The following is a 55,242-nucleotide window of genomic DNA, read 5'->3' on the forward strand; positions in this document are numbered from 1 at the left end:
CGAGGCGCTGCATGCCGAGATCGCCGCGCTGAAGGCGAACGACGTCGCCGCGCTCGAACGTGCGACGCGCGAGAAGTTGATCGGGATCGAGGCGGTGGGGGCCGCCAATGACGACGATCCCGCGTTGTCCAGCGAGCTCAGGGCGCTCGCCGAGGAAGCGCACCGGCTCAATGAGAGCTGTCGCATCTATGTCAACCTGATGGCCGCGAATGTGCGGCGGCGGCTGACGGCACTGACCGGCAATGATTTGCCGTCCTACCGGCCCGGATTTGCCGCCGGCTGATTGCATGCCCGTCACCCCGGCGAAAGCTGGGGTCTTTTGAGGCGAAAGACCCCAGCTTTCGCTGGGGTGACGCCTATTTCGCAATATTGGCACGCCTCTTGCTGATCTCCCTGGACCCAAGGGGATGAGAAGCAAGGCCTATGACCGTACCTTCGATCGGAGCCCGGACGACCGTCACCACGGCGATCGCGACGGCGAGCCAGAAGACCGGCATCGACTTCAACTATCTGCTCGGCCAGGCACAGGTCGAAAGCGGGCTGCGCGCCGATGCGCGCGCGCGCACCTCCAGCGCGACCGGCCTCTATCAGTTCATCGAGCAGAGCTGGCTCGGCGTCGTCAAGGAGCATGGGCAGAAGCACGGCCTTGGCTGGGCGGCCGACAGCATCCGCCAGACCGCCAATGGCCGGTTCACCGTCGCCGATGCAGCGACCCGACAGGCGATCCTGTCGCTGCGCAACGATCCACAGGCTGCGTCGCTCATGGCCGCGGAGCACGCCAGCGACAACAAGGCGTCGCTGGAAGCATCGCTGGGTCGCGAGACGACCGGCACCGACCTCTATATGGCGCATTTCCTGGGTCTGGGCGGCGCGCGCAAATTCCTGCGCGCGATGGACGCCGATCCGACGCGCGGCGCTGCGAGCATGTTCCCCGCAGCAGCGCGCGCCAACCGCAACATCTTCTACACCTCGGACGGGTCGCAGCGCACGCTCGGGCAAATCTATGAGCGCTTCGCCGGCAAGCTCGATCGCGGCGCAGCTGCGGTCGGTGCCACCGGCCTCGCCTCCGGCAATCTCGACGCGAAGTTCCAGACGCTCGTCGCCTCGCTCGGCGACGATGTCGAAGTGGTGCTCGGCAATGAAGCGGTCGGGCAGGATCGCGGCTGGCTGACCACGCTCGACCGGCTGCAAAGCGCGGGACGGCTCAAGGCGTCGACGATGCCGACGGCCAACCCGCTGCGCCCGACGCCGGAGACCGCCAAGCTCGCTTACCTGATGCTCGCCCGGCTGGGAGCCTGATCCGCAATGAACGCAGCGACCTTTCAGGGGGCATCGTCCCCGCGCTCCGCAGCTTCGCATTGCCCGCCGCCATCCTGGTGCTGGTCGGCATGATGGTCGTGCCGGTGCCGACCTTCCTGCTCGACGCCTTTTTCATCATGAACATCATCATCAGCCTCGCGGTGCTGATGGTGGCGCTCAACGCGCAAAAGCCGCTCGACTTCTCCGCCTTCCCGACCGTGCTGCTGTTCGCGACCTTGTTCCGCCTCGGCCTCAACGTCGCCTCGACCCGCGTTGTGCTGGGCCATGGGCATGAGGGCGAAGCGGCGGCCGGCCATGTGATCGAGGCGTTCGGGACGTTCATGATCGGCGGCGATTATGTCGTCGGCCTGTTCGTCTTCGCGATCCTCATCATCATCAACATGATTGTGGTGACCAAGGGTGCGGGGCGCGTGTCGGAAGTGTCGGCGCGTTTCACCCTCGACGCCTTGCCCGGCAAGCAGATGGCGATCGACGCCGACCTCAATGCCGGCCTGATCACCCCCGACGAAGCCAAGGCGCGCCGGATCGAGGTGTCGACCGAGGCCGATTTCTACGGCGCGATGGACGGTTCGTCCAAGTTCGTGAAGGGCGACGCGGTCGCCGGCCTGCTGATCCTGTTCATCAACATCATCGGCGGCCTGATCCTGGGTCCGGTCAGCCATGGCATGTCGCTGGGCGAGGCGGCGCAGACCTATGTGCTGCTCGCGATCGGCGACGCGCTGGTCGCGCAGATCCCGGCGCTGCTGCTGTCGATCGCCGCCGCCGCGATCGTCACCCGTGTCAGCGCGAACAAGGATCAGGACCTGACCGGCCAGATCGGCAGCCAGTTCGGCAGCCACCGCACCTGGACGCCGGTCGCCGTCATCACCGGCCTGCTCGCCTTCCTCCCCGGCATGCCCGCCTTCATTATCCTTCCCGCCGCCGCCGCATCGGGTTTCATGGCGTGGAAGATGTGGCGCGCGAGCAAGCTGCCGCCCCCGCCCGAGATGGTCGAGGCCGCCGAACCCGTCGATCCTTCGCGGATCGGCTGGGAAGAGGTCACCGACAATATGCAGGTGATGATCGACATCGGCTACGGCCTGGTGCCGCTGGTCGACGAGCGTCGCGGCGGCGCGCTGATGGGCCGGATCACCGGTGTGCGGCGCCAGCTGTCGAAGGAACTGGGCTTCGTCGTGCCGCAGGTGCGGGTGCGCGACGACATCAACATGGCCCCCTATGCCTATCGTATCGTCGTCGGCGGCGTGGTGATCGGTGAGGACAGTGTCTCGCCCGACGAGATGCTGGCGCTCGACACCGGCCAGGCGGTCGGCACGCTGCCGGGCAAGCCCGCCAAGGACCCGACCTTCGGGCTCGACGCGATGTGGATTTCGCCCGCCGATGCCGATGCGGCGACCGGCCAGGGCTGGCTGGTGGTCGATCCCGGCACGGTGATGGCGACACACCTCAACCAGGCGCTGATCCAGAACGCGTCCGACTTGCTCGGCCCGGACGAGGTTCAGGCGCTGCTCGACGGCCTGCGTGAACGCGCGGCGCAGCTGGTCGCCTCGCTCTCGCCCAACCCGCTGCCGATCACGACGCTGACCCAGGTGCTGCGCGGGCTGCTCGCCGAGAATATCCCGCTCAAGGAATTCCGTCGCATCGCCGCCGCGATCGCGCTCGCCGCGCAGAAGACCGCGGACGCCGACGAGATCGTCGAGCTGATCCGCCCCGAACTTGGGCCTTTGATCATCCAGCGGCTGTGCGGGGTGCGCGAACCGCTGCGCGTGATGACGCTGGAGGGCCAGCTCGAAGCGCTGCTCGGCCAGGCGATCCGCTCCGACCCGGCCAAGCGCCACACGATCGAGCCCGATCTTGGCCGCCGCATCGTCGATGCGCTCCAGCGCGCCGCCCAGCCGCTGGTCGCCGAGGCCAAGCCGTTCGCGCTCGTCGTCCAGCCGACGATCCGCATCGCGATCCGCAAACTCGTCCGCACCGTCCTGCCCGACACCCCGGTGATGAGCTTCTTTGAAGTGCCCGAGGACAAGTCGGTCGAGGTGGTCGCCGTGATCGGCGCACCGGAGGCACTTGCCGCATGACCTATCAGCCCGCCCCGAATGAATTTGCACTCACCTATGCGCGCAGCGGCGAGACGCGACGCGACATGGACGCGCTGGTGCGCAAGCATATGCCGCTGGTCCGGCGGCTCGCCTGGCATGTCCATGGGTCGATGAGCACGCTGATCGATGTCGAGGATCTGGTCCAGATCGGGCTGGTCGCGCTGGTCGAGGCGGCGGGCAGCTTCGAGGATCGCGGCCTCGTCAGCTTCGACCAATATCTCCACACGCGCGTGCGCGGCGCGATGATCGACGAGCTGCGCCGGCAAGCGACGATCACGCGCGGCGCGATGAAGCGCCGCCGCGCCTATCAGGACGCGGTGAGCGCGCTCGCCGCCGATGGCGCGCGACCGGACGAGGCGGCGGTCGCGTCGAAGCTGGGCGTGACGGTGGAGAAGCTGCGCAGCGACTATGCCAGCGCCGAGGCGGTGCGGTTCGATTCGATCGACGATGTCTATTCGGACGAAGGCCCGTGGTTCATGTCCGATGAGCCGAACGCATTCGACCAGCTCGCCGAGGCCGACCAGCGCGAGGCGCTGATCGAAGCGATTTCCGAACTGCCCGAAAAGGAGCAGCTGGTGGTGCAGCTCTATTATGTCGAGGAACTCAACCTCGAAGAGATCGGCCAGGTGCTCGGCGTCGGCGCCGCGCGCGTCTGCCAGATCAAGAAGAGTGCGCATGACCGGCTGAAAAAGGGGCTGATGCGGCGGTTGGGGTAGTTCGCTTTTTGCGAGACAGTCGCGATAACCCTGCTACGCAGTTAGGGTGCGTCGCCATCTCTATCTGATCGCCGGATTTCTCTGCCTCGGCCTCGCGGTGATCGGCGCGCTCCTGCCGGTGATGCCGACGACAGTGTTCGTCATCATGGCGGCCTATTGCTTCGCGCGCAGCTCGCCGCGACTGGAGGCAAGACTCCTCAACCATCCGCGCTTCGGCCCGCATATCGTCCGCTGGCGCGAACGGGGCGCGGTGAGCCGCAGCGGCAAGGTCGCGGCGACCATCGCCTTTGCTGTCAGCATCGCACTGACCCTGTTCCTCACCGCAATGCCCTGGCCGCTCGTCACGATCGGCGCTGCCGCCGTGATCGGCGGCTGGTTGTGGACCCGGCCCGAAGCCTGACGCCTTGCCCTGTGCGCAGGCCCCGCTAGGGTCGCGCGATCAGTTTGAGGGGTTTTCATGAAGCGTATCTTCGCCGCCGCATTGCTCTGCACCGCGCTCGCCGCGCCTGCCTTTGCCCAGACCGCAGCGCCTGCGCCGGTCACCACCGCCGCCCCGGCGACCGACTGGACGGTGAAGCCCGAATGGATCGCGGCGCATGTCCGCTTCCTTGCCGGGCCGGAGTTGCAGGGGCGCGGTAGCGCGACGCGCGACGAGGCGATTGCCGCCGCTTATGTCGCCGCGCGCTTTCAGGGCTATGGGCTTCAGCATGCGCCGGGCGCGGATTCCTATCTCCAGAAGGTGAAGGTGATCCGTCCGCGCCTCGACGGCGAACCGGCGGTGACCGTCGCGGGCAAGGCGGTGAAGGGTGCGACCCTGATCCTGGGCGGCGCGGATCGCGCGACGGGCGATGCGGTGGTCTATGCCGGTGACGATGCCGCAGCGATTCCAGGGGGCGACATCCTGTTCGTATCGAGCGCGAAGATATCGCCGTCCGCCGCGATGCGCGCAGTGCGCGGCAAGGGGACCAAGCTGCTGGTGCTGCGCGCGAGCGAGGCGACCGCGAAATTGTGGGACATGATCGGCAAGCAGCCGCGCCTCACCTCCTATCTCGCCGGTCAGCCCCCCAAAGACGGGCTGTCGGTGATCGTCCTTCCGGCAGAGGCGTTCGACAAGGCGGCGAAGTCGGCGGGCAAGCCGGTCGAGATGAGCCTGAACCTGGTGCGCGATGAGGTCGAGACGACCAATGCGGTCGGCTACCTTCCCGGCACCGATCCCAAGGCCGGGGTGATCCTGCTCGCCGCGCATGTCGATCATCTTGGCGTCCAGCCTGACGGGACGGTGATGCATGGGGCGAACGACGATGCGTCGGGCGTCGCCGCCGTGCTCGAACTCGCCCATGCGCTGAGCAGCGGCAAGCGGCACAAGCGCGGCATCTTGTTCGCCGCGTTCGGGGCGGAGGAGATGGGCGGCTTCGGATCGCGCGCCTTCGCCGCCAATCCGCCGGTGCCGCTCACCGACATTGTGGCGAACCTCGCCTTTGAGATGATCGGTGCGCAGGACCCCAAGCTGCCCAAGGGCACGATGATGATGACCGGGTTCGAGCGTTCGAACCTGGGTCCGACGCTTGCCGAACGCGGGGCGCTGGTCACCAGGGACCCGTACCCGGAGCAGAACTTCTTCGAGCGTTCGGATAATTTCGCGCTCGCGCGGCGTGGGGTGGTGGCGCACACCATTTCGGGCTGGGCGATGACGCCGACCTATCATTCGGCGCAGGATACCGTCGCCAATCTCGACATTCTGTTCATGGCGCGCGCGGTCCAGTCGCTGATCGGCCCCGCGCGCTGGCTCGCCGATACCGACTTCCGCCCCGACTGGACCCCCGGCGGGAAGCCGGCGGAGTAGGGGATCTCTTCATTCCTCCCCTGCACCGCAGGGGGAGGTGGACCGCCACCAAATAAAGAAAAACCCCGGCGGTCTCGCGACCACCGGGGCTTCCTCGCATGCCCTTCCAACAGGGAAGGGTGACCGGCCGTGGCGCCTGTCAGGGGGGTGACACCCCGACCGGGCACACGCTTAGCGAAGCAGCGTCAGAACATTCTGCTGCGACTGGTTGGCCTGGGCGAGCATCGCGGTCGATGCCTGGCTCAGGATCTGGGCCTTGGCGAGCGCCGTCGTTTCGGCCGAGAAGTCGGCGTCCTCGATGCGGCTGCGCGCTTCGGTCAGGTTGGTCACGTTGCTGGTCAGGTTGTTGACCACCGATTCCAGGCGGCTCTGGCTGGCGCCAAGGCCGGCGCGGACCGTGTTCACCGTGGTGAGCAGCGCGTCGATCGTGGCGAGCGAGCTGGTCGCCGCGGCCGAGGTCGCAACCGACAGGCCCGTCGTTTCGATATCGTCACCGACCGAAACCACGATGTCGTCACCCACTTCCGCCGCGATCATGTCACCGACTTCTGCCGCGATCAGGTCGCCTTCTTCGGCAGCAACCTGGTCACCGACCGAAACGGTGATCTCGTCGCCTTCGCTCACGACGATCATATCGCCTTCTTCGGCCAGAACTTCGTCGCCAACTGCAGCCGCAATGTCGTCACCGATATTGCCGCCAAAGCCGTTGTCGATGTCTTCCTGAGTCGCCGGGCGCATCAGGCCGTTGTCGACATCGTCCTGCGTGGCGAGGCGGGTAGCCCCGGCCGTTACGTCATCCGCAGTTGCCGCACGGGTCACACCGGCGGTCACATCCGCAGCCGTCGCCTCACGGGTCACGCCCGCATCGACGTCGTCCTGCGTCGCAGCGCGGGTCGCGCCTGCCGTCACGTCGTCGGCGGTCGCTTCGCGGGTCGCACCGGCGGTCACATCTGCGGCGGTCGCAGCGCGGGTCGCGCCTGCCGTCACGTCGTCCGCAGTCGCTTCACGGGTCGTGCCCGCATCGACATCTGCCTGAGTCGCGGCGCGGGTGCCGGCCGACATGCTGCTGAGGTCGATATTGCCGATCGTGATCGCAACCGTGTCGCCGGAGTTGTAGCCGGTCTGGATGCTGGTCGTCGTTCCCGCGCCGCCCGAGGTGGTGGTGAACAGCGACACGCCGTTGAACTTGGTGGTCGAGAGCGCCGACGAGATCTGCGAGGTCAGCGCGGTCACTTCCGACTGAAGGTTCGCACGGTCGCTATCCGAATAGGTGCCCGAAGCCGACTGAACCGACAGTTCGCGGATGCGCTGCAGCATGTTGGTGACTTCGCTCAGCGCGCCTTCGGCGGTCTGGGCAAGGCTGACGCCGTCATTGGCGTTGCGGATCGCCTGGCTCATGCCGCGGATCGACGAGGTCATCGTCGATGCGATGGCGAGGCCGGCGGCGTCGTCCTTCGAAGTGTTGATGCGCTTGCCAGTCGACAGACGCTCCATGGCGGTCTGCAGCGAGGCCGACGCCGTCTTCGAAGCGTTCGCGGCGCGAAGGCTCGCGATGTTCGTTCCGATAACAGTCATGTCTTGTCTCCGTTCAATCCGGCGTCTCTCCGTTCCCCCTGAATGCGAGAGAGCCCGAGCCGCCAATGGGGTAGAACGGCAGGGTGGCCGGCGGATTAAGCAGTTTTCTGCGCGGTTTTTCGCAGGTCTCGCGCGCGCGTAGAGGCGTGCGCGGCTAACTGGAGCCGAAAAATGCTGTTTTTTTTGAATTGGTTTACCGGTCGTTTACCATCAATCCCGCATTCCCCCCATCAACAGGGGGTTCTCGAATGCAGACCATCTTTCCGTCGGCAGCAGTCCTTCGCCAGAATTATGCGCTGGTTTCGGCGCTTCGCTCGCAGGGGATTCACGATCGGCGCGGCCGACAAGGTGAAGCCGATGCCCGGCGATCTGTTCATGATCGTCGAGGGCGAAGCGCCCCCGGTCTCTGCCCGCACCCTGGTGCTGGCCGACGGCCCGGTCGCGGCGATCCCGTTCCATGACGGTAATCCCGCGCGCCTGTCCTATGGCGCCGATGACACCGCCGTCGCGACCGGCTTTGCCAGCGCGATGCTGCGCGGCGCGCATGCTCCGGTCGCGGCCGACCCCGAAAGCCTGGCGCTCTACGCGCTGGCCGAACGCGTCGCCGCCGCCGACATCACCGTGCTGATCAACGGCCCGACCGGCACCGGCAAGGAAGTGCTGGCCAAGGCGATCCATATGGGTAGCACTCGCCGCGACGGCCCGTTCATCGCGGTCAATTGCGCGGCCTTGCCCGAAACCATGCTCGAAGCCTTGCTGTTCGGGCATCAGAAGGGCGCGTTCACCGGTGCGAATGCGGCGGGCGAAGGCTTTTTCCGCGCGGCCAATGGCGGCACATTGCTGCTCGACGAAGTCGCCGAAATGCCGCTGGCGCTGCAGGCCAAATTGCTCCGCGCATTGCAGGAGCGCGAAGTCGTTCCGATCGGGGCGACCGCAGCCGAGAAGATCGACGTCCGCGTCATCGCTTGCGCCAACCGCGATCTCCAGACCGAGGTGATGGAAGGCCGCTTCCGTGCCGATCTTTACTACCGCCTGTCGGTCTTCCCGCTGTCGACCAAGCCGCTGGCCGAGCGTCCGGGCGATGTCGCCGCGCTCGCCGCCGCGATGGTGCTGCGCCACGCTGGCCCGCGCGGTCAACTCCCGTGGGTGACGCGCGAGGCGCTGGCGGTGCTCCAGGCGCATGACTGGCCGGGCAATGTCCGCGAGCTGGAGAACGTGATCCAGCGTGCGCTGCTGCTGTGCATGGGCGACGCGATCACGCCCGATCACCTGATCTTCGACCGCGCGCCGACGCTGGCCGCGCCGGTGCAGGCCGAACCCGGCCAGCTCAGCAACATCGTCCAGCTCAGCGAATTCGCGGCGATCCGCGAGACGCTGGCAGCATGCGGCGGAAGCCGGACCGAGACCGCCAAGCGGCTCGGCATCTCGGAACGCACGCTGCGCTACCGCCTCGCCAAGGCGCGCGAGCAAGGCGAGGATCTTGTCCGGAGGATTAGCGCATGAGCGTCGGCGGAATTGGCGGCGCCGGGGGCGTCGACCGGGTGATGCAACTGCGCGCCCAGATCCTCGAACGCAACGAGGCGCTTCAGCGCGCGACCAGCGGTGCTGCCGCCCCGGTCGGTACGCCGGGCGTCCAGCCTGCTGGGCCGTCGAGCTTCATCGACACGATGGAGCAGGCGGTCGGCAAGGTGAATGGCGCGCAGAACCGCGCCAGCGAGCTTTCCGCCGCCTATGAGCGCGGCGAAACGGTCGACATCGCCAAGGTGATGCTCGCCCGCCAGGAGGCGTCGGTCGGGTTCGAAGCGACGCTTCAGGTCAGGAACAAGCTGCTGACCGCCTATCGTGACATCATGAGCATGCCGGTCTGACCATGAGCAACGCCATCGCCACCGCCGACGCCGCCCCCGCCAATGCCGGGATGGCAAATCCGATGAAGCAGCTGGGCGGCATCCTGTCCCAGCCAGCGGTCAAGCGCAGCCTTCCGCTGATCTTCATGCTCGGGCTGATCGCCGCTGCGGCGCTCGCCTGGATAAGCCTGTCGACCCCGCCGCAGCGTGTGCTGTTCGCCAACCTGCCCGAAAGCGACAAGGCGGCGGTGGCGCAGGCGCTCGACGCCGCCAGCATCGCGAACGGCATCGACGGGTCGGGGTCGATCACTGTCGGTGAGGACGATTATCACAAGGCGCGGATGCTGCTGGCCGGTCAGGATTTGCCCAAGGCGGCACCCGGCGGCTATGCCTTGCTCGACAATTTGCCCATGGGCGCGAGCCGCGCGGTCGAGGGTGAACGGCTGCGCCAGGCGCGCGAGACCGAACTCGCCCGCTCGATCGGCGCGATCGACACGGTGGCTGAGGCGCGGGTGCATCTCGCCACCCCCGAAGCCAGTGTGTTCGTCCGCGACAAGGCGGAACCCAGTGCATCGGTGATCGTCAAGCTTCAGCCGGGCCGCGCCCTCAGCGACGCGCAGGTCCGCTCGATCGTCAACCTCGTCGCCTCGTCGGTGCCGGGGATGAAGCCCGATTCGGTGACCATCGTCGACCAGATGGGCGCGTTGCTCAGCAAGTCCGGCCAGGAATCGAGCGCCGGCGACGCGCGCATCGATTTCCAGAACCGGGTCGAGGACAAGGTGCGCCAGCAGCTGGTTCAGTTGCTCACCCCCTTGCTCGGTGCGGGCAATTTCAGCGCCGAGGTGCAGGCCGAAGTCGATCTGGACGAAAGCCAGGCGACCCGCGAAAGCTATGACAAGGAAGGCACCGTCGTCCGCGCCGAACAGGGCAACTGGACCGGCGCGCCGCGCGATGCGGCGGCTGCCCCCGGTGGCATCCCCGGCGCGCTGTCCAACGTCCCGCCGCCGCCCAGCACGGTCGCTACGCCGACCCCCGATGCTCCGGCCCAGCCCGGCCAGCTCGCGACACCCGTCGCCGCGCCGGGCATGAAGCAGAGCGACAGCTTCACCCGCAGCTACAGCAACGGGCGTGAGGTATCGGTGACGCGCAACATGCCGGGCAGCATCAAGCGGCTGTCGGTCGCCGTGCTGCTGCGCGAAGAGCCGGGCAAGCCCCGCGGTCAGGTCGAGATTCGCCAGATCGATGAGCTGGTCAAGGCGACGGTCGGCTATAAGGCGGATCGCCAGGACCAGGTCACGGTGGTCAGCCGCAAGTTCAGCACCAACGCCGCCGCCGAGGCGGAGGGCATTCCCTTCTACGAAACCACATGGTTCGCGATGATCGCGCGCAACGTTACCGCTCTGGTGATCGCGCTGCTCGTCCTTCTGCTCGGCGTCCGCCCGCTCGCCCGCTCGCTGATGCGCCGCCGCGACGATGCGCGCGGCTCGGGCGTGCCGATGGGTGCCGCTGACGGCGTGCAGCTGCCGACGCCGGTCAGCCCGCAGATGCTGTCCGGATCGGGCCTGTCGCTCGGCGACCGCGTGGGACTCGTGCGTGACTTCACCCGCGACAATCCTGCCCGCGCCGCACTGGCGGTGCGCGACATGATCCGCACGGAGGGTCAGTGAGATGAACGCCCCCCGCCGCTTCACCGGCGTCGAACGTGCCGCCGTTCTGATGATGGTCGTCGGCGACGAAGAGGCTGCCGCGATCCTGCAGAAACTCGATCCCGACGAGGTGCGTCAGCTCGGTTCGGCGATGATGGCCGTTGCGGACGTCAGCGAATGGGAAATGGCGCAGGTCCTGGACGACTTCACCGGCCGTGCGCAGGAGCGCAGCGCGATCCAGTTCGATCCGCGCCCCAAGCTCGAAACGGTGGTCACCAAGGCGCTGGGGCCGGAACGCGCGGGGACGGTGCTCGCCAGCATCCTGCCGCCTGAGCCCGCCGAATCGATCAGCGCGCTCGCCTGGATGGACGCGACCGAGATCGCCGGGATGCTGGAAGACGAGCATCCGCAGATCGCCGCCGTGCTGCTTGCGCATCTCGATCCGGCGGTCGCCGCGCAGGTGCTCGAGATGTTGCCCGAGGCGATCCAGCCGCAGGTGCTGCGCCGCGTCGCGCGGCTGGGTCCGGTCACGCCCGACGCCATTGCGACGCTGACCCAGTTGCTCGAACGTCATGCGGGGCAGCCCAAACGGGTTGTCGGTCTGCAGATGGGCGGTACGCGCGAGGCGGCGAAGATCATGTCGTCGGCGCGCAAGATCACCGAACAGAAGGTGATGCCCAAGCTCGCCAAGATCGACCGTGAGATTGCCCGCGCGATCGAGGAGGCGATGTTCGTCTTCGACAATCTGCTCGAACTCGACGACAAGAATATGGGCACGCTGCTGCGCAACATCGACAGCGACGTGCTGGTCCGCAGCCTCAAGGGCGTGGACGAGGCAGCGCGCACCCGATTCCTGTCCTGCATGTCGAGCCGCGCGGCCGACACGATCCGCGACGAGATGGAAGCACGCGGCCCGATGAAGATGGCCGAAGTGCTCGACGCGCAAAAGGCGATGATCGCCATCGCGCGTCAGCTGGTAAAGGACGGCACGATCACGATGCCGGGCGGCGGCGGGGATGACGATTATGTCTAACTTTGTCCCCGGTCTGGCCGCACGCAGCGAAGGGATCGCCGACGCGCTCAAGCGCGCCTTCGCTCCGCCCGGCGCCTTCGCCGCGCGCCCCATCGCCCCGCGCGAAGCAGTTGCGACGCCGCGCCATTTCGCGCCCGAAGCACCAGGCCACAAGCCGACTCAGGGCTGGGATATGTTCGACGCCGACAAGGCGGTGGAGCCCAAGGCCCCGCCTGCGCAGTTCGTCGACCCGGTCGCCGCTGCGCGGGCGGCAGGCTATGCCGAGGGGCTGGCCGCCGGTCGCGCCGAGGCGGACGCCGCGTCGGCGCAACAGGCGGCCCTGCTCGCCCAGGTCAGCGATGCGTTGTCGCGGGGCGCCCATTTCGACCGGACGCGCATGGCCGGTCATCTGCGCCAGACCGTACTCCACCTCGTCTCGCGGATGATCGGCGATGCCGGGGTAGCTCCCGATGTCCTCGCGCACCGCATCGAGGCGGCGACCGATCTGCTGGCGGACAGCGCCGAATCGGCGATCCTGCGGCTGCATCCGGACGATGTCGCACTGGTACAGGACCATCTGCCCAAGAATGTCTTCCCGGTCGGCGACGCGCAGCTCAAGCGCGGTGCCTTTGTTATCGAAAGCGCCTCGACGATCGTCGAGGACGGCCCCGAACTCTGGCTCGAACAGCTCGCCCAGGCGATCGACCGCATTCCGATTCCACCCGAAATTTGAAGGGGCGTCATGCTCAACCGCTTTACCGCCGAGTATCTCGACGGCCTTGCCTGTGGCGATATCCGGCCCCGGCCCAAGGTGTCGGGGCGACTCGCCTCCTATGACGGGCTGCTGATGGAGGCGGTCGGCCTCTCGCTTCCGGTGGGCACGGTCTGCGCGATCGGCACCGGCGACAGCCGGGTCGAGGCGGAGGTGATCGGGTTTCGCGGCGGCCGGACATTGCTGATGAACCTGGGCGGTCCCGCTGCCCTGCTCCCCAACGCTCCGGTGCGCCCGATCGGCCCGCCGGGCGAGGCGGAGGTCGGCGCTGCCCTGCTCGGTCGCGTGGTCGATGGCGCGGGCAAGCCGATCGACGGGCTCGGCCCGATCCGCGGGGCGGGAAAATGGCCGCTGGCGGGCAAGATCCAGTCGCCGCTCGACCGGGGCCGCGTGCTTCAGCCGATGGATGTCGGCGTGCGCGCGATCAACGGCCTGCTGACGATCGGCCAGGGCCAGCGCGTCGGCATCATGGCGGGATCGGGCGTCGGCAAGTCGGTGCTGCTCGGCATGATGGTTCGCGCCGCCAAGGCCGATGTCATCGTCATCGGCCTGATCGGCGAGCGTTCGCGCGAAGTGTCCGACTTTCTGGAGACCAAGGTCGCGGGCGCGGCGCGGGCGCGCTCGGTCGTCGTCGCGGTCCCGGCCAACCACTCGCCCGTCCTGCGCATCCGCGGCGCATTGCGCGCCACCGCCATCGCCGAAGCCTTTCGCAACGAGGGCAAGAAGGTCCTCCTTATCATGGATTCGCTGACCCGCGTCGCGCATGCGGGGCGCGAGATCGGGCTGGCGCTTGGCGAACCGGCGAGCGCGCGCGGCTATCCGCCCTCGGCAATCGCGATGCTGCCCAGCCTGATCGAGCGCGCCGGGACCGATGTCCATACCGGCGGGTCGATCACCGCGATCTATACCGTGCTCGCCGATGGCGACGACGGCAATGACCCCGTCGTGGACAGCGCGCGATCGATCCTCGACGGCCATATCGTGCTCAGCCGCGCGCTGGCCGAACGCGGCGTCTATCCTGCGATCGACCTCGGGCCATCGGTCAGCCGCGTAATGACCGACATCGCGACCAAGGAGCATGTTGGTGCCGCGCGCGTGCTGCGCCGCCACCTCGCCACCTATGAGGAGAATCGCGATCTCGTCCTGATGGGCGCCTATCGCGCCGGGGCAGATGCGCAGATCGACGCGGCGATCGCCTGCCACGACACCGTGCTCGACTATATCCGCCAGGCTTATGACGAGACGGTCAGCCTCGACGAAGCGGTGACCGAACTGGTCGGCGTGTTCGGCGATGCGTAGTTTGATGGCGGCACCGGCCCGCTCCCCCACCCGGCCACCCACTAAGTGTACCGTCTGGGTGGCCGGGTGGGGGAGCGGGCTGGAGCCGGAGCCCCAATATGGCTGATAAGCACGCGAAAAAGCTCGACCGACTGCTCCGCGTCCGCACGCTCCAGCTCGACATGGTCCGTGCGGGCGAGGTCGCTGCCCGCGAGAAGGTCGCCGCCGAACAGGCGTTGCGCGCGCGCATCAGAATCGCTGGCGCAGGGCGTCGCGCCGGCCCTGGCACCGCGCCCGGGCAGCGCCACCAGCCTGATCGCTGCGGCCCATTATCGCGAGCGGCTGCACCAGTCGGCCTTTGCCGCCGAGCGTCGCGTCGTCGATGCACAGCGCGGCCTCGATCATGCCCGTTCGGCCACGCAGGAGGCCAAGCGCGACCAGAGCGCGATCGAGAAGCTGATCGAGCGCGCCGAGGCCAATGCCGCTCGCCGCGCAATGCGCGCGCTGGAGGATATGCCGGCCACTTCGAGAAAACGGCACGATCCTTGCTGATCTGCGGGCGAAGGAGTTTCGCCCGACGTGACCGACCTGCTCGCCTCGACCGCCCTTACCCTGTCCCCGCCCGGATTCACGCCGCGTGCGGTGCCCGCCGCCGTGGCGGCAGGCTTCGATCTCACGCTCGCGCTCGACTGCGCGGTGCCGGGTGTCGCGCCGCCGACCGGCAAACCGGTTGCCGGATACGGCAAGGATTTGCCGGTCTCCGCTGACGAGGTGACAGACGGCGACATCGACGACGACGAAGCGCTGCTGGCATGGATGCCCGAAGGATTGATGCCGCTGCCGCTCGATGCGCCGTTGCCCGGGCGGGTCGCGGTCGGGACGCCCAGCGCGCACATTGACGGCCCGATTGCCGATACGGTCGGTACCCCTGCGCAGCCGGTCGAGATCGTCGAGATCGTCGAGACCGCTCCGCTCCCCCGCCGATGTCGCTGGCGTGGCGGAGGGGAATGCGCCCCTATTCCCGCCTGCACCTGCGAACACCGCGCTGGCGGCATCACCAGCTTCCACCCCGCTTCGCACCTGGCGCGATCCGGTTCCGGCCCAGGCCGAGCCGAGCGCCCGGGGCGGGGCCGTCGCGGCGGAGGTGCGGTTCGACCGTGCCACCGCCGCGACGCCCGAGCTTGTCGCGCGCGCCGGTGCGGTCCGCGGGTCGCAGGAAACGGGAATCGCGCCCGCTCCCGCTGCTGCGCAGATCGCGGTCGCGCCCACCCGCGCTTCCGTGTCTGCCGTCGCCCCCGCGCCAATCGCACCGCCTGCGCCGCCGCTGCCATGGACATCACAGCCCGCGCCCGCCGCTCAGGTCTTTGCGGCCGCTCTTGCCGTTCCCCTGGGCGATGCGCTTGATCCCGTCACCCCTGCCGACCCGGTGAGCCCGGAGGTCCAGATGCTGCGTGCCGTCGAACTCCAGCGCACCACCGTTCAGGCACCCGCCCAGGCGGATCAGACCCCGCTCGACCTCAGCCGCGACGACTGGACCGGCAAGATGATCGAGCGGATCGCCGCGCTGCGCGACGGGGTCGAGGCGGCGGACACCCGCATCCGCCTCGCGCCGGAAAATCTCGGCACGGTCGATGTCTCGATCCGTCGCGACGGCGATCGCATCCAGATTCATTTTACTGCCGAAAACCCCGTGACCCGGCAGCTGCTCGCCGAAGCCGCCCCGCGCCTTGCCGAACTCGCCGAAGCGCGCGGGCTGAAGATGGGCCAGTCGAGCGTCGATGGCGGCGGCAGCGAATCGCGCCGCGAACAGCAACCGAATCACCAATCCACACCCGCCCGCCCGGCGACGGCGCGCGCGGACACCGGCAGCGCGTCCGACGCGCGGATCGCCTGAACCATTCTGAGGGGGAACATCCATGAGTGACACCGAAACCGCCGCCGCGCCCGTGAAGAAGAAGGGCGGGATGATGAAATGGCTGATGATCGGAACCGGACTGGTCGTGCTGATCGGCGGCGGCGTCGGCGGCGGACTGTACGCAGCCAATTCCGGGTTGATCGGCGGCGGCGCACAGGCCGAGAGCGCCGATGCCGACACGCCGCGCCTCGTTCCCAAGAGCGAAGAGGTCCGCGCTGCAGCCAAGGAAGGCGAGGAAGGCGGCGAGGGCAAGGGCAAGCCCACCCCCAAGGGCCAGGGCGGCGACAAATTCGCCTCCACCTATTACCAGATGGAGAAGGAATTCACGTCGAACCTGCGCGACAGCGTGCATTTCGTGCAGGTCGGGGTCGCGATCTCGACCCCCTATGACAATCGCGTGATCGAGAATCTGAAGACGCACGAGCTCGCGGTGCGCTCGGCGATCCTGCTCGCGCTCGGCGAAACCAATGAGGACGAGGTCTTCACCGCCGACGGGAAGACCAAGCTGCAAAAGCGCCTGTCCGCCGCAATCAACGCGGTCCTCAAGGAAAAAGAGGGATTTGGGGGGATTGCTAACGTCTATTTTACCAATTTCATCGTTCAGTGAACGGGCATGGTTAACGGCCCTTCAGATCTGACCCCGGATGGGGAAGCGCCCGAGCGGCGCGAGCGTTCACGCGCTGGTGCCGAACACGCGCCTGCCCTGGGGGCCGCGAACCTCAATCCGTTCGGCGACCTGCACGGCGTCCAGCATCTGACCGCGCGGCTGGCCAAGGCATTGAAGCCGGTGTTCGAACCGCTGGTCGGCGAAGGACTGCGCCTGTGGGCCGAGCCGCTGTCGGTGCAGCGCCATGCCGATTACCGCGCCGAGCGGCCCGATGGCCTGACCGCCTGGCTGCCTCTCGCGATGACGCCGGGTCGCGGTCGCGCGCTGATCGCGATTGACGGCAAGCTGAGCTACGAAATGCTCGACCGCTTCTTTGGCGGCGATGGCGAGGCACCGCACCCGATGCCCGCCGATTTCACCGGATCGGCCGAAACCTTGCTCCGCCGCATTGCCGAGAGCATCGCCGCACAGCTGCGCCCGGCCTGGGAACTGCTCGCGGATATCGACTTCGCTTTTGCCCCTGCACACACGCCATTGTCCGTCGCGCCCGAAATCGACGGCGGCGACGCGATGGTCGTCACCCGCATCGGTGTCGCGCACGGCAATGCCAAGCCGCACTGGATCGACATCCTCTACCCGGTCAGCGCGCTCAAGCCGTGGAGCCCGGCGCTTACCGCCAAGGTGATCGGCGGCGAGCCCGAGGTCGAGCCGCACTGGCGCAATGCGCTGACCCGCGCCGCGCTGGGCGTGCGCCTGCCCGTCCGCTCGGTGCTGGCCGAGCCTGTGGTGCCCGCCGCGATGCTGATGTCGCTCAAGCCCGGCGACGTCATTCCGATCAGCTTCGGCCCCGATGTGCCGGTGATGGTCGGTCCGCGCCGCATCGGCAGCGGCACCGTCGGCACCGCCAATGGCCGCGCTGCCATCCGCCTGACCCGTTTCGACACCCCTGAGCTCGAGGACGCACGATGAACGACATGACCGGCAGTTTCGCCGCCGAAACCGCGGCCGCCGCCAATTTCCATCTGCTCCAGGATGTCGGGGTCAAGCTGACCGTCGAGATCGGATCGACCACGTTGACGCTGCGCGAACTGCTCGCTCTCGCCGAAACCAGCGTGATCGAACTCGATCGCGAGGCCGACGAGCTGCTCGACGTGTTCGTCAACGGCACGCTGATCGGGCGGGGCGAGGTGGTGACGGTCGGCGACAAGTTCGGCGTGCGCATGACCGAGCTGGTCGCGCCCGAAAAGCGGGGCTGATCGACCATGATGTGGTCCTACATCCTCAAGCTGGTCGTGCTGTTGCCGCTCGTCTGCGGTCTGCTGATCGGCTGCCTCTATCTCTGGCGCAAGCTCGAGGCGCGGCTGCCCGGCAATCAGGGCGACCGCATGCTGAAGGTCAAGGAGACGATGATGGTCTCGACCGGCACGCGCATCGCGGTGCTTGAGGTCGAGGGCAAGCGTCTGCTCGTCTCGGTCAGCCGCAATGGCGTCACGCTGATCGACCGGATCGACGGATGAGCCCGATGCTGCGTCACCTCGCGCTGCTGCTCGGCGCGCTTGCGCTCGCGCTGTTCGCGGTCGCCCCGGCGTTCGCGCAGGAGGCTGCCGCCGCAGCGCCCACTGCCGCCGCGACTCCCGGAGCGGGCGACGCGATCGACCGCGCGCTCGGCGACCTGGGCGGCGGCGACGCGCCGCTCAGCCTGTCGCTGCAAGTGCTCATCATCATGGGCCTGCTCACGGTGCTGCCGGGCATCCTGCTGATGATGACCAGCTTCACCCGGATCATCATCGTGCTCGCGATCCTGCGTCAGGCGCTGGGGCTGCAGCAGACCCCGCCCAACCAGGTGCTGATCGGCCTGTCGCTGTTCCTGTCCTTCTTCATCATGGCCCCGACGATCGAGGTGATGAACCGCACCGCGATCCAGCCCTATGCCGAGGGACGCATCGGCGCGACGCAGATGATCGAGGAAGCGGGCAAGCCGCTCCACGCCTTCATGCTCAAGCAGACGCGGGTGAAGGACATCACCATGTTCGCCGGCATCGCCAAGACCGGCCCGATCGCCAACCCGCAGGACACGCCTTTCTCGATCCTGCTGCCGGCCTTCGTCACCAGCGAGCTCAAGACCGCGTTTCAGATCGGCTTCCTGATCTTCCTGCCCTTCATCGTCATCGACCTGATCGTCGCCACCGTGCTGATGAGCCTGGGCATGATGATGATGTCGCCGACGATCATCTCGATGCCGTTCAAATTGCTGCTGTTCGTGCTGGTCGATGGCTGGGCGCTGACGATGGGCAGCCTTGCCTCAAGCTTCTCGGGATAGGGACCCATGGACGCAGATTATTTCCTGTCGGTGGCGCGCGAAGCCATGTGGATCCTTGCGCTCGCTTCCGCCCCGATCCTGATCCCGGCGCTGCTGTCGGGCCTGATCCTCGGCATGATCCAGGCGGCGACGTCGATCCAGGAACAGACGCTGACCTTCGTGCCCAAGCTCGCGATCGTCGGGGTCAGCCTCGTCATCTTCGGTGGCATGATCCTGACCCTGCTCGGCGACTTCACCACCACTATTTTCGAACGCATTCCGGACCTTGTGAAATGACCTTCAGCACTCCCGTTCCCGCCGCCCCGCCCCAGCCGCCGCGCCCGTTGCTGCGTCGCCCCGATGTGCGGCGCGACGATCTGTTCCGCACGCGCTGGGCGCCGACCTCGGCCAGCATCCACTGACATGCTCGGCTTCGGCCTCGCGATCGAACCGCAGCTCTGGGCGCTGCTGTTCACGATGGTGCGGGTCGGTGCCGCCTTCCTCGCCGCGCCGGTGTTCGGCGCGGTCGCGGTGCCATTGAACGTTCGCATCCTGCTGACCGCCGCCGTCGCGATCCTGTCGATGCACGCCGCACCGATCACGGTGCCGGGCGAGGTGTTCGTGCTCGAAACCATCCTCGCCGTAATGGCCGAAGCGCTGGTCGGCCTCGCACTGGGCTTCATCCTTCAGATCGCCTTTGCCGCGCCGCTGGTGGCGAGCGAGGTGATCGGCGTGTCGATGGGCCTTAGCTTCGCCACCGCGATCAACCCGCAGACCGGCCAGTCCACCCCGGCGCTCGGCCAGTTTCTGACGGTGCTGCTCACCTTGCTGTTCCTCGCGGTCGACGGCCATCTCGTGCTGGTCGAGTTGATCGTGCGTTCCTACGAATTGCTGCCCCCGGGCGGCGCCTCGGCTCGCGCCGGGCAAGCTGATGAACATCGTGCTGTTCGGCGGCTATGCCTTCCTCGCCGGGCTGCTGCTCGCGCTGCCGGTCGGCTTCCTGCTGCTGTGCCTCAACATCGTCGTGGGCATGCTCTCGCGCTCTGCCCCCGCGCTCAACCTGTTCGCGATCGGCATTCCCGCCAGCCTCGCCATGGGCGTCCTCGCGCTGCTCGCCGGCATGCCGGCGATGGGCGATTACATGCTCGTCATCGTGCGTGAGGCGCTCGACGCCGCGCAGGCGCTGGTGCTCGGGGGGCTCGGCTGATGTCGGAGAGCGCGGGCGAAAAGACCCAAGCACCAACACCCAAGCGCAAGCAAAAAGCGCGCGACGATGGCGACCTGCTCAAGTCGCGCGAGTTTGGTGCCGCGCTGATCATCCTGCTCGGCTGCGGCTGGATGATCCTGATGGGGCCGCAACTTCTGGGTGCGATCCGCGAGGTGATGGCGGCGAGCTTCAGTTTCGGTCGTGCCGATATCGAAAGCTTCCAGCCCTGGAAGCCGCTGGCCACCGCCGGGTGGAAGCTTGCCCCGTCGCTCGGGGCACTGCTCGCCATTGCGCTTGGCGGTGCGGTGCTCAGCCAGGCCGCGCTGGGATCGCTGCGCTTCAACGGCAAGCTGATGGCGCCCAAGGGCAATCGCATCAATCCCGGCTCCGGGCTCAAGCGCATCTTCGGCCCGACCGGCTGGATCGAGCTTGGCAAGTCGCTACTCAAGGTGGTGCTGCTCGGCGGGATGGGCGCGTGGATGCTGTGGGGGGCGGCGCGTCCGACGATGGGTCTGGTGTCGTCCGATCTCGGCACTGCGGTGGGGGTGCTGGGCGACACGTTTGCGACTTTGGTCCTCGTCATGGCGGGCGGGCTGTTGCTGATCGCGGGAGTCGATCTGCCGATCCAGATCTTCCGCCACATGCAGCGGCTCAAGATGAGCCATCAGGAAGTGAAGGACGAATACAAGGAAACCGAAGGCTCGCCCGAGGCCAAGGGCGCGCGTCGCCAGCGCCAGCGTGAGATCGCCAAGGGCGGGATGCGCAAGAGCGTCGCGACGGCGCATGTCGTGCTCACCAACCCGACCCACTTCTCGGTCGCGCTGCGCTACGATCAGGGCAAGGATCAGGTGCCGGTGGTGGTTGCCAAGGGACGCGGCGAGATTGCCCTCGCGATCCGCGAACTGGCCGACGAATTTGCGGTGCCGCGGATCGAACTGCCCCCGCTCGCCCGCGCGCTCTACTTCACCAGCCGCGAGAATCAGGAGATCCGCGACGACCTGTATCTGGCGGTTGCGACGGTACTGGCCTTCGTGTTCGGCCTCGACAAGCGCGCGGGTGGCGCGATGCCGTCGGTCAAGGTGCCGGAAACCGCGCTGTTCGACGAAAATGGCGTGCAGACGGGGCTTAAGGGCGCGCGATGACCGCCGTTTATCGAGGCATGGGGGATCACGGCCATGGCCATTGAATCGATTGCGAAAACGATCGGGACCGGGTCGGGCATCGACACGACCGCGCTCGTCCAGAGCCTGGTCGATGCGCAGTTCGAGCTCAAGAACGCCGCGCTCACCAAGCGCGAGGAGACGCTCACCGCGCAGATCACGGCAGCATCGACCCACAAGAGCAACATCACCGGCTTCGCCACCGCGCTCGCCAGCCTGACGCGCGGCGGCACGCTGGCGACCCAGCCGACCAGCTCGCATCCCAGCATCCTCGGCGTTACCCGCCTCGCGGGCGCTAACCTCGCCAGCCTCAACGCCAAGGTCGAGATACGCCAGCTCGCTGCGCCGCAAAGCGCCGCCAGCGCGCCGGTCGTGAACCGCACCGCCGCGATCGGGCAGGGGACGCTGACCCTCACATTCGGCACCGCGACCGTGGCGGATGGCGCGATGACCGGCTTCACCGCCGGCGCTGCCGCGCCGGTTGCAATCACCATCGGTCCGGAAAATAGCAGCCTCGACGGCATCGCCGCCGCGATCAATGCGGCCAAGGCGGGGATCTCCGCATCGGTCGTCACCGACAGCGGCGGCGCCCGGCTGGTGGTCAAGGGCGCGAGCGGGGAGGCGCGCGCCTTCACCCTCACCGCGACCGAAACGCCGGGTCACACTGGCCTCGCCGCGCTCAATATCGGCATCGGCGCGACCGGCACCACGATCGGCAGCGCGGCGTCCGACGCGATCGTCGCGGTCGACGGCATCGCGTTGCGCCGCGACGGCAACAGTATTTCCGATCTGGTTCCGGGCGTGCGGCTCGATCTGTCCTCCGCCCAGCCGGGGACGATCGTTTCGATCGGGCGGACCACGCCGACCAACGCGCTGCTCCAGGCCGCGCAGGATCTCGTCGCGACCTATAACGAGGTCTTCTCGGCGCTGAACAAGGATCTCGACCCGCTCGACGGCGCATTGCGCGGCGATGCGGCGGCCAAGGCGGTCAAGCGCCAGCTCCAGCAGATTACGATCGCGCAGGTCGCGACCGGCGCTGCGGGCGAGCCGACCACGCTGGCGCAGATCGGCATCCGCACCGAACGCGACGGGACGCTCAGCGTCGACACCGCCGCGCTCAGCCGTGCGCTGGTCGATTATCCGCAGGCGGTCGAGCGGCTGTTCGCCGAACCGGTCGGCACCAACGCCACCGGCAACGGCGTGGCGGGCGCGCTCAACGCCATCGCGACGGCGGCGGCGAGCACGACGCGCGGGCTGGGGGCAAGCGAAGCGGGCTATACCCGCGCCAAGGCCGATCTCGACGAGGACAAGGCGGCGGTGCTCGCCAAGGTCGAAGACACGCGCACCCGCATGACCCGCCAGTTCGCCAGCATGGACGCCAAGGTCGCTGTCTATAAATCGACGATGAGCTTCCTCGAATCGCAGGTCGATGCTTGGAACCGGCAGGATTGATGATGACCCGCCCGATCCGCCTCACCACCAATGCCGCCGCGACCTATCGCAATATCGACGCGGTCGGGCGCACCGCCGCCGCAGACCCGCACCAGTTGGTCGAACTGATGTACAAGGAATGCATCGCTGCGCTCCGCTCCGCGGCTTTCGCAGCCGAAAAGGGCCAGTACCCGGTCAAGAGCGAGCGCATCGCCCGCGCGACCGCGATCCTGTTTGCGCTGGAGGGCGGGCTGGATTTCGAGCGCGGGGGGAGAGGTTTCGCGGACGCTCGCGACGCTTTATCACGGGCTGCGCACCCAGATCGTTCAGTCCAGTATTGGCAACGATCCCACCCCCTTCCGGGCGGTTGCCGACGACCTTGAGGAAATCGCGGGCGCATGGAGCGCCGCGCGCGCGGCGTAGCTCACGCCTTAAACCTTCCCCTGGCGGGGGAGGATTTGGGTGGCTCAATCCACCCAGCGCCCCAGCATTTCCCCCACGCTCGTCACCACCGCCGGACCCGTTGCCGGAGCGCGCGGGGTGAATTGCGGCGCGGTCGGCCCACCGGCCGGACCGCTCGCCAGCGGGCGGCGGGCGAGGGCATGCGGATGGCGCGCAGCTTCGGTCAGGCTCAGCACCGGCGTCACGCACGCCGCCCCGTCGGGGAATTGCGCGACCCATTCGTCGCGCGTCCGGCTGGCGAAGCGGCGGGCGAATTCGCGGGCCATGTGCGGCCATCCCGCGCGGTCGAATTGCGGGATCTTCGATGCCTCCAGCCCCAGCACCGCACAGAGTTCGGCAAAGGCGGACGGCTCGATCGCGCCGACCGCAATATGCCGCTCATCGGCACAGCGATAGGTGCGGTAAAAGGGTGCTCCGCCATCGACCAGGTTCGCCTCGCGCCGGTCGAGCCAGCGCCCGCTTGCCATCAGGCTCTGGGTCAGCCCCATCAGCGTGCCGACCCCGTCCGACGCGGCGGCATCGACGATCCGCCCCTCTCCGCTCGCCTGCGCGCCCAGGATCGCGCTCACCATCCCCAGCGCCAGAAACATGCCGCACCCGGCGTGGTCGCCGATCAGCGTCAGCGGCACCACCGGCTGCTCGGGCGTGCCGATCGCATGGAGGGCACCGGTGAGCGCGAGCACGTTGATATCGCTGCCCGGCCGCTCGGCCATCGGCCCGTCCTGCCCCCATATGCTCGCTCGTCCATAAACCAGTCGCGGGTTACGCATGCGGCATGCATCGGGACCGATTCCAAGCGCCTCGATCGAGCGCGGCGGCATCCCTTCGATCAACCCGTCGGCGCGGTCGATCAGCTCGCGCAGTTCCATCAGCGACGCGGGGTGACGGAAATCCAGCTCCAGCTCGCGTCGCCCGCGATACAGGCCGGGGACGACATGGCTCGCGCTCGCATCTGGCTGGACCACGCGCACCACATCCGCGCCCAGATCGGCGAGCAGCATCGCGGCGAACGGAACCGGCCCGATCGCGTCGATCTCGACGATGCGCACTCCCGCAAGCGGCCCCTTGGTCTGCACCCCACGCTCTCCATTGCTGACCTGCCCGATCAGGGTGGCCCATCGCTCCGGTTTCGGCTAGCCCCACGCCATGAGCAAGCCGCATATCGTCGCCCTTGGTGGAACTTCGCGACCCGAATCCGCCACCGGGCGGGCGCTGGCGCGGTGTCTTGCGATCGCCGAGGAAGCAGGTGCGCGCACGACGCTGCTCACCGGTGAGGCGATAAACTTCCCGCCCTATGAGCTGTGCGATCCGGTGCCCGAGGGCAATGTCGCGCATTTCGTCGATGTGCTGCGCAGCGCCGATGCGCTGATCGTCGGCTCGCCCGGCTATCACGGCACGCTGTCCGGGCTGGTCAAGAACGCGCTCGACCATGTCGAGCTGCTGCGCGGGGATGACCGCGTCTATTTCGACCGGATGCCGGTCGGTATGGTCGCGACCGCGGGCGGCTGGCAAGCAGCGGTGTCGACCATGTCGGCGTTGCGCACCATCGTCCACGCACTGCGCGGCTGGCCGACCCCCTTGGGTGTCGCGATCAACATGGGCGCGCCGGGCGACCCGCTGGGCGAGGCCGATGCGCAGCTGCGCATGATGGTCGATCAGATCCTGTGGTTTTTGAAACGCTGAAGTTTTCGATTGAACGGTACCGGCCCGCTCCCCACCCGGCCACCCAACGCCAGTGTATTCTATGGGTGGCCGGGTGGGGGGAGTGGGCCGGTACCGCAGCCCAGCGCAGCGTTAACAAGATCGTGACGCTCCCGGCATAAGATTGTCGGATGGTGAGCACCACCTATCAGAGAGGCGATTCGCGCCGGCGCGGCACACGCACGATCCTGGTCGTCGATGACAGCCGGACCAATCTGCACGTCATTGGCGGTCGGCTCGGCGCGATGGGCTATATGGTCGTGCTCGCCGATAGCGGGCGTGAAGCGCTCGACCTGATTTCCGGGCGCGGCTTCGACCTTGTCCTGCTGGATATGGTGATGCCCGGCATGTCCGGGCTCGACGTATTGACCGAGATTCGTACCGCCCCTGACACCGCCGATTTGCCGGTCATCATGATCACAGCGCTCAGCGATTCGCGCGGGGCCGTCGAGGCGCTGGCGGCGGGAGCCGACGACCATCTTGCCAAGCCGTTCGACTTTGGCGTGCTTCAGGCACGGATCGAGCGCACGCTGGAGCGCGCCGGCCGGATCGTGGAACTCAAGCGCACCGTTGCCTCGCTCGATGCGCGGATCGCGGCGCGGGCGATCGAACTGGGCGAGACGCGCAGCGAACTCGCTGTTTCTCGTGCCGATCGCGCGCGGCTGCTGGGCTCGATCGACGCGCTCAGTGCCAAAGTGGAATCGCTCAGCGGAACCAGTGCCGCCTGACGAAATACAGGCCGACCCCCGCGGCGATCACCAGACTGAACCCGGTAATGATCCAGAATGATCCCGCATGGTGGGCATAGGGGATGCCGTCCACGTTCATCCCGAACAGACCGGTGATAAAGGTCAGCGGCAGAAAGATCATCGCGACCACGGCAATCAACAGCGATCGCTGGTCGATCACCTCGGCGCGCAGGTCGGTCAGCGCCTCGTGGATCAGCGCCGCGCGCTCGCGGATGCTTTCCAGCTCCTCGGCCATGCGCGCCGCGCGGTCCGCAGCGGCACTGACGTGCAGTCGATCCTCGTCGCTCAACCACGTCACAGGCAACCCCGCCAGCTTCTCCAACGCCGCGCGCTGGGGATAGAGAAAGCGGCGATAGCCGATCGCCCGGCGCCGCACCCGGCTGACGTTGCGGCGCAGGTCGAACGCTGCGCGCGGATCAAGCTGTTCCTCGCACTCGTCGAGCGAATCGCCGAGCTGCGCGACCTCGGGGTCGAGTTGTTCGGTGATTGCCGACGCCAGCGTCGCGATCAGGTCGCCTGCGTCGCTGATCCGCCCCGCCTCCATCGCCGCGCGTGCCGTGTCGAGGACGTCCAGTGGCAGTCGGGTGACCGAAATCACGCGCGCACCGTCAGCGCGCAGCCGAATCGAAGCGAGCGGATCGCTGCTCGCCATCTCTTCATGGGTCATCCCGCGCAAATTGAGCACCGCCGCCCCGTCAATCTGTTCGCAGCGCGGGCGGGTCTCCAGCGCGGTGAGCGCGTCGATCGTGAAATGGTCGAGCGCCGCATGATCGCGCAGCCAAGCCTGCACCTCCTCATCGCGCGAGGTCAGGTGGATCCAGACAAACTCCGCCGCGCACTCGAGCGCGTTGCGCGGGGTGATCTCCTCCACGGCGTCGGCCGTCACGCGATAGGCAAATCCGCTCATCGCGCGGTTGAAACATCGACGGTGAGGCCGGGCAAGCCCCTTGGCGGGACATCGCACGCGATCCGCTCGGCATCGGCGCGCGCGCGGTCGAGGATCGCGGCGGGCACATCGGGTCGATGCGTGACGCGATCGGCCTGCGCCAGCCAGCGCGCCTGACGCAGCGTGAGGTCGTCGGGGTCGGGGGAGGTGAGCACGATGCGCTCGATCCGGTCGCCGGGCGTATAAGGTGACGCCAGCCAGCGCGCGACGGCATCACCATTCTGAGCCTGCAACGGATCGAGCGGCCCGGCCAGCGCCGCGCCCAATGCCCGCCGCCGCGCCCCGCCATCGGGCCAGCGCGCGCGCATCGCGTCGCGCGCTGCCGCCAACGCATCTGCCAGCGCGCCCAGCGACGCCGGGATCAACGGCTCGATCCGCTGGCGCAACGCTGCGGCCAGCCCCGCCGACGCGCCGCCGGTGCCGATCGCGATCGTCACCGGATCGCGCTCGATGATCGCGGGCAAAGTGAAGTCGCACAGATCCGGCCGGTCCGCGACATTGACCAGCAGCCCACGCGCCTTCAAGCGCGCCACCACCGGCTCGGGATCGTCGCACGCGACCAGCGCGACCTGCGCCGCACCGTCCTCGCCGACCATCACCGCGCCCGCGCGTTCGAGCAACCGGCGCTTGGCCTCCGCCGTCGCGCCGTCGCCCACAAGAATCACCGGCCGCCCGTCCAGCCGCAGAAAGACGGGCAGGCCGGAGCGTTTCACCGCACCCACTCGGGGACGCGCTCGGCCCCCATGATCGTTTCGGGCTGGATGCGGTCGGCCACGATTGCAAACTTGTCCCCCGACACCAGCACCTCGGGCACCAGCGCGCGGCTGTTGTACGTCGACGCCATCGTCGCACCATAGGCACCGGCGGTGCGGAACACGCCGAGGTCGCCCGACTTCACCAGATCGATCTCACGCCCCATCGCGAACGTGTCGCCGGTCTCGCACACCGGCCCCGCGATATTGGCGACGAACTTTCGCCCGTCGGTTCGACCGCCTCGAACGCATGATAGGCGTCGTAGAGGGCGGGGCGCGCCAGATCGTTCATCGCCGCATCGACGATGACATAGGGGTTGATGCTCGCCGGCTTGACCCAGATGACCTCGGTCACCAGCACCCCGGCATTGCCGCAGATGAAGCGGCCCGGTTCGAACATTAGCGTCACGTCCCAGTCGGCGGTGACGCGCTTGACCATCGCGCCGAATTCCTCGGCCGACGACACCTTGTCGCCTGGCTCATAGGGGACGCCCAGCCCGCCGCCGAGGTCGACATGGGTGATCATGTGCCCGGCCGCGCGCAATTCCGCGACCAGCTCGCCGACGCGCTTATACGCGGCTTCCAGCGGCGCGAGCGTCTTGAGCTGGCTGCCGATATGGATCGCCACGCCGCGCAGGTTCATGCCCGGACGCTTGGCCAGCCGGTCGAAGATCGCAAGCGCGCGGTCGATCGCAACGCCGAACTTGTTCTCCGCCTTGCCGGTCGAGATCTTGGCGTGCGTCCCCGCATCGACATCGGGGTTCACGCGCAGCACTGCCGGCGCGGTCTTGCCCTGTGCGTGCGCGAGGTCGGCGAGCACCTCGCCCTCCTCTTCCAGCTCCAGGTTGAACTGGCCGATCCCTTCGTCCAGCCCCAGTTGCAGCTCGGCGCGGGTCTTGCCGACGCCCGAAAATACGATGTCCTCGGGCTTCATCCCGGCCGCCAGCGCGCGCTTGAGCTCGCCGCCCGACACCACGTCGGCACCATAGCCCTGCTTCGCCAGCACGCCGAGCACGGCGAGGTTCGGGTTGGCCTTGATCGCGAATGCGATATGCACGCGCGGCAGATCGGACAGCGCAGCCTTCAGAACCTGCGCATGCCGCTCCAGCGTCGCGGTCGAATAGACGTAAAAGGGCGTGCCGACCTGCGCCGCGATGGCGGGAATGGCGACGTCCTCGGCGTGCAGCACGCCGTTCTTGCGGTTGAAATGGTCCATGAAATCGATCTTCTTACTGCGGCGGCAGGTCGAACTCGTCGCTGCGCCGTTCCTCTGAGCTGCGCAGCACTTCGTCGCTGCGCGTCGGTCGCGTCTGGGGCGGCGCCTTCGTCAGGTCTGCCGGTGCCGGCGTGGCCACCGCCCCATAGGGTTTGGGGGCAGCGTCTCCCCGGCGGCCGGTTTCAGGTCGCCCCGATTGCCGCATGCGGCCAGCAGAAGCGCCGTGAAGACCACCAGGGTTCGCATATTCATTCTCCTCTTGCAGCCCGGGCGGCTGCAATCGCCGCACGCACCCGCGCCGGGGCCGTGCCACCAAAACTCGTCCGGCTCGCGACCGAAGCATCGACCGTCAATACGTCAAACACGCGCCCGTCGATACGACCGTCAATCGCCTGCAGCTCCGCCAGTTCCAGCTGGTCGAGCCGCACGCCCTTCGCCTCCGCCGCCGCGACCGCGCGCCCGGTGATGTGGTGCGCCTCGCGGAACGGGATGCCGCCCTCGCGCACCAGCCAGTCGGCCAGGTCGGTGGCGGTGGCAAAGCCGCTTTCGGCAAGGCCGCGCATTCGATCGGTGCGGAAGTCCGCGCTCTCGACCATTCCGGTCATCGCCGCGATCGACAGCGCGAGCAGGTCGTGCGCCTCGAACACCGGCGGCTTGTCGTCCTGCATGTCCTTGGAATAGGCGAGTGGGAGGCCCTTCATCGTGATCATCAGCGCGGTCAGGCACCCGACGATCCGCCCGCTATGCCCGCGCACCAGCTCGGCCGCATCGGGATTGCGCTTCTGCGGCATGATCGAGCTGCCGGTCGACCATTGGTCGCTCAGCTTGACGAAGCCGAACGGCTGGCTCGCCCAGATCACGAACTCTTCGGCGAGCCGCGACAGGTGCAGCGAGCACTGCGCCGCCGCCATCAGATAATCGAGCGCGAAGTCGCGGTCGCTGACGGCATCGAGCGAATTGCGCGTCGGCCCGTCAAAGCCGAGCGCCGCCGCCGTCATCTCCCGGTCGAGCGGAAACCCCGTCCCCGCCAGCGCCGCCGACCCCAGCGGGCAGAGATTCCCGCGCGCGCGATTGTCGCTGAACCGCGAAACGTCCCGCGCGATCATCTCGAAATAGGCCATCAGATGATGCCCCAGCGTCACCGGCTGCGCGCTCTGCAGGTGCGTGAAGCCCGGCATCACGCTGTCGGCATGCTCCTCCGCCCGCGTCAGCAGCGCGCCCTGCAGCGCGTCGAGCGCGGCCAGCACCTGATCGGTCGCGTCACGCACCCACAGGCGGAAATCGGTCGCGACCTGATCGTTGCGGCTGCGCGCGGTATGCAGCCGCCCGGCGACCGGCCCGATCTTCTCCGCCAGCCGCGATTCGGTCAGCATATGAATGTCTTCGAGCGCCAGATCCTCCGGCACCCCGTCGCGCGCGTAATCTTCGGCGACCTGATCCAGCCCGGCCGAGATCGTCGCAGCGTCCTCCGCCGACACGATGCCCTGCTGTCCCAGCATCGCGACATGCGCTTTCGACCCGGCGATATCCTGGCGCCACATCCGCTTGTCGAACGGGATGGATGCGTTAATCTCGCGCATCACCGACGACGGGCCTTCGGCGAAGCGCCCGCCCCACATGGAATTGGAGCTTCCCTTGCGCTCGACGATCGCGCTTCTCCTTATACTGGGCCTTGGAACCGCCGGCTGCGATAGTGGCAAGCAACCGCAGCCGCAAGCAACCGCAACTGTCGCCGATGAAAGCGCGGCTGGGGCCGCCAACGCGACCGACGAGCCCGAGCGGGTCGGCACGGTCGACCGCAGCAAGAAGGGCGAGGCCGCACCCGACCACGGCTTTCTCGACCCCGCAGGCAAGCCGGTGACGCTGGCGGCGTTCCGCGGCAAGCCGCTGCTGGTCAACCTCTGGGCGACCTGGTGCGCGCCGTGCGTCCGTGAAATGCCGACGCTCGACCGGCTCGCGGTGCGCGAAAAGGACAGGCTCCAGGTGCTGGTGATCAGTCAGGACCTGGACGGCGCGGCCAAGGTCACGCCCTTCTTCGAAAAGGCGAAGTTCGCCGCGCTCCAGCCCTATCTCGACCCCGACGTCAAATTTTCGACCGGATACGGCGTCAACCTGCCGACAACGATCCTCTACGACGCGCAGGGCAAGGAAGTGTGGCGCGTCTCGGGCGACATGGACTGGGACGGCGAGACAGCGGCGGCGTGGATCGCGGAGGCGGGGTGAGCGAGGTGACGAACCGTCAGGAGCTACTCGCGGCTCTGGCTAAGCATGGAGTTAGCCCGAGCTCGTTCGATGTCAGCGACGAAGGCAAGAACACGAGCGAGGTCTATGTTCTCCGGAGGCGACCGTCCGGAATCGTTGGAAAGCCAGACTTCTGGACAACATTCTACAGTGAGCGTGGCTTGGAGCAGGGGCTACGCGAGTTCGCCAGTGAAGGCGAAGCGTGTCGGTACTTCCTTCAACTGATTTGTGAAGACCCGACCACGCGCTCGGCATGACCAGACAATCTATCCTCCCCCGCCAGGGGAGGTGGCGCCGAAGGCGACGGAGGGGGAGGGCGGCGACGCACTTTGTTACTTGCGACCCGTTCGACTGCGACCGTGATGATCTGCTGCACCACGCCATCCAGATCCCCTAAAGCCTCGGCGGCGGGATAGCGAAGGGTGCGAACACCCTGCTCCGCCAACCAAGTATCGCGCGCTGCGTCACGCTCGGGTCGGTCGCCGCGCTCATGCGCTTCACCATCGACTTCGATCGCCAACCGGGCCGGCGCGCAATAGAAGTCGAGAACATACGGTCCGGCTGCATGCTGCTTGCGAAACCGCAACCCTGCGGCGTTCACGCGAAGTGCAAGCCAGAGGGCGATCTCCGGCGGCGTCATGGTCCAGCGCAGTCGTTTTGCATTGCGGCGGGCCTGCTCCGATCCCTTAAGCCGCATCGCCGTCCTCCCCCTCCGTCGCCTTCGGCGCCACCTCCCCCTGGCGGGGGAGGATAGATTGGGAAGCTACCGAACCCCAAACCCCCGCGCCAGCATCTCCGCCACCGTATCCGCGACCTCGCCCGGCTCGGCATCCTCGCTCCACACGCCGTAGCGCAGGCCCAGGAACACGTTCATCCCCATGATCGCCCAGGCGTGGACGTCGGACACGTCGGCGCGCACCTCGCCGCGTTCGGCCGCTGCCTTCAGCCGCTTTTCGATGCGCTCGGCGGTGGTCTGGTAATGTAGCCGGAAGCTCTCGGGATCGACGAACTCGGCCTCGTCGATGATGCGGTAGATTTCCTTGTGCTTGCGCACGAAGCCGATGAAGGTTTCAAGGCCCGCACGCTCCGCCGCGATCTGCTCCGGCGCGGCGCGGATCGCGGGGGCGACATGTTCGCGCACCTGATCGCTCATGTCGCGGACCAAAGCGCGGAACACCGCGTCCTTCGAATCGAAATAGGTGTAGAAACTGCCCAGCGCCACGCCCGCGCGGCGGGTGATGCCGCTCACCGACCCTTCATGGAATCCCTTCTCGCCAAACTCGGCGGCAGCAGCGTCGAGGATCGCGCGCAGCGTGCGGCGGCCGCGTGCGGTGCGTGGCTCCTTGCCCTCGCTCGCCGCACTGTCGCCCAGATGCAGGGCGGGGGGCAGTGTGGCGGTCTTGCCACGATCGCTCGTCATTTCTCCCCTCCTTCATCCGGAAGTTGAAACCCGGTTCAGGTTTCACTATAGGCATCTTCAACCACTGACAAGGCCGGGGGTCGCCGGCCGATTTTGGGGAGGAAAGCATGAAGCGTCTCTATCCGTCTGTCCGCACCTTTTTGACCGCCAGCGCCGCGCTAACCGCGCTCGCGTCCGTTCCGGCAATCGCGCAGGATGCTCCTGCCGACGAAGCCGCCGAAACCCAGGACGGCGGCGAGATCGTCGTCACCGCGCGTCGGCGTGAGGAAAGCCTGATCGACGTGCCGATCTCGATGTCGGTCGTCACCGGCGATTCGCTGGTCAAGAGCGGTGCGGCGGACATCACCGCGCTGCAGGACAAGACCCCGAACCTGACGCTGCAGATCGCGCGCGGCTCTAACTCCACCCTGATCGCATTCAGCCGCGGCGTGGGTCAGCAGGACCCGCTGTGGGGCTTCGAACCCGGCGTCGCGCTGTACATCGACGATGTCTATGTCGCCCGGCCCCAGGGCGCGGTGCTCGACATTTTCGACGTCGAGCGGGTCGAAGTGCTGCGCGGACCGCAGGGCACGCTCTATGGCCGCAACACCATCGGCGGCGCGGTGAAATATGTCACCCGCCGCCTGGGCAATGACTTCAAGGCGTCGTTCCGCGGTGCCTATGGCTCGTACAACCAGATCGATCTGGTCGGTCAGGTGGTGATCCCGGTTGGTGACACGCTGTCGCTGGGCGCTGCGGTCGCGCAATATTGGCGCGACGGATACGGCACCAACCTCACCACCGGGGCGGAGCATTACAACAAGGACGTGCTCGCCGCGCGCGTGTCGGCGGAATTCTCCCCGACCGACAATATCTTCGTGCGCGTCGCGGGCGACCGCGTGCTCGACCGGTCGAACCCGCGTCACGGCACCCGCTTGCTGCCCAACGGCACCGACCCGATCTATGCCCCGACCGCCAGCGTCTATGACACGCGCGCCGGCATCGGCGACGAGAACCGCGTCGAAACGCGCGGCCTGTCGGTCACCGGCGAAATCGGCCTGTCCGACATGCTGACCTTCAAGACCATCACCGCCTGGCGCGACGGCAGCACCGACACGGTGATCGATTTCGACAACACGATCCTGCCGACGCTCGACATCCCGGCGGACTATTCGGACCGTCAGTTCACCCAGGAACTCCAGCTGCTCTATGAGGGCGACCGGCTTCAGGGCGTGTTCGGCGTCTATTACCTCAACGGCCGCGCCAGCGGTGCGTTCGACACGGTGATCGGCCTCGCCAACCTCACCACGCTGACCTCGGGCACGGTGTTCACCAAGAGCTATGCCGCGTTCGGTGATTTCAGCTTCGACGTGAGCGACCAGTTCAAGATCTCGGCCGGCCTGCGCTACACCCGCGATGAGAAGACCGGCACGGTGTTCCGCCGCAACTATACCGGCCTGCGCAGCCCGCGCTTCGGCAACGCCGCCGCGGTCCCCGGCCTGATCCGCTCGGACTACACCAATAGCCGCGAGTTCGAGAAGCTGACCCCGCGCATCAGCCTCAGCTATCAGCCCAACGCCGACCTCAATTTCTACGCCAGCTATGGCAAGGGCTACAAGTCGGGCGGGTTCGACATGCGCGGCGACGCGATCCTGACCCCGACCACGGTCAATGGCTACGAGCCGGAGACGATCGACAGCTACGAACTGGGCATGAAGGGCGCGTTCCTCGACCGCACGTTGTTCGTCAACGCCGCCGGCTTCTACTCCAACTACAAGGACCAGCAGGTCACGATCCAGGTGCCGGCGCTGCCCAGCGGCATCGCCAGCTTCGTCGACAATGCGGGCAAGGGCGTGATCTACGGCTTCGAGCTCGAAACCCGCATGGTCCCGTCGCGCCATTTCCAAGCCAGCGTCGTGGTCGGCTACACCAATGCCGATTATAAGGAGTTCTTCACCTTCATCGGCGGCGGCACCACCCCGGTCGATGTGTCGAACCAGCGCGCCTTCCAGAACACGCCGGAATGGACTGCCAACGCATCCTTCACCTGGTCGAACGATGTCGCGGGCGGCGTTCTCGCCTTCACTCCGGCGGTCTCGCTGCGCAGCGACATCCAGATGTTCGAGCTGGCGACCCCGGCGCTGGATCAGGACGGCTACGCACTGGTCGATGCCTCGCTCAACTGGACCTCGGGCGACGGGCGCTATCGCCTCGGCATTGCGGCGCGCAACCTCACCGACGCACGCTATCGCGTCGGCGGCTACAACTTCCCGGGCGCGCTCACCGGCAACTCGATCATCGGCTATTACGGCCCGCCGCGCACCGTGACCGGCACGTTCGAAGTGAAGTTCTGATCGCTTTGCGACCTTGAGTTTGCCAGACTGATCCGGCCGGGCGTCTAAGGATGGGCGCCCGGCCGATTTTTTTCGAAGGGGAGGAATGCCAGGATGAACGCAACCGCCGCCACGGCCGCGCCTAGCGGAGGCTATGGCACGCCGCGCTATCGGGCGCAGGTGCTCGCGATGCTCCTCCTCGTCTATACCTTCAACTTCCTCGACCGGCAGATTCTCGGCATCCTCGCCGTGCCGATCAAGGCCGATCTCGGCCTCACCGATACCCAGCTCGGCGCGCTCGGCGGCATCGCCTTCGCCTTTCTCTACTCGACCCTCGGCGTCCCGCTCGCTTTGCTCGCCGATCGCACCAGCCGCACCTGGGTTGTCACGATCTCGCTCACCGTGTGGAGCGGCTTCACCGCATTGTGCGGCCTCGCCAACGGCTTCTGGACCCTGTTCCTCTATCGCCTCGGTGTCGGGGTGGGCGAGGCGGGGGGCGTCGCGCCCTCCTATGCGATCATCGCCGATTATTTCCCCCAGCATCAGCGTGCCCGCGCGCTCGCCATCTACTCGCTCGGCATCCCGATCGGACTGGCGTCGGGCACCTTGCTCGGCGCGTGGATCGCGGCGACCGTCGACTGGCGCATGGCGTTCATCGTCGTCGGGCTGGCTGGGGTCGTCATCGCGCCCTTCTTCCGGATGATGGTCAAGGAGCCGCCGCGCCCCCGTCGCCACCACTGCCGCAGAGCGCGTGCCGGTCAGCCAGGTCTTCGCGATCCTCGCGAAAAAACCCAGCTTCTGGCTGATGGCGTTCGCCGCCGGGTTCAGCTCGATGTGCGGCTATGGCCTCGCTTTCTGGGCACCGACCTTCTTCGTGCGCAGCTTCGGCTTCGACCTTTCCACCACCAGCTATTTCTTCGGCTCGATCCTGCTGGTCGGCGGAACGCTCGGCGTGTTCATGGGCGGGGTGCTCGCCGACCGGCTCGGCGGGGGCGATCGCGGCGTCTATGCGAAGCTTCCGGCGATCGCCTGGCTGGTCTGCGTGCCGTTGTTCGCGGGCGGGTTCCTGACCGACAATGTGACGCTCGCCTGGTTCCTGTTCCTGATCCCGAACGGCCTCAACATCCTCTGGCTCGGCCCGGTGACGACGGCGGTCCAGAACCTCGTCCCCCCGCATATGCGCGCGACCGCGAGCGCCAGCTTCCTGCTGATCAACAACCTGATCGGGCTGGGCGCGGGATCATGGGTAATGGGCGCGATGTCGGACGCGATGACTGCGAGCTATGGCAACGAAGCGCTGCGCTACTCGGCGGTCGCCGCGCTGTCTTTCTACGTCATCGCGGCGGTGCTGATGCTCTTCGCCGTCCGCACCCTGCGCAAGGATTGGGTGGAGTGATTTAATCCTCCCCCCTTGCGGGGGAGGATCAATCTTCAGTCAGCGAACAACAACACCGGCGTTTCGAGCAGCTTGCGCAGCGCCTGGACATAGCTCGCCGCGTCCCAGCCATCGACGACGCGATGGTCGCAGCTGATCGACAGGTTCATCAGCTTCGCGCGGACGATGTCGTCGCCGGCAAAGACGGGGCGCTCGACGATCTTGTTCGGGCCGATAATCGCCACCTCGGGCCGGTTGATCACCGGGGTGGTCGCGATGCCGCCGAGCGGACCTAGCGAGGTGATCGTGATCGTCCCGCCCTGCAGTTCTTCCGACTTGATCTTGCCGGTGCGCGCCGCTTCGGCCAGGCGCCCGATCTCGCTCGCCAGCTGCCAGACATTCATGTCCTGCGCGTCGCGGATGACGGGGACGGTCAGGCCGGCATCGGTCTGCGTCGCCATGCCCATATGGACGCGCCCGAACCGCGTCACCACGCCGCCCTCATCGTCATAGCGCGCGTTGAGCATCGGGAAATCGGGAAGGGTGCGACAGATCGCGACGATCAGGAACGGCAGCATCGTCAGCTTGGGCCGTGATCCGCGATTGGCATTCAGGTCGGCGCGCATCGCCTCCAGCGCGGTCACGTCGATCTCGTCGACATAGGTGAAGTGCGGGATCGCGCGCTTCGCCGCCGCCATATTCTCGGCGATGCGGCGGCGCATCCCGATCACCTTCACGGTCTCGTCCTCGCGCGCGCGGCTGGCGTGGGGGGCGTGATAGCCCTGTCCGCTGCCATAGCGCAGATAGGCGTCGAGATCGGCGTGACGGATATGCTGCCCGTCATGCTTCACCTCGGAAAGGTCGACGCCTAGGTCCTTCGCCCTCGCGCGCACGGCCGGGGAGGCGAGGACGTGGCGCCCTTCTTCCCCCTCCCGCTTGCGGGAGGGGGTCGGGGAGGGCTTGTTTCCTCAGGGGTCGGGTCCGTTTGGACAGGCCCTCCCCCAGCCCCTCCCGCAAGCGGGAGGGGAGCGGGTGCCTCAATGGCTTCCGGAACCCCCGGCGTCTCCGCCTCGACCTGCTCCTCGACCGCCTCGGCAACCGGAGCCGCCGCAGCCGGAGCTTCCTCCGCCACTGCTTCCTCGGTCTCCACCACCATCAGCGCCGCGCCGATCGCAACCTGATCGCCGACCTCACCGGCCAGCTCGACCACCACGCCCGACACCGGCGATTCCATCTCGACCGTCGCCTTGTCGGTCATCATGTCGGCGACCTGCTGATCCTCCTCGATCCGGTCGCCCACCTTGACGTGCCAGGCGACGATCTCGGCTTCGGCGATGCCTTCGCCAATGTCCGGAAGACGAAACGTAAAGCGCGCCATGCCGATCAGTCCTTCAGGAGTTTCTTGAGCGCCTGTCCGATGCGGACCGGCCCGGGGAAGTAAGCCCATTCAAGGCTATGGGGATAGGGCGTGTCGAATCCCGTGACGCGCTCGACCGGCGCTTCGAGGTGATAGAAGCACCGCTCCTGCACCAGCGCCGACAGCTCCGCACCGAACCCGCCGGTGCGCGTCGCCTCATGCACCACCATGCAGCGCCCGGTCTTCTTGACCGACTCCTCGATCGTCTCGATGTCGAGCGGCACCAAGGTGCGCAGGTCAATGATCTCGGCATCGATCCCCATTTCTTCGACCGTCGCCTTGGCGACGTGCACCATCGTGCCATAGGCCAGGATCGTCAGCGCATTGCCCGGCCGCACGATCGCCGCCTTGCCCAGCTCGATCCGGTAATAGCCCTCGGGCACCGCGCCGCCGGGATGCTTCGACCAGTTTTCCGCCGGGCGATCCCAATGGCCGTTGAACGGGCCGTTATAGATGCGCTTGGGCTCGAAGAAGATGACGGGATCATTGTCCTCGATCGACGCGATCAGCAGCCCCTTGGCGTCATACGGCGTCGACGGGATCACCGTCTTCACGCCGGAGACATGGGTGAAAATGCCTTCAGGGCTCTGGCTGTGCGTCTGCCCGCCGAAAATGCCGCCGCCAAATGGCGAGCGTACCGTCAGCGGGGCGGTGAACTGCCCGGCCGAACGATAGCGCAGCCGCGCCGCCTCGCTCACCAGCTGGTCGAGCGCGGGATAGATATAATCGGCGAACTGAATCTCCGGCACCGGGCGCAGGCCATAGGCGCCCATGCCGATCGCCACGCCGATGATGCCGCATTCGGTGATCGGCGTGTCGAACACGCGGGTCTTGCCGAACTTTTCCTGCAGCCCCGCCGTCGCGCGGAACACGCCGCCGAAATAGCCGACATCCTCGCCCATCACGATCACGTTGGGATCGCGTTCCATCATCACCGCCATCGCGGAGTTGATCGACTGGATCATGTTCATGCGGACGGTTTCGCCCGCTTCGCCGGTCGCGGCGGTCTCGATCACGTCGCTCATGCCTTCCTCGCCCATGGACGCCCGCTGGCTTCTTCCTCGTCCAGCATCTGCTGGCGTTGCTCGCGCAGATGCCAGGGCATCTCCTCGAACACCCCGTCGAACAGCGAATCGAGCGGCTGGTGCAGGCCGTGGCCGAGGATGCCGTTCTTCTCGGCTTCCTTCTGCGCCGCCTTGACCAGCTCGGCGACCTCGCGGTCCTGCGCGGCGTGGCGCTCCTCGTCCCACTCACCGATCGCGATCAGATGCGCCTTCAGTCGCGCGACCGGGTCGCCCAGCGGCCATGCGCCCGGCTCGCCCGCGCTGCGATACTGGGTCGGATCGTCGGAGGTCGAGTGACCCTCGGCGCGATAGGTGAAATGCTCGATCAGCGTCGGCCCCTGATTGGTCCGCGCCCGCTCCGCCGCCCATTGCGTCGCCGCATAGACCGCCAGCGCGTCGTTGCCGTCGATGCGCAGCCCCGCCATGCCATATCCGATCGCGCGCGCGGCAAAGGTCGTCGCCTCGGCCCCGGCGAACCCGGAAAAGCTCGAAATCGCCCATTGGTTGTTGACGACGTTGAAGATGACCGGCGCCTTGTAGACGGTGGCAAAGGTCATCGCGGAGTGGAAGTCGCCCTCCGCCGTCGATCCCTCGCCGCACCAGGTCGCGGCAATCCGCGTATCGCCCTTCGCCGCGCTCGCCATCGCCCAGCCCACTGCCTGCGGATATTGGGTAGTCAGGTTGCCGCTGATCGAGAAGAAGCCGTCGTCGCGCGACGAATACATGATCGGCAGCTGCTTGCCCTGCAGCACGTCGCCGCTGTTCGAATAGATCTGGTTCATCATCTGAACCAGGCTGTAGTTGCGCGCGATCAGGATGCCCTGCTGGCGATAGCTCGGGAAGCACATGTCGTCGCGGCTCAGTGCATGCGTCGCGGCGATCGCCACCGCCTCTTCGCCGGTGCACTTCATGTAGAAGCTGGTCTTGCCCTGCCGCTGTGCGCGGAACATCCGCTCGTCGAACGCGCGGACCAGCGCCATGTCGCGCAGCATCGTGCGCAGCGTGTCGGGATCGAGTCGCGGGTTCCACGGACCGACCGCCTGCCCCTCATCGTCGAGCACGCGGATCAGCGTATAGGAAAGGTCGTGGAAGCTCGCCGGATCGGCGGCGGTATCGGGGCGGGGCTGGGCACCGGCGGGCGGCACCTCCACCGCTGCGAAATCGACCGCATCGCCCGGCCGGAACTTGGGCTCCGGCACATGCAGGCTCAGCGGGGGCAGGTTGCGCGGGACGTCCGCCATGCACTCTCCAGCAGCTAAAGGGCTGTCCGGGTCGCCTCGCAGCGCGCGGACATTTATTTCAGCGCCCGATTATATTGTTTCAACGCGCCTGTCGAGATGGGTCAGCATTGCTGTCCTGACTCGGCTGTGTCGCCACGGGACGTTGAAGCGAAGGCACACTAGCCTAAACGCCCCCTTTTCGCGAGCGATCCACCCTCCTAAGGGGAGACAATTCGATGACACTCGCCCGGGAGCGACGCGCACTATGAAACTGATGGCTGGCAATTCGAACTTGCCGCTCGCCCAGGCGATCGCCTCGTATCTCGAGATTCCGCTGACAAAGGCCAATGTCCGCCGCTTCGCCGATGAAGAGATCTTCGTCGAGATCCTCGAAAATGTCCGCGGCGAGGATGTGTTCGTGCTCCAGTCGACCGCGTACCCCGCGAACGATAATCTCATGGAATTGCTGATCATGATCGATGCGCTGCGTCGCGCGTCGGCCAAGCGCATCACCGCCGTCCTCCCCTATTTCGGCTATGCGCGTCAGGACCGGAAGCCCGGCCCGCGCACCCCGATCTCGGCCAAGCTCGTCGCAAATTTGATCACCACCGCCGGGGCCAACCGCGTCCTCTCGGTCGATCTCCACGCCGGGCAGATTCAGGGCTTTTTCGACATCCCGACCGACAATCTCTTCGCCGCCCCGGTGATGAGCGAGGACATCAAGGCGCGCTTCTCGGACAAGAATCTGATGGTCGTCTCGCCCGACGTCGGCGGCGTGGTGCGCGCGCGTGCGCTCGCCAAGCGGCTTGAGAATGCCCCGCTCGCGATCGTCGACAAGCGCCGCGAAAAGGCGGGCGAATCGGAAGTGATGAACATCATCGGCGATGTCGAAGGGCGTTTCTGCGTGCTGATCGACGATATCGTCGATTCGGCCGGCACGCTGTGCAACGCCGCCGCCGCGCTCAAGGCTGCCGGGGCAGAGGACGTCGTCGCCTATTGTACCCATGGCGTGCTGTCGGGCGGCGCGGTCGCCCGCGTCGACGGTTCGGCGCTGCGTGAGCTGGTGATCACCGATTCGATCGGCAACCACGATGTGGTCGGCCAGTCGCAGCGCGTACGCCACCTCACCATCGCGCCGCTGCTCGCCGAAGCGATTCGCCGGATCGCGGATGAAAGCTCGGTGTCGAGTCTGTTTGATTGAGCGCTTCGCGCTGCGGCACCGGCCCACTCCCCCACCCGGCCACCCATGTCAGAATATCCTGCCGATGGGTGGCCGGGTGGGGGAGGGGCCGGTGCCGCGTTCCGCGCCAGCGGAACCAATCAAATAAGCGCCTTCGCCACCAGCACCACACCCACCCCGATCATCAGCCAGTAGATCGCGGTATAGAATCGCTCCGGCGACACCCGCCGTACCAGCCACACCCCCGCGAAGGTCGACGCAATCGCCACGGGCATCAGCACCGCGCTCGTCCCCAGATTCTCCGCCGTAAACTGTCCCAGCGCCAGATAGGCCGGCACCTTGATCCAGTTCACGGCCCCGAAGAACACGGCGGTGGTGCCGACCAGATAGGCCGGCGTCAGCTGGCGCGGCATCACCCAGAGCTGCCAGGGCGGTGCCCCGGCATGGGCGATCTGGCTGGTGAAGCCCGATGCGACTCCGAACAGCGATCCGACCCATCCGGGCGAGGTCGACGCGGCTCCAGCGCCCAGCCGGTCCTTCCACAGCCGGTGTGCCCCGAACAGGATCGAAATCACCCCGACCATCGCGAGCACGGCGTCCGCCGACACGCTCGCCGCAAACCAATAGCCGAGCGCGATGCCGACGATCGCGCCGGCCAGCGTCCATCCCAGCACGAAATAATCGACCGTACGTCGGAAGGCCCAGATGCCGACCACGTCCTGCACGATCAGGATCGGCAGCAGGATCGCGGCGGCGCGCACGGGATCGATGATAAAGGCGATCACCGGCAGCGACAGCGAGCCCGCACCGGCAAAACCGCCTTTGGACAGTCCCAGCAGCGCGACCGCCGGAACCGCGATCGCGTAAAAGACGGGGTCGAGGATCAGAACCGGCCTACCGGCTCACGCACCCCGGCATTGCCGCGCGCCTTGAGCTGCGCCTTCAGCTTCTCCGGCGGCGGGGCGTAGAGGAACCCGAAGCTCACCGTCCCATGCTTGGTCTCGACCACATGGTGCAGCCGGTGTGCCTGGATGATCCGCTTCATGTAATTGGATTTGGGGATGTAGCGGTGGTTCAACCGTCGATGCACGATCACATCGTGGAACCCGAAATAGATCGCGCCATAGGCCGCGATCCCCGCGCCGATCCACGCCCAGCCCTGCCACCAGCCCAGATGCACCCCGCCGAGCAGCAGCACGAACGACGGCACCGCAAAGATCACCGCATAGAGATCGTTAAGCTCCCAGTTTCCGGTGCGCGGCTCGTGATGGCTCTTGTGCAGGAACCAGCCCGGCCCATGCATCACCCAGCGATGCGCGACATAGGCAAAACCCTCCATCAGGGCGACGGTCAACAGGAACAGCGCGATGCCGATTGCGGGATTCATGCGCGCGATATAGCGAGCCGTCATGTTCGATGCGAGACGCGTGATTCCCCTGATTGCGGCTTTGACCGCGCTGTCGGCCTGCGCGGTGCCGGAGGCGAAGCTGCGCACCGGCCTCACCAATGCCGGGCTGCCCAGGCCGCTCGCCGCGTGCATGGCGGAGCGGATGGTCGATCGCCTCAGCCTCGCCCAGCTGATGCGCATCGCCGATCTGCCCAAGGCACGCGAAGCCGAGTCGCTCGACCGCTTCCTGCGCCGCGTGCGCGCGCTGGGCGATCCCGAAATCCTCGCCGTCGCCACCAGTTCGGGCGGATTATGCGCCACCGGCCTTGCCAAAGAGGCGCGCTAACCCACTCGTTTCGTATCCGGCGCGAGCGCTATTGCAACTGCGTCGCAATGGCGAAGTCAAGACATTTGATTCCGCCGCGCCCCTGTGCTTAAGCGGCGCGAATTTTGCTGCAACGCAAAGGGCGATCCCATGAATATCCATGAATATCAGGCCAAGGAACTGCTGGCGAAGTACGGCGCGCCGATCGCGGCCGGTCACGCCGCCTTCACCGTCGAAGAGGCGGTCGAAGCTGCCAAGAAGCTCCCCGGGCCGCTGTTCGTGGTGAAGTCGCAGATTCATGCCGGCGGCCGCGGCAAGGGCAAGTTCAAGGAACTCGGCCCCGAAGCGAAGGGCGGCGTCCGCCTCGCCTTCAGCCTCGACGAGGTCGAAGCGCATGCCAAGGACATGCTCGGCAACACGCTGGTGACGATCCAGACCGGCGACGCGGGCAAGCAGGTCAACCGCCTCTACGTCACCGACGGCGCCGACATCGCCAAGGAATTCTACCTCGCGCTGCTGGTCGATCGCGCGACCAGCCGCATCGCCTTCGTCGTCTCGACCGAAGGCGGCATGGACATCGAGGAAGTCGCCCACTCGACCCCTGAGAAGATTCACAGCTTCTCGGTCGATCCCGCGACCGGCTTCATGCCGCATCATGGCCGCACCGTCGCCGCCGCGCTCGGCTTGACCGGCGACCAGGCGAAGCAGGCGGCCAAGGTCGCGTCGTCGCTCTACGCCGCCTTCCTCGCCACCGACGCCGAGCAGATCGAGGTCAACCCGCTCGCGCTGACCGAGCAGGGCAACCTCCTCGTCCTCGACGCCAAGGTCGGCTTCGACGGCAACGCGATGTTCCGTCACAAGGATCTGATGGAACTGCGCGACACCACCGAAGAGGACCCGATGGAGCTCGAGGCGTCGAAATACGACCTCGCTTACATCAAGCTCGACGGCGACATCGGCTGCATGGTCAACGGCGCGGGCCTCGCCATGGCGACGATGGACATCATCAAGCTGAACGGCATGTTCCCGGCCAACTTCCTCGACGTCGGCGGCGGCGCGAACAAGGAAAAGGTGACGGCGGCGTTCAAGATCATCCTCGCCGATCCTGCGGTGAAGGGCATCCTCGTCAACATCTTCGGCGGGATCATGAAGTGCGACATCATCGCCGAGGGCATCGTCGCTGCGGCGAAGGAAGTGAACCTGTCGGTCCCGCTGGTCGTCCGCCTCGAAGGCACGAACGTCCAGCAGGGCAAGGACATCCTCGCCAACTCCGGCCTGCCGATCGTTCCTGCGAACGATCTGGGCGACGCGGCAAAGAAGATCGTGGCGGAGGTGAAGGCGGTTGCTTGATCGCAGCCCCTTGAACGCCCATTGAAAGGGGGTCCGGCGCACCAACCGCGTCGGACCCCTTTTTCGTACCCGCAATGACGTTACGGCAATCGAGTGATTCCATACCGTACTTGCGAAAAATACCGAATCCCTTCAAGGGACCGACAGACTCGAACCTTTAAAACGACGCGATTGGAGCGGAGGACGCGATGAAAGTGCTGGTGCCGGTCAAGCGTGTGCTTGACTATAACGTAAAGCCCCGCGTGAAAGCGGACGGGACGGGCGTGGATCTCGCCAACGTCAAGATGAGCATGAACCCGTTCGACGAGATCGCGGTCGAGGAAGCCATCCGCCTCAAGGAAAAGGGCGTCGCGACCGAGATCGTCGTGGTCTCGATCGGCGAGCAGAAGGCACAGGAAACGCTGCGCACCGCGCTGGCGATGGGTGCCGACCGCGCGATCCTGATCACCAGCGAAGGCCCGGTCGAGCCGCTCGGCGTCGCCAAGCTGCTGGCAAAGGTCGCCGAAGAGGAACAGCCCGGCCTGATCATCCTCGGCAAGCAGGCGATCGACGACGACAACAACCAGACCGGCCAGATGCTTGGCGCGCTGCTCGGCTGGGGCCAGGGCACCTTCGCGTCGAAGGTCGAGGTGTCGGGTGACAGCGTCGACGTGACCCGCGAAGTCGATGGCGGCCTCGAAACGGTGAAGCTCAATATCCCGGCGATCGTCACCACCGACCTGCGCCTCAACGAGCCGCGCTATGCCTCGCTGCCCAACATCATGAAGGCGAAGAGCAAGCCGCTCGCGGCCAAGACGCCCGCCGATTATGGCGTGGACGTCACCCCGCGCCTGACGGTGGTCAAGGTCGCGGAGCCCGCCAAGCGGACCGCGGGCGTCAAGGTTGCGGATGTGGATGAGCTTGTCGGCAAGCTCAAGGCACTGGGAGTTGCGAAATGAGCGTGCTGGTCTGGGTCGAACACGACAATGCGTCGGTCAAGGACGCAACGCTCGCCGCCGTCACCGCGGCGGGCAAGCTGGGCGACGTCGTCGCGCTGGTCGCGGGGCAGGGCGCACAGGGTGCCGCCGACGCCGCCGCGAAGATCGCGGGCGTGTCGAAGGTGCTGCTCGCCGATGACGCCGCTTACGGCCATGCGTTGGCGGAGAACGTCGCGCCGCTGATCGCCGACCTGATGTCGGGCCATGACGCCTTCGTCGCGCCCGCCACCACCACCGGCAAGAATATCGCGCCGCGCGTCGCTGCGTTGCTCGACGTCATGCAGATCAGCGAAGTCGTGGGCATCGACGGCGACCAGTTCACCCGTCCGATCTATGCCGGCAACGCCATCGCCACCGTCACCTCGTCGGATGCCAAGAAGGTGCTGACGGTGCGCGGCACCGCCTTCGAAAAGGCAGCGGCCGAGGGCGGCAGCGCCAGCGTCGAAACCGTCTCGGGCGGTGGCGACAAGGGCCTGTCGAGCTTCGTCGGTGCCGAGATCGCCAAGAGCGAGCGGCCGGAGCTGACCAGCGCCAAGGTGATCGTCTCGGGCGGTCGCGCGCTCGGCTCGGGCGAACAGTTCCACGCGCTGATCGATCCGCTTGCGGACAAGCTCGGCGCCGCGGTCGGCGCCTCGCGCGCGGCGGTCGATGCGGGCTATGCCCCCAACGACTATCAGGTCGGCCAGACCGGCAAGATCGTCGCGCCCGAAGTCTATGTCGCGGTCGGCATCTCGGGCGCGATCCAGCACCTTGCGGGCATGAAGGACAGCAAGACGATCATCGCGATCAACAAGGACGAAGACGCCCCGATCTTCCAGGTCGCGGACATCGGCCTGGTCGGCGACCTGTTCAAGGTCGTCCCGGAACTGACCGAGAAGCTCTGAGCCGATCGGAAGGGTAGAAGGCGCCGCTGGCCACAGGGTCGGCGGCGCCTTTCGTTTGAATCTTCTCGATTTTGTCGCCACTCTGCCCGCGGAGGCATGCATGGCGAATGGCGTATTCATCCATCGTGAGGACTCGCGCTACAAGGACACGCCAGCCCACCGATATCATTTTCCGAAACAGTATCTCGGCCGCGCACAGCAATGCGTCGGAGACTGGATCGTCTATTACGAGCCGGTAAAGGTTCGGAACAGTAAGGGATATTGGGCTATGGCTCGTGTCGAGCGGATTGAGCCAGATCCCGACAGCCCCGGTATGTATTACGCGATCATCGACACGTCCTCATTTGTTGAGTTTGGCGCGAACATCCCCTTTACGACTGATGGTTTGCTGATCGAACAGGGCCTGTTGAATGACGTCGGCGCGATTTCTGGACGCGCCCAAGCTGCAGTTCGACCGCTAAGCCGGCAGGACTTTATCAGTATCGCAAACGCCGGGCTCGATGCCGCGAATGACGATCTGCTTCCTCGCGACGACCTGATGATTAGAGATCAGCGGGCGCGCGAAGAGCCCACGCCCTTCGACTTCGGTGAGCGCGATAGGGTGGAGCTGCTAACATCTCGCATCTCCCGCGACAGGGCATTTCGAAGAAAAGTCCTGACGGCCTATGGAGAGCGGTGCGCGCTTACCGGGCTAAAGCTGATCAACGGCGGCGGTCGTGCCGAGGTTCAGGCGGCGCATATCCAACCAGTCGAACGGAATGGCCCCGACATTTTGACTAACGGGCTTGCCCTCTCCGGCACTGTGCATTGGATGTTTGACAGGGGTTTGGTGTCGCTCGCCGACGACCTGACAATTCTCGTGTCGCGCCACGTCAATGATCGCCAGAGTATCGAAGGTCTTCTGAACCGAAGCGGACGCGCTATTGCGCCGCAGCGCGCTTCAGAACATCCCCATCCGCAGTTCCTAAAGTGGCACCGCGACCACTGCTTTAAGCTCTAAAAACAAGTAAGCCCCGTCGCATCGCTGCGGCGGGGCTCCCTGGACGATCCGTTCCACATGGGTTCGGGTCGTCTAAATGCTCTTTCTCTCGATCAAGCCAGACAACAACGCCCGCCCGCCACGATTGGTTCCACGCGCCGCGAAAAAATTCGCGCGCCTTAGAACCCGCTCAAAAAGCTCGCGACATTCGCCCCGAGCGCGTCGATCGCATAGCCGCCTTCCATCACTATTCCCGTCGGAAGTCCCGCTGCGGCAATGTCGCGCCCCAGCACCGCATAATCCGCCGTCTCCAGCGCAAAGGCCGAAATCGGATCGCCGACAAATGTGTCCGCGCCGAAACTGACCAGCAGCAGTTCCGCCCCCGACGCCGCGATCATCGCCAGCGCCCGCTCCTGCGCCCGCCGAAACGCATCGATTTTTGTGCCCCGCGGCAGCGGCAGGTTCAGCGTCGCGCCTTCGCCCGCACCCTCACCCACTTCGTCGGCATGCCCCCAGTAAAATGGGAAGTCAGTTGCCGGGTCGGCATGGATCGACGCGAACACGACATCGCCGCGCTCCCAGAAAATATCCTGCGTCCCGTTGCCGTGATGATAGTCGATGTCGAGGATCGCGACCCGCTGCACCCCCGCATCGCGCGCCGCCTGCGCCGCGACCGCGACATGGTTGAGGTAGCAATAGCCGCCCAGATAATCCGCCCCGGCATGATGCCCCGGCGGCCGCGACAGCGCGAACGCGGTCCGCTCGCCCGCCAGCACCGCATGCGTCGCCGCCAGCGCGCACTGCACGCTGCGATAGCTCGCGTCCCAGGTCTGCGCGGTCAGCGGGGTCGACGCGTCGATGCTGTACTGCCCCGCCAGCGCGTCGATCCGATCGAGCTTCAGCGCGCGCTTGCGCACCGTCGGCCAGATATAGCCGATCACGTCCCCCGGCCGCCCCGCCTCGGCCCAGCGCGCCGGGGCGGTCTTCAGAAAGTCGATATAGCCCGCATCATGCACCGCGCGGATCGGGCCCTCGCCGCGATCCTCGGGCAGCTCGGTCGCGCCCAAGGTCGCGGCAATCGCGGCGGCGCGCTCGGGCTTCTCGGCATAGGGCACGAACGCGCCGTTATGCAGCTCCATCGCCGGCGCATGGGCGAGCTGGCCCGGGTCGTAGAAACAGCGCATCAGCTGGCTGCGCGTATGTCGCGGTCGGCATCGGCATCGTCGGCCCGGTCATTGCGCCAGCGCGGGGCGACCCGCAGGATCGTGTAACCGACGATTGCCGACAGGATCGACCCCGCCAGCACGCCGATCTTCACCTCGTCGACCAGCTCCTCGTTGCCGGGGAACGCCAGCCCGCCGATGAACAGGCTCATCGTGAAGCCGATGCCGCACAGCATCGCCACGGCATAGATTTGCAGCCAGGTCGCCCCGCCCGGCGGTGAGGCAAAGCGCAGCTTCGCCGCCAGCCACACGCTCCCGAAAATCCCGACCTGCTTGCCCAGGAACAGCCCCGCCGCGATGCCGAGCGGCAACGGCGCGATCAGGATCGCCGGCGACATCCCCGCCAGGCTGACGCCCGCATTGGCAAATCCGAACACCGGCACGATCAGATAGGCGACCCACGGGGCAAGCGCGTGCTCCAGCATGTGCAGCGGCGATCTGACATCGTCGCATGCGCCGGGGCTGGCGGTGATCGGCACCATCATCGCGGTCAGCACCCCCGCGATCGTCGCATGAACGCCCGACATGAACACGAAGTACCACAAAGCCGCGCCGAGCAGCAGATAGGGCCAGAGCGCCTTCACCCCGCTGCGGTTGAGCACATACATCGTCGCCATCACCAGCGCGCCGAGTGCGATGTAGAGTGTCGACAGCTCGGCGGTATAGGCAATCGCGATGATCGCCACCGCGCCCATGTCATCGACGATCGCGACGGTGGTCAGGAACAGCTTGAGCGACGCGGGCGCGCGGCTGCCGAGCAGCGCCAGCACCCCGATCGCGAACGCGATGTCGGTCGCGGCGGGAATCGCCCAGCCATTGACCAGCGGCCCGCTCCACCCGGTGATGAACAGATAGACCAAAGCCGGACCCACCATCCCCGCCGCCGCCGCGACGATTGGCAGCCGCCGATGTTCCCAGCTCGCCAGCCGCCCATCGATGAACTCGCGCTTGATCTCCAGCCCGACGAACAGGAAGAAGATCGCCATCAGCGCATCGTTGATCCACAGATGTACGGTCATCGACCCGTATTTCGGGCTGATCACCGGACCGGTCTCGGCGTGAAGCAGGTGGAAATAGGCCTCCGAAATGCCGGGCAGATTGGCGACGATCATCGCCAGGGCTGCGGCGGCCATCAGGATGATGCCGCCGGCCGCCTCGCTCTTCAGAAAGGTACGCAGCACCGATCGTCCTGCATGGTCGTGACGCGCGGCCATGAACTTCCCCTGTGATTGCGGTTCGCCCATCTGCCTAACCGCTGGAACCGCCGGGGCAAACCCCCCTACAGCCTCTTCCATGAGCATCGCGTTGTTGAAGCCCGACAATCCGCTCGTTGCCTGGTGGCGGACACGGGTGATCGCCACGGTCGATCACGTCGATGTCGTCGAGAAGGTGCGCGAGGAAGCCGGGTTCACCGGCCGCTACGCATTCATGACCTTGATGTCGGCGGGCATCGCGGTGCTGGGGTTGTTGCTATCCTCGCCTGCGGTGGTGATCGGCGCGATGCTGATCTCGCCGCTGATGGGTCCGATCATCGGTCTCGGCTTCGGCCTTGCGACCTTCGACTGGGACGAGATCCGCACCGCCTGCATCGCGCTCGCGCTGGGCATCGTCATCGCGATCCTGTTCACCGCCTTGCTCGTGCTGGTCTCGCCGATCCAGAATGTGACCGCGGAAATCGCCGCGCGCACCCGACCAAATCTGTTCGACCTGCTGGTCGCGCTCTTCTCTGCGCTCGCGGGGGCTTATGCGATGATCCGGGGCAGGGCGGGCACCGTGGTCGGCGTCGCCATCGCCACGGCGCTGATGCCCCCGCTCGCGGTGGTCGGCTTCGGCCTCGCCACCTGGAACTGGACCGTCTTCGCCGGATCGCTGCTGCTGTTCCTCACCAACCTCATCACCATCGCGGTCGCCGCCGCCGTGGTCGCGCGCCTCTACGGCTTCGGCTCGCACCTCTCGCCCCAGCACACGATGCTGCAGACGATCGTCGTCACCGTCGCGCTGGCGGCGTTCGCGATTCCGCTCGGGCTGGTATTGGTCCAGCTCGGCTGGGAAGCGAACACCTCGCGCCAGATCCGCGACGTGATCAGCGGCGAGTTCGAAGGCGCGGCGCGTCTGAGTCAGGTCGAGATCGACTATGAGGCCGATCCGGTACGCGTCACCGCCACCGTCATGACCCCGCGCGTGCGGGAGGATGTCGAACGCCGCGCGCAGGGCGTCCTTGCCCAGCTCGTCGGCCGTCCGGTCGCGGTCGAGCTCGAACAGATCCGCGTCGGCACCGGCGCGCAGGCCGAAGCCGCTCAGGTCGCCGCCGCGCAGGCGACGAGCGCCACCGCCGCCAACCGCCTTGCCGCGCGCGCGCAGGAACAGCTCGCGCTGATCGCCGGGGTGAAAGCGGACGCAGTGCTGCTCGACCGCGACAATCGCCGCGCCGTGGTCAACGCCGCCGCGCTCCCCGGCGCGAACCTTGCCGCCTATCGCGCGCTCGAAACCCGCGTCGCGGCGGGGGTTCAGGGCTGGATCGTCACCCTGATCCCGCCCGTCGCCGCGCTCCCCGACATCGCGGTCGAGGACGACAAGCCCGACGCCGAAGCGCTCGCCACCGCAATCTGGGCGGCACAGCGGATCAAGCTCCCGATCGGTGTATCAGGCAGCGGTGCGCAGACCGTCGTTAACGCCCTGACCGAAGCAGGCGTCGACGCAAGCGTCACTGGCAACGGCAACAGCGCCGCCCGCCTGCGCTGGCTCGCGCCGGAAGAGGCCAACTAGCCTTCGCTCCCCTCCCTGCAAGGGAGGGGTCAGGGTGGGTGCGCGCGTCTGCGCGCCGAACAGACTCAAACGGGCCGGACGGCAAAACAGCGGCAATCGAGGCATCGAGCCTCGCTTGCCACTAAACCCACCCCTTGCCCCTCCCTTTCAGGGAGGGGAGAAGATGTCGGCGCAAGCTACGCCTTCGCCAGCGCCTCGGCGATCAGCTTGCGGCTGTTCTCCACACCATAGAGCGCGATAAAGCTCCCCATGCGCGGTCCCTGCGAGCTGCCCAGCAGCGTTTCGTACAGCGCCTTGAACCAGTCGCGCAGCGCTTCCTTGCCGAACCGCGCCTTGCCGATTTCATAGACGATGTTCTGCAGATCCTCCGCCGAGGCATCCGCCCCCGCCTCGGCAAGCTGGGCGTCCAGATCGCGCAAGGCATCGACCTCCACCCCCTCGGGTGCACGCCGCACCGGCTTCTCGGCCACGTCGCGGACATAGGCGATCGCATAGCCGATCAGCGCATCCAGCTCGGGCCATTGCTCCGCGCTCGCGCCGGGGAGGTAGTTGGCGAGATAGCCCCAGACCTGCTCCCTGGTCGCCTCGCGCATTACACCGACCAGATTGAGCAACAGCCCGAACGTCACCGGCAACGTCCCCGCGGGCGGCGGCCCGTTATGAATATGATGCACCGGATTGCCCAGCCGCTGCTCGACCGGCTGCTCGGCATAGGCGGCGCGGAATTGCCAGTAATCGTCCACCGCGCGCGGGATCAGCCCCAGATGCAGCGCCTTGGCCTTTTTCGGCTCGCGATAGATGTAGAAGGCGAGGCTCTCGTCGGGGCCATAGGTCAGCCACTGCTCGATCGACAGGCCGTTGCCCTTGGTCTTGCTGATCTTCTCACCCTTGGCGTCGAGGAACAGCTCGTAGTTGAACCCCTCGGGCGGCCGGGCGCCCAGCACGCGCGCGATCTTGCCCGATTGCGTCACCGAATCGATCAGGTCCTTGCCCGACATCTCGTAATCGACGCCCAAAGCGACCCAGCGCATCGCCCAGTCAGCCTTCCACTGCAGCTTCGACTTGCCGCCAAAGATGCTCTGCTCGATCCGCTCGCCATCGCTGTCGGTGAACGCGATCATCCCCGTCTCCGGGTCGAGCACCTCGATCGGCACCTGCAGCACGATCCCCGTCTTCGGGCTGATCGGCAGCACGGGCGAATAGGTAGCCTGCCGCTCGGCGCGCAGCGTCGGCAGCATCACGTCCATGATGCCCTGATAGTTGCGCAGCACCGAGCGCAGCGCATCGTCGAACTTGCCCGACCCGTAATAGTCGGTGGACGAGGCGAACTCGTAATCGAACCCGAAGCGATCGAGGAAATCGCGCAGCATCGCATTGTTGTGCGCGGCAAAGCTCTCATATTTGCCGAACGGGTCGGGCACCTTGGTCAACGGATGGCCGATATACTCCGCCAGCATCCCACCGTTCGGCACATTGTCCGGCACCTTGCGCAGCCCGTCCATATCGTCGCTGAACGCGATCAGCCGCGTCGGCTGGTCGGACAGCGTCTCGAACGCGCGCCGCACCATCGTGGTGCGCAGCACTTCGTTGAACGTCCCGATATGCGGCAGCCCCGACGGGCCATAGCCGGTCTCGAACAGCACCGGCGCACCGCCGGGCTTCCCCTCCGGATAGCGCTTGAGCAGCTTGCGCGCCTCTTCATAGGGCCAGGCCTTGGAGGTGAGCGCGGCGTCGCGGAGAATGCTGTCGGTCATCTGTATCTGTCTATGTGAAGGCAAAGCCTGCGGGTGCGCGAAGGCGCGCCGATTTGCAACCTGCCAATTCCTCCCCGGAACGGGGAGGGGGACCATGCGCAGCATGGTGGAGGGGGGATCGAAGCAAGCGCATCGGTTCAAAGAGGCTCCCTCCCCCGCCAGTGCAGGATATCATGTCACGTTATTCCCGCTGGCTTTTCCCCGTCGCTCTTGATAATCGCTCGCAACATGACCGACTCCCTCGCGCGTGCGCCGCGCAATCTCCCTGCCACCGTCGCCACGATCGACTGGTCCGCGCTCGCCCCGCACGAGGCACGCCGCCTGCGCGAGTTCGGGCTGGACGAAGGGGTCGAGGTCGAACTGATCCGCCCGGTCGGCTGGTTCGGCGGCCCCGCCGCGGTGCGCATCGGGCGGATGACGGTCGCGCTGCGCCGCCACATCGTCCAGGCGATCCACCTCAAGGCGCCCGCCGCATGAACGCCCAGCCGCTCGTCGCGCTGGTCGGCAACCCCAATGCCGGCAAGACCGCCTTGTTCAACGCGCTCACCGGCGCGCGGCAAAAGGTCGGCAATTATCCCGGCGTCACGGTCGAGCGCCATTCGGGCCGCCTCGCGCTCAACGATGGCCGCCCGGTCGAGCTGGTCGACCTGCCCGGCACCTACAGTCTCGATCCGTCCAGCCCCGACGAAGCGGTCACCCGCGACGTCGTGCTCGGCAAGCAGGAAGGCGAGCGCCTCCCCGACGCGCTGATCGTCGTCGCCGACGCCTCCAACCTCGAAAACCATCTGCGCTTCGTGCTCCAGCTGCGCCAGCTCGGCCGCCCGATGGTGGTCGCGCTCAACATGATCGACATGGCGACCCGCGACGGCCTGACGATCGATGCCGACCAGCTCTCCGCCGAACTCGGCGTGCCGGTCGTCACCACCGTCGCGGTGCGCAAGCGCGGCCTCGACGCGCTGCGCGTCGCGCTCGACGGCGTGCTTCGGGCAAGCCGACCCGCCGCGCCCGCCACCCCCGACGCGGACATCACCCATTTCCAGCGCGACGCGCGTCGCATCGCCGCGCTCGCCATCACCGATCAACCGCGTAGCCGCGCCTTCACCCGCGCGGTCGACAATGTCGTGCTCCACCCGGTTGCGGGCTGGCTGATCCTGATCGCGCTCTTCTTCGTGATGTTCCAGGCGGTCTACAGCTGGTCCGAAGCCCCGATCGGCTGGATCGAGGGGACCCAGGAATGGCTCGGCGCGCATGCGCAGGCCAATCTCCCCAGCGGTTTCATCGGCGATCTGGTGACCCAGGGGATCATCGCCGGCGTCGGATCGGTTGTGGTGTTCCTGCCCCAGATCCTCATCCTGTTCTTCTTCATCCTGCTGCTCGAAGCGAGCGGATACATGGTCCGCGCCGCCTTCCTGATGGACCGGCTGATGTCGCTCGTCGGCCTGTCGGGCCGCGCCTTCATCCCGTTGCTCTCGTCCTTCGCCTGCGCGATTCCGGGCATCATGGCCGCGCGCTCGATCGACGATCCCAAGGAGCGGCTGACCACGATCCTGATCGCCCCGCTGATGACCTGCTCGGCGCGGCTACCGGTCTATATGCTGATCATCGGCGCGTTCATCCCCGCGCGCGACGTGGGCCCGGGCATCGGGCTTCAGGGGCTGGTGCTGTTCGGCCTCTATGTCTTCGGCATCGTCGGCGCGATCCTCGCCGCCTTCGTGCTGCGCCTGACCGCGACGCGCGGCAAGAGCGGCGGCTTCATGATGGAAATGCCGCGCTATCAGCTCCCCTCGCTCCGCGACCTGCTGATCGGCCTGTGGCAGCGCGCCTATGTCTTCCTGCGCCGCGCGGGCACGATCATCATGGGCGTCACCGTCGCCTTGTGGCTGCTCGCCTCCTATCCGGTGGCACCCGAAGGCGTGAAGCAAAGCGAATATTCGGTCGCCGGCCGCATCGCATCGGGCCTTGAAGTCGTCCTCGCCCCGATCGGCTTCAACCATGAAATGAGCCTCGCGGTGATCCCCGCCATGGCCGCGCGCGAAGTCGCGGTCTCCGCGCTCCAGACCGTCTACGCCATCGACGCCCCGGACGAAGAAACCGGCGCCGCCGCGCTCGGCGAGAAACTTGCACAGGGCTGGCCCCTCCCGACCGCCCTCGCCTTCCTCGTCTGGTTCGTCTTCGCCCCGCAATGCCTCTCGACCATCGCGGTCGCGCGGCGTGAGACCAATGGCTGGAAATGGCCGATCGTGATGATCGTCTATCTCTTCGCGGCGGCCTATGTGGCGGCGGGGCTGACCTATTGGACGGCGAAGGGGTTGGGGCTTTAGGGTGGGGTCAATTGGGGCAGCTAACCCTCATTGATTTCCTGAAAGCTGCCGGTCGGCTAACGACCCCATTGTGGTCGTTCCGCCCGCGTCATGGTCTTGGAATGGACGCGCCTTGGATTGCTTTTCCCCAGCTGCCAGCCGGAGACATCGGTTGGCGCATGGGCCCCGGCGAAGATTACTTCGATCGATTTTATCAATGGTTTTCAGCCTTGACGCTGGCCGAGCAAGAAGCGTTCGCAGCTGCTAATCCTCCGCCGGCTGGTTGGCAGCTTTTCTATCAAGGCATTCAAAGCAGCCCGTGGCTGTAAAGGCAGCTAACCACCCAATTCGCGACATTGCGCCGCTCGATCAGGCGGCCTGAAACCCGACATTCGGTAAAGGCTGCGCGGCATTGTCGATCCGCGACCTGCGCTTCGAGAATGGCGACAGCCCAAGTCGGGCCGATGGCGCGAAAACCCGCGACATGTTCGCTTCACCAAATCCGCCGCGCCGCCCGA

55 protein-coding genes and 5 pseudogenes (1 of these 60 only partly in view) are annotated in these 55,242 nt (G+C 66.8%); 41 read left to right on the forward strand and 19 right to left on the reverse strand.

The annotated features are described in order from the left end of the window. The 6 genes from LRS12_RS07200 to LRS12_RS07225 all read left to right on the forward strand — a co-directional run. A protein-coding gene (locus tag LRS12_RS07200; RefSeq protein WP_257843963.1) for a flagellar protein FlgN crosses the window boundary here: on the forward strand, window positions 1–283 show its 3' portion. Its footprint begins 32 nt before the window's first position; 283 of the gene's 315 nt are visible here — the last part of the coding sequence; its start codon lies off the left edge, out of view; the stop codon is at window positions 281–283. 140 nt (window positions 284–423) lie between these two features. Beyond that, complete coding sequence (locus tag LRS12_RS07205; protein WP_257843965.1) at window positions 424–1,299, forward strand: lytic transglycosylase domain-containing protein; 876 nt, start codon at window positions 424–426, stop codon at window positions 1,297–1,299. 89 nt (window positions 1,300–1,388) lie between these two features. Further along, on the forward strand, window positions 1,389–3,395 hold the full coding sequence (gene flhA, locus LRS12_RS07210; protein ID WP_374581267.1) for a flagellar biosynthesis protein FlhA: 2,007 nt from the start codon (window positions 1,389–1,391) through the stop codon (window positions 3,393–3,395). After that, entirely contained in the window at window positions 3,392–4,132 is a 741-nt protein-coding gene (locus tag LRS12_RS07215; protein WP_257843967.1) for a sigma-70 family RNA polymerase sigma factor, read from the forward strand. The genes flhA and LRS12_RS07215 overlap by 4 nt, the downstream gene beginning before the upstream one ends. A gap of 46 nt (window positions 4,133–4,178) precedes the next feature. After that, window positions 4,179–4,532, forward strand: a complete 354-nt coding sequence (locus tag LRS12_RS07220; protein WP_257843968.1) for a YbaN family protein — start codon at window positions 4,179–4,181, stop codon at window positions 4,530–4,532. Between the two features lie 57 nt (window positions 4,533–4,589). Then, entirely contained in the window at window positions 4,590–5,975 is a 1,386-nt protein-coding gene (locus LRS12_RS07225) for a M28 family metallopeptidase (RefSeq protein WP_257843969.1), read from the forward strand. Between the two features lie 171 nt (window positions 5,976–6,146). Here LRS12_RS07225 and LRS12_RS20280 read toward each other — a convergent pair whose 3' ends face one another. After that, on the reverse strand, window positions 6,147–7,550 hold the full coding sequence (locus LRS12_RS20280) for a flagellin (RefSeq protein WP_374580510.1): 1,404 nt from the start codon (window positions 7,548–7,550) through the stop codon (window positions 6,147–6,149). Window positions 7,551–7,841: 291 nt separating this feature from the next. Here LRS12_RS20280 and LRS12_RS07240 point away from each other — a divergent pair, with 291 nt between their 5' ends. The 6 genes from LRS12_RS07240 to LRS12_RS07265 are packed head-to-tail and all read left to right on the forward strand — an operon-like array spanning window position 7,842 to window position 14,126. Further along, window positions 7,842–9,053: a sigma-54-dependent Fis family transcriptional regulator gene (locus tag LRS12_RS07240; RefSeq protein WP_257843970.1), complete on the forward strand. Its 1,212-nt coding sequence runs from the start codon at window positions 7,842–7,844 to the stop codon at window positions 9,051–9,053. Further along, window positions 9,050–9,418, forward strand: coding sequence for a flagellar hook-basal body complex protein FliE (fliE, locus tag LRS12_RS07245; protein ID WP_257843972.1), 369 nt, complete (start codon window positions 9,050–9,052; stop codon window positions 9,416–9,418). The genes LRS12_RS07240 and fliE overlap by 4 nt, the downstream gene beginning before the upstream one ends. A 2-nt stretch (window positions 9,419–9,420) precedes the next feature. Next, on the forward strand, window positions 9,421–11,064 hold the full coding sequence (fliF, locus tag LRS12_RS07250) for a flagellar basal-body MS-ring/collar protein FliF (RefSeq protein ID WP_257843973.1): 1,644 nt from the start codon (window positions 9,421–9,423) through the stop codon (window positions 11,062–11,064). Between the two features lies 1 nt (window position 11,065). Then, window positions 11,066–12,076, forward strand: a complete 1,011-nt coding sequence (fliG, locus tag LRS12_RS07255; RefSeq protein ID WP_257843974.1) for a flagellar motor switch protein FliG — start codon at window positions 11,066–11,068, stop codon at window positions 12,074–12,076. After that, entirely contained in the window at window positions 12,069–12,788 is a 720-nt protein-coding gene (locus tag LRS12_RS07260; protein ID WP_257843975.1) for a flagellar assembly protein FliH, read from the forward strand. Before fliG ends, LRS12_RS07260 begins: the two co-directional genes overlap by 8 nt. A gap of 9 nt (window positions 12,789–12,797) precedes the next feature. After that, window positions 12,798–14,126, forward strand: a complete 1,329-nt coding sequence (locus tag LRS12_RS07265) for a FliI/YscN family ATPase (RefSeq protein ID WP_257843976.1) — start codon at window positions 12,798–12,800, stop codon at window positions 14,124–14,126. Between the two features lie 228 nt (window positions 14,127–14,354). On the opposite strand, the gene LRS12_RS07270 is transcribed toward LRS12_RS07265, so the two are convergent. Then, the gene (locus LRS12_RS07270) at window positions 14,355–15,269 is read right to left on the reverse strand and encodes a hypothetical protein (RefSeq protein ID WP_257843977.1); all 915 of its coding nucleotides are present in this window, start codon (window positions 15,267–15,269) and stop codon (window positions 14,355–14,357) included. Here LRS12_RS07270 and LRS12_RS07275 point away from each other — a divergent pair. From LRS12_RS07275 to LRS12_RS07340, 14 genes and pseudogenes are all read left to right on the forward strand, one after another. Further along, a complete protein-coding gene (locus tag LRS12_RS07275) occupies window positions 15,250–15,999 on the forward strand; it encodes a flagellar hook-length control protein FliK (protein ID WP_257843978.1) in 750 nt (249 codons plus the stop codon). The genes LRS12_RS07270 and LRS12_RS07275 overlap by 20 nt on opposite strands. Window positions 16,000–16,021: 22 nt before the next feature. Next, the gene (fliL, locus tag LRS12_RS07280; RefSeq protein WP_257843979.1) at window positions 16,022–16,627 is read left to right on the forward strand and encodes a flagellar basal body-associated protein FliL; all 606 of its coding nucleotides are present in this window, start codon (window positions 16,022–16,024) and stop codon (window positions 16,625–16,627) included. 6 nt (window positions 16,628–16,633) lie between these two features. Next, window positions 16,634–17,596 (forward strand): flagellar motor switch protein FliM, encoded by a 963-nt coding sequence (locus tag LRS12_RS07285; protein WP_257843980.1) that lies wholly within the window; start codon window positions 16,634–16,636, stop codon window positions 17,594–17,596. Beyond that, window positions 17,593–17,883 carry a flagellar motor switch protein FliN gene (gene fliN, locus LRS12_RS07290; RefSeq protein WP_257843981.1) on the forward strand — a complete coding sequence of 97 codons (291 nt, stop codon included), beginning with the start codon at window positions 17,593–17,595 and terminating at the stop codon, window positions 17,881–17,883. The genes LRS12_RS07285 and fliN overlap by 4 nt, the downstream gene beginning before the upstream one ends. A 9-nt stretch (window positions 17,884–17,892) precedes the next feature. Beyond that, window positions 17,893–18,144: a flagellar biosynthetic protein FliO gene (locus LRS12_RS07295; protein WP_257843983.1), complete on the forward strand. Its 252-nt coding sequence runs from the start codon at window positions 17,893–17,895 to the stop codon at window positions 18,142–18,144. Continuing rightward, window positions 18,141–18,947 (forward strand): flagellar type III secretion system pore protein FliP, encoded by an 807-nt coding sequence (gene fliP, locus LRS12_RS07300; protein ID WP_374580517.1) that lies wholly within the window; start codon window positions 18,141–18,143, stop codon window positions 18,945–18,947. Before LRS12_RS07295 ends, fliP begins: the two co-directional genes overlap by 4 nt. 6 nt (window positions 18,948–18,953) lie before the next feature. Continuing rightward, the gene (fliQ, locus tag LRS12_RS07305) at window positions 18,954–19,223 is read left to right on the forward strand and encodes a flagellar biosynthesis protein FliQ (RefSeq protein ID WP_257843985.1); all 270 of its coding nucleotides are present in this window, start codon (window positions 18,954–18,956) and stop codon (window positions 19,221–19,223) included. Further along, window positions 19,220–19,348, forward strand: a complete 129-nt coding sequence (locus LRS12_RS07310) for a hypothetical protein (protein ID WP_257843986.1) — start codon at window positions 19,220–19,222, stop codon at window positions 19,346–19,348. The genes fliQ and LRS12_RS07310 overlap by 4 nt, the downstream gene beginning before the upstream one ends. A gap of 55 nt (window positions 19,349–19,403) precedes the next feature. Beyond that, window positions 19,404–19,781 (forward strand): annotated as a pseudogene (locus LRS12_RS07315) (flagellar biosynthetic protein FliR); the annotation flags it as partial. Between the two features lie 76 nt (window positions 19,782–19,857). Next, complete coding sequence (locus LRS12_RS07320; RefSeq protein WP_257843987.1) at window positions 19,858–20,133, forward strand: flagellar biosynthetic protein FliR; 276 nt, start codon at window positions 19,858–19,860, stop codon at window positions 20,131–20,133. Then, window positions 20,133–21,275, forward strand: coding sequence for a flagellar biosynthesis protein FlhB (locus LRS12_RS07325; protein ID WP_257843988.1), 1,143 nt, complete (start codon window positions 20,133–20,135; stop codon window positions 21,273–21,275). The genes LRS12_RS07320 and LRS12_RS07325 overlap by 1 nt, the downstream gene beginning before the upstream one ends. 33 nt (window positions 21,276–21,308) lie before the next feature. Continuing rightward, entirely contained in the window at window positions 21,309–22,745 is a 1,437-nt protein-coding gene (gene fliD, locus LRS12_RS07330; protein WP_257843989.1) for a flagellar filament capping protein FliD, read from the forward strand. 2 nt (window positions 22,746–22,747) lie between these two features. Next, a pseudogene (locus LRS12_RS07335) lies at window positions 22,748–22,924 on the forward strand (flagellar export chaperone FliS); the annotation flags it as partial. 34 nt (window positions 22,925–22,958) lie between these two features. Next, entirely contained in the window at window positions 22,959–23,147 is a 189-nt protein-coding gene (locus tag LRS12_RS07340; protein WP_257843990.1) for a flagellar protein FliS, read from the forward strand. Window positions 23,148–23,191: 44 nt separating this feature from the next. On the opposite strand, the gene LRS12_RS07345 is transcribed toward LRS12_RS07340, so the two are convergent. Then, on the reverse strand, window positions 23,192–24,262 hold the full coding sequence (locus LRS12_RS07345; RefSeq protein WP_257843991.1) for a CaiB/BaiF CoA-transferase family protein: 1,071 nt from the start codon (window positions 24,260–24,262) through the stop codon (window positions 23,192–23,194). Window positions 24,263–24,332: 70 nt separating this feature from the next. Here LRS12_RS07345 and LRS12_RS07350 point away from each other — a divergent pair, with 70 nt between their 5' ends. Both LRS12_RS07350 and LRS12_RS07355 read left to right on the forward strand, forming a co-directional pair. Beyond that, window positions 24,333–24,869: an NADPH-dependent FMN reductase gene (locus tag LRS12_RS07350; RefSeq protein WP_257843992.1), complete on the forward strand. Its 537-nt coding sequence runs from the start codon at window positions 24,333–24,335 to the stop codon at window positions 24,867–24,869. 149 nt (window positions 24,870–25,018) lie between these two features. Further along, entirely contained in the window at window positions 25,019–25,615 is a 597-nt protein-coding gene (locus LRS12_RS07355; RefSeq protein ID WP_260481579.1) for a two-component system response regulator, read from the forward strand. Here the strand turns inward: LRS12_RS07355 and LRS12_RS07360 are convergent. The 6 genes and pseudogenes from LRS12_RS07360 to argH form a co-directional block, all read right to left on the reverse strand. After that, window positions 25,593–26,543 (reverse strand): CorA family divalent cation transporter, encoded by a 951-nt coding sequence (locus LRS12_RS07360; RefSeq protein ID WP_257843994.1) that lies wholly within the window; start codon window positions 26,541–26,543, stop codon window positions 25,593–25,595. The genes LRS12_RS07355 and LRS12_RS07360 overlap by 23 nt on opposite strands. Further along, window positions 26,540–27,295, reverse strand: a complete 756-nt coding sequence (locus LRS12_RS07365; protein ID WP_257843995.1) for an NAD(P)-dependent oxidoreductase — start codon at window positions 27,293–27,295, stop codon at window positions 26,540–26,542. The genes LRS12_RS07360 and LRS12_RS07365 overlap by 4 nt, the downstream gene beginning before the upstream one ends. Next, a pseudogene (lysA, locus tag LRS12_RS07370) lies at window positions 27,292–28,550 on the reverse strand (diaminopimelate decarboxylase). Before lysA ends, LRS12_RS07365 begins: the two are co-directional and overlap by 4 nt. 13 nt (window positions 28,551–28,563) lie before the next feature. Next, window positions 28,564–28,689, reverse strand: a complete 126-nt coding sequence (locus tag LRS12_RS20285; RefSeq protein WP_374581317.1) for a hypothetical protein — start codon at window positions 28,687–28,689, stop codon at window positions 28,564–28,566. Further along, entirely contained in the window at window positions 28,662–28,802 is a 141-nt protein-coding gene (locus LRS12_RS20290; protein WP_374580524.1) for a lipoprotein, read from the reverse strand. The genes LRS12_RS20285 and LRS12_RS20290 overlap by 28 nt, the downstream gene beginning before the upstream one ends. Further along, a complete protein-coding gene (argH, locus tag LRS12_RS07380) occupies window positions 28,799–30,169 on the reverse strand; it encodes an argininosuccinate lyase (RefSeq protein WP_257843996.1) in 1,371 nt (456 codons plus the stop codon). Before argH ends, LRS12_RS20290 begins: the two co-directional genes overlap by 4 nt. A 16-nt stretch (window positions 30,170–30,185) precedes the next feature. Here argH and LRS12_RS07385 point away from each other — a divergent pair, with 16 nt between their 5' ends. Further along, window positions 30,186–30,773 carry a TlpA disulfide reductase family protein gene (locus LRS12_RS07385; RefSeq protein WP_308222986.1) on the forward strand — a complete coding sequence of 196 codons (588 nt, stop codon included), beginning with the start codon at window positions 30,186–30,188 and terminating at the stop codon, window positions 30,771–30,773. 235 nt (window positions 30,774–31,008) lie between these two features. Here LRS12_RS07385 and LRS12_RS07390 read toward each other — a convergent pair whose 3' ends face one another. Continuing rightward, a complete protein-coding gene (locus LRS12_RS07390) occupies window positions 31,009–31,488 on the reverse strand; it encodes an endonuclease domain-containing protein (protein ID WP_257843998.1) in 480 nt (159 codons plus the stop codon). 66 nt (window positions 31,489–31,554) lie between these two features. After that, the gene (locus LRS12_RS07395; protein ID WP_257843999.1) at window positions 31,555–32,211 is read right to left on the reverse strand and encodes a TetR/AcrR family transcriptional regulator; all 657 of its coding nucleotides are present in this window, start codon (window positions 32,209–32,211) and stop codon (window positions 31,555–31,557) included. Between the two features lie 107 nt (window positions 32,212–32,318). Between LRS12_RS07395 and LRS12_RS07400 the strand changes: the two genes are divergently transcribed. Next, window positions 32,319–34,544 (forward strand): TonB-dependent receptor, encoded by a 2,226-nt coding sequence (locus tag LRS12_RS07400; protein WP_257844000.1) that lies wholly within the window; start codon window positions 32,319–32,321, stop codon window positions 34,542–34,544. A gap of 168 nt (window positions 34,545–34,712) precedes the next feature. Next, window positions 34,713–35,919 (forward strand): annotated as a pseudogene (locus tag LRS12_RS07405) (spinster family MFS transporter). A gap of 35 nt (window positions 35,920–35,954) precedes the next feature. On the opposite strand, the pseudogene LRS12_RS07410 reads toward LRS12_RS07405, so the two are convergent. The 3 genes and pseudogenes from LRS12_RS07410 to LRS12_RS07420 all read right to left on the reverse strand — a co-directional run bounded on the left by LRS12_RS07410 (window position 35,955) and on the right by LRS12_RS07420 (window position 39,620). Further along, window positions 35,955–37,276: pseudogene (locus tag LRS12_RS07410) on the reverse strand (dihydrolipoamide acetyltransferase family protein). Between the two features lie 5 nt (window positions 37,277–37,281). Then, a complete protein-coding gene (locus tag LRS12_RS07415; RefSeq protein ID WP_374580528.1) occupies window positions 37,282–38,340 on the reverse strand; it encodes an alpha-ketoacid dehydrogenase subunit beta in 1,059 nt (352 codons plus the stop codon). Continuing rightward, on the reverse strand, window positions 38,337–39,620 hold the full coding sequence (locus tag LRS12_RS07420; RefSeq protein ID WP_257844002.1) for a 3-methyl-2-oxobutanoate dehydrogenase (2-methylpropanoyl-transferring) subunit alpha: 1,284 nt from the start codon (window positions 39,618–39,620) through the stop codon (window positions 38,337–38,339). Before LRS12_RS07420 ends, LRS12_RS07415 begins: the two co-directional genes overlap by 4 nt. A 244-nt stretch (window positions 39,621–39,864) precedes the next feature. Here LRS12_RS07420 and LRS12_RS07425 point away from each other — a divergent pair, with 244 nt between their 5' ends. Continuing rightward, window positions 39,865–40,800, forward strand: a complete 936-nt coding sequence (locus LRS12_RS07425; RefSeq protein WP_257844003.1) for a ribose-phosphate pyrophosphokinase — start codon at window positions 39,865–39,867, stop codon at window positions 40,798–40,800. A 119-nt stretch (window positions 40,801–40,919) separates the two neighbouring features. On the opposite strand, the gene LRS12_RS07430 is transcribed toward LRS12_RS07425, so the two are convergent. Beyond that, the gene (locus LRS12_RS07430; protein WP_257845456.1) at window positions 40,920–41,666 is read right to left on the reverse strand and encodes a sulfite exporter TauE/SafE family protein; all 747 of its coding nucleotides are present in this window, start codon (window positions 41,664–41,666) and stop codon (window positions 40,920–40,922) included. Next, window positions 41,663–42,166 carry a sterol desaturase family protein gene (locus tag LRS12_RS07435; RefSeq protein WP_257845457.1) on the reverse strand — a complete coding sequence of 168 codons (504 nt, stop codon included), beginning with the start codon at window positions 42,164–42,166 and terminating at the stop codon, window positions 41,663–41,665. The genes LRS12_RS07430 and LRS12_RS07435 overlap by 4 nt, the downstream gene beginning before the upstream one ends. Window positions 42,167–42,188: 22 nt before the next feature. Between LRS12_RS07435 and LRS12_RS07440 the strand changes: the two genes are divergently transcribed. From LRS12_RS07440 to LRS12_RS07460, 5 genes are all read left to right on the forward strand, one after another. Continuing rightward, window positions 42,189–42,512, forward strand: coding sequence for a hypothetical protein (locus tag LRS12_RS07440; RefSeq protein WP_257844004.1), 324 nt, complete (start codon window positions 42,189–42,191; stop codon window positions 42,510–42,512). Window positions 42,513–42,641: 129 nt separating this feature from the next. Continuing rightward, on the forward strand, window positions 42,642–43,841 hold the full coding sequence (gene sucC, locus LRS12_RS07445) for an ADP-forming succinate--CoA ligase subunit beta (RefSeq protein WP_257844005.1): 1,200 nt from the start codon (window positions 42,642–42,644) through the stop codon (window positions 43,839–43,841). A gap of 188 nt (window positions 43,842–44,029) precedes the next feature. Beyond that, window positions 44,030–44,779 (forward strand): electron transfer flavoprotein subunit beta/FixA family protein, encoded by a 750-nt coding sequence (locus tag LRS12_RS07450; RefSeq protein WP_257844006.1) that lies wholly within the window; start codon window positions 44,030–44,032, stop codon window positions 44,777–44,779. Continuing rightward, window positions 44,776–45,702 (forward strand): electron transfer flavoprotein subunit alpha/FixB family protein, encoded by a 927-nt coding sequence (locus tag LRS12_RS07455; protein WP_257844007.1) that lies wholly within the window; start codon window positions 44,776–44,778, stop codon window positions 45,700–45,702. The genes LRS12_RS07450 and LRS12_RS07455 overlap by 4 nt, the downstream gene beginning before the upstream one ends. 100 nt (window positions 45,703–45,802) lie before the next feature. After that, window positions 45,803–46,702 carry an HNH endonuclease gene (locus tag LRS12_RS07460; RefSeq protein WP_257844009.1) on the forward strand — a complete coding sequence of 300 codons (900 nt, stop codon included), beginning with the start codon at window positions 45,803–45,805 and terminating at the stop codon, window positions 46,700–46,702. A gap of 158 nt (window positions 46,703–46,860) precedes the next feature. Here LRS12_RS07460 and LRS12_RS07465 read toward each other — a convergent pair whose 3' ends face one another. Next, window positions 46,861–47,865 (reverse strand): histone deacetylase family protein, encoded by a 1,005-nt coding sequence (locus LRS12_RS07465; RefSeq protein ID WP_257844010.1) that lies wholly within the window; start codon window positions 47,863–47,865, stop codon window positions 46,861–46,863. Further along, window positions 47,865–49,118, reverse strand: a complete 1,254-nt coding sequence (gene nhaA, locus LRS12_RS07470; protein ID WP_257844011.1) for a Na+/H+ antiporter NhaA — start codon at window positions 49,116–49,118, stop codon at window positions 47,865–47,867. Before nhaA ends, LRS12_RS07465 begins: the two co-directional genes overlap by 1 nt. Window positions 49,119–49,197: 79 nt before the next feature. Here nhaA and LRS12_RS07475 point away from each other — a divergent pair, with 79 nt between their 5' ends. Then, window positions 49,198–50,670 (forward strand): DUF389 domain-containing protein, encoded by a 1,473-nt coding sequence (locus tag LRS12_RS07475; protein WP_257844013.1) that lies wholly within the window; start codon window positions 49,198–49,200, stop codon window positions 50,668–50,670. 176 nt (window positions 50,671–50,846) lie between these two features. Here the strand turns inward: LRS12_RS07475 and LRS12_RS07480 are convergent, their stop codons facing one another. Continuing rightward, on the reverse strand, window positions 50,847–52,424 hold the full coding sequence (locus LRS12_RS07480; protein WP_257844014.1) for a lysine--tRNA ligase: 1,578 nt from the start codon (window positions 52,422–52,424) through the stop codon (window positions 50,847–50,849). A gap of 228 nt (window positions 52,425–52,652) precedes the next feature. Here LRS12_RS07480 and LRS12_RS07485 point away from each other — a divergent pair, with 228 nt between their 5' ends. The 3 genes from LRS12_RS07485 to LRS12_RS07495 all read left to right on the forward strand — a co-directional run bounded on the left by LRS12_RS07485 (window position 52,653) and on the right by LRS12_RS07495 (window position 55,053). After that, the gene (locus LRS12_RS07485; RefSeq protein WP_257844015.1) at window positions 52,653–52,901 is read left to right on the forward strand and encodes a FeoA family protein; all 249 of its coding nucleotides are present in this window, start codon (window positions 52,653–52,655) and stop codon (window positions 52,899–52,901) included. Beyond that, window positions 52,898–54,745 (forward strand): ferrous iron transporter B, encoded by a 1,848-nt coding sequence (locus LRS12_RS07490; RefSeq protein WP_257844016.1) that lies wholly within the window; start codon window positions 52,898–52,900, stop codon window positions 54,743–54,745. Before LRS12_RS07485 ends, LRS12_RS07490 begins: the two co-directional genes overlap by 4 nt. A 158-nt stretch (window positions 54,746–54,903) precedes the next feature. Further along, the gene (locus tag LRS12_RS07495) at window positions 54,904–55,053 is read left to right on the forward strand and encodes a hypothetical protein (protein WP_257844017.1); all 150 of its coding nucleotides are present in this window, start codon (window positions 54,904–54,906) and stop codon (window positions 55,051–55,053) included. Window positions 55,054–55,242 lie beyond the last annotated feature (189 nt).

This window comes from Sphingomonas sp. J344, assembly GCF_024700005.1.
Lineage (GTDB): Bacteria > Pseudomonadota > Alphaproteobacteria > Sphingomonadales > Sphingomonadaceae > Sphingomonas.

What these genes read in the sequence shown, in the direction of transcription:
- LRS12_RS07460 (WP_257844009.1), top strand. Translation starts at nt 45,803, where the DNA reads ATGGCGAATGGCGTATTCATCCATCGTGAGGACTCGCGCTACAAGGAC.
- fliN (WP_257843981.1), top strand. Translation starts at nt 17,593, where the DNA reads ATGAACGACATGACCGGCAGTTTCGCCGCCGAAACCGCGGCCGCCGCC.
- LRS12_RS07440 (WP_257844004.1), top strand. Translation starts at nt 42,189, where the DNA reads ATGTTCGATGCGAGACGCGTGATTCCCCTGATTGCGGCTTTGACCGCG.
- fliF (WP_257843973.1), top strand. Translation starts at nt 9,421, where the DNA reads ATGAGCAACGCCATCGCCACCGCCGACGCCGCCCCCGCCAATGCCGGG.
- LRS12_RS07205 (WP_257843965.1), top strand. Translation starts at nt 424, where the DNA reads ATGACCGTACCTTCGATCGGAGCCCGGACGACCGTCACCACGGCGATC.
- fliE (WP_257843972.1), top strand. Translation starts at nt 9,050, where the DNA reads ATGAGCGTCGGCGGAATTGGCGGCGCCGGGGGCGTCGACCGGGTGATG.
- LRS12_RS07400 (WP_257844000.1), top strand. Translation starts at nt 32,319, where the DNA reads ATGAAGCGTCTCTATCCGTCTGTCCGCACCTTTTTGACCGCCAGCGCC.
- LRS12_RS07360 (WP_257843994.1), bottom strand. Translation starts at nt 26,543, where the DNA reads ATGAGCGGATTTGCCTATCGCGTGACGGCCGACGCCGTGGAGGAGATC.
- flhA (WP_374581267.1), top strand. Translation starts at nt 1,389, where the DNA reads ATGATGGTCGTGCCGGTGCCGACCTTCCTGCTCGACGCCTTTTTCATC.
- LRS12_RS07355 (WP_260481579.1), top strand. Translation starts at nt 25,019, where the DNA reads ATGGTGAGCACCACCTATCAGAGAGGCGATTCGCGCCGGCGCGGCACA.
- fliG (WP_257843974.1), top strand. Translation starts at nt 11,066, where the DNA reads ATGAACGCCCCCCGCCGCTTCACCGGCGTCGAACGTGCCGCCGTTCTG.
- LRS12_RS20290 (WP_374580524.1), bottom strand. Translation starts at nt 28,802, where the DNA reads ATGAATATGCGAACCCTGGTGGTCTTCACGGCGCTTCTGCTGGCCGCA.
- LRS12_RS07320 (WP_257843987.1), top strand. Translation starts at nt 19,858, where the DNA reads ATGAACATCGTGCTGTTCGGCGGCTATGCCTTCCTCGCCGGGCTGCTG.
- LRS12_RS07495 (WP_257844017.1), top strand. Translation starts at nt 54,904, where the DNA reads ATGGGCCCCGGCGAAGATTACTTCGATCGATTTTATCAATGGTTTTCA.
- LRS12_RS07285 (WP_257843980.1), top strand. Translation starts at nt 16,634, where the DNA reads ATGGTTAACGGCCCTTCAGATCTGACCCCGGATGGGGAAGCGCCCGAG.
- LRS12_RS07395 (WP_257843999.1), bottom strand. Translation starts at nt 32,211, where the DNA reads ATGACGAGCGATCGTGGCAAGACCGCCACACTGCCCCCCGCCCTGCAT.
- LRS12_RS07480 (WP_257844014.1), bottom strand. Translation starts at nt 52,424, where the DNA reads ATGACCGACAGCATTCTCCGCGACGCCGCGCTCACCTCCAAGGCCTGG.
- LRS12_RS07435 (WP_257845457.1), bottom strand. Translation starts at nt 42,166, where the DNA reads ATGAATCCCGCAATCGGCATCGCGCTGTTCCTGTTGACCGTCGCCCTG.
- fliQ (WP_257843985.1), top strand. Translation starts at nt 18,954, where the DNA reads ATGGACGCAGATTATTTCCTGTCGGTGGCGCGCGAAGCCATGTGGATC.
- LRS12_RS07225 (WP_257843969.1), top strand. Translation starts at nt 4,590, where the DNA reads ATGAAGCGTATCTTCGCCGCCGCATTGCTCTGCACCGCGCTCGCCGCG.
- LRS12_RS07490 (WP_257844016.1), top strand. Translation starts at nt 52,898, where the DNA reads ATGAACGCCCAGCCGCTCGTCGCGCTGGTCGGCAACCCCAATGCCGGC.
- LRS12_RS07485 (WP_257844015.1), top strand. Translation starts at nt 52,653, where the DNA reads ATGACCGACTCCCTCGCGCGTGCGCCGCGCAATCTCCCTGCCACCGTC.
- fliL (WP_257843979.1), top strand. Translation starts at nt 16,022, where the DNA reads ATGAGTGACACCGAAACCGCCGCCGCGCCCGTGAAGAAGAAGGGCGGG.
- argH (WP_257843996.1), bottom strand. Translation starts at nt 30,169, where the DNA reads ATGTGGGGCGGGCGCTTCGCCGAAGGCCCGTCGTCGGTGATGCGCGAG.
- LRS12_RS07215 (WP_257843967.1), top strand. Translation starts at nt 3,392, where the DNA reads ATGACCTATCAGCCCGCCCCGAATGAATTTGCACTCACCTATGCGCGC.
- LRS12_RS07475 (WP_257844013.1), top strand. Translation starts at nt 49,198, where the DNA reads ATGAGCATCGCGTTGTTGAAGCCCGACAATCCGCTCGTTGCCTGGTGG.
- LRS12_RS07455 (WP_257844007.1), top strand. Translation starts at nt 44,776, where the DNA reads ATGAGCGTGCTGGTCTGGGTCGAACACGACAATGCGTCGGTCAAGGAC.
- LRS12_RS07450 (WP_257844006.1), top strand. Translation starts at nt 44,030, where the DNA reads ATGAAAGTGCTGGTGCCGGTCAAGCGTGTGCTTGACTATAACGTAAAG.
- LRS12_RS07465 (WP_257844010.1), bottom strand. Translation starts at nt 47,865, where the DNA reads ATGCGCTGTTTCTACGACCCGGGCCAGCTCGCCCATGCGCCGGCGATG.
- LRS12_RS07260 (WP_257843975.1), top strand. Translation starts at nt 12,069, where the DNA reads ATGTCTAACTTTGTCCCCGGTCTGGCCGCACGCAGCGAAGGGATCGCC.
- LRS12_RS07265 (WP_257843976.1), top strand. Translation starts at nt 12,798, where the DNA reads ATGCTCAACCGCTTTACCGCCGAGTATCTCGACGGCCTTGCCTGTGGC.
- LRS12_RS07390 (WP_257843998.1), bottom strand. Translation starts at nt 31,488, where the DNA reads ATGCGGCTTAAGGGATCGGAGCAGGCCCGCCGCAATGCAAAACGACTG.
- nhaA (WP_257844011.1), bottom strand. Translation starts at nt 49,118, where the DNA reads ATGGCCGCGCGTCACGACCATGCAGGACGATCGGTGCTGCGTACCTTT.
- LRS12_RS07415 (WP_374580528.1), bottom strand. Translation starts at nt 38,340, where the DNA reads ATGAGCGACGTGATCGAGACCGCCGCGACCGGCGAAGCGGGCGAAACC.
- LRS12_RS07350 (WP_257843992.1), top strand. Translation starts at nt 24,333, where the DNA reads ATGAGCAAGCCGCATATCGTCGCCCTTGGTGGAACTTCGCGACCCGAA.
- LRS12_RS07295 (WP_257843983.1), top strand. Translation starts at nt 17,893, where the DNA reads ATGTGGTCCTACATCCTCAAGCTGGTCGTGCTGTTGCCGCTCGTCTGC.
- fliP (WP_374580517.1), top strand. Translation starts at nt 18,141, where the DNA reads ATGAGCCCGATGCTGCGTCACCTCGCGCTGCTGCTCGGCGCGCTTGCG.
- LRS12_RS07310 (WP_257843986.1), top strand. Translation starts at nt 19,220, where the DNA reads ATGACCTTCAGCACTCCCGTTCCCGCCGCCCCGCCCCAGCCGCCGCGC.
- LRS12_RS07425 (WP_257844003.1), top strand. Translation starts at nt 39,865, where the DNA reads ATGAAACTGATGGCTGGCAATTCGAACTTGCCGCTCGCCCAGGCGATC.
- fliD (WP_257843989.1), top strand. Translation starts at nt 21,309, where the DNA reads ATGGCCATTGAATCGATTGCGAAAACGATCGGGACCGGGTCGGGCATC.
- LRS12_RS07325 (WP_257843988.1), top strand. Translation starts at nt 20,133, where the DNA reads ATGTCGGAGAGCGCGGGCGAAAAGACCCAAGCACCAACACCCAAGCGC.
- sucC (WP_257844005.1), top strand. Translation starts at nt 42,642, where the DNA reads ATGAATATCCATGAATATCAGGCCAAGGAACTGCTGGCGAAGTACGGC.
- LRS12_RS20280 (WP_374580510.1), bottom strand. Translation starts at nt 7,550, where the DNA reads ATGACTGTTATCGGAACGAACATCGCGAGCCTTCGCGCCGCGAACGCT.
- LRS12_RS07420 (WP_257844002.1), bottom strand. Translation starts at nt 39,620, where the DNA reads ATGGCGGACGTCCCGCGCAACCTGCCCCCGCTGAGCCTGCATGTGCCG.
- LRS12_RS07240 (WP_257843970.1), top strand. Translation starts at nt 7,842, where the DNA reads ATGCGCTGGTTTCGGCGCTTCGCTCGCAGGGGATTCACGATCGGCGCG.